We start from the raw sequence: 55,353 nt of genomic DNA on the forward strand, positions 1-55,353 counted from the left end.
GCTCCGTCGCGCTACGCTCGACACCTCTCCCCCGATCGACGGGGGAGAGGAAGGGTGCCAAGCCATAGAGCGCCATCTTTGCGGCCTCGTTCCTATCTCCTTTGCCTTGGTCCTCTTACCCACCCCCGCCTTCGCTCACGCCTCCGACCGTGGCCACGTCCTCCTCCTCCCCACCGGCTACTACCTGATCGGCGGCGCCTTCGCGGTGGCCGTCAGCTTCCTCGTCCTTGCCCTGCTGCCGCCCGACACCCTCGACCGTTTCTGGCGCCGACGCCTGCCGCTTTTCAACGTCAACGACAGCGCTCGCCCTGCCGTCAGCACGATCTCCTTTGCCGGCTTTGCAATCCTCATCGCCGCCGGTCTCTTCGGCAGCCGCGATCCGCTCTCCAACCCCTTGCCGCTGGTGGTATGGACCCTGCTCTGGGCCGGCCTAACCCTGCTGCAAGGCCTGTTCGGCGATCTCTGGTCGTGGCTCAGCCCCTGGTGCGGGCCGTGGCGGCTGCTGTCGCGCCGGACCGGCAGAGGCGATGTGGGGGCCTGGCGTCTTCCGCAATGGCTCGGCTGCTGGCCGGCCGTTGTTCTGTTTTTCGCCTTTGCCTGGTTCGAACTCATCGATCCGGCACCCGATGATCCGGCTCGGCTTGCCTTTGCTGCCGGGCTCTATTGGCTGTTTACCCTCGTCGCCATGCTGCTGTTCGGCTACGACAGGTGGAGCCGAAGCGGCGAATTCCTGACCATCTTCTTTTCGATGGTGGCGCGTTTCGCCCCTGTCAGACGCGATGAACAGGGCCGTCTCGGCCTGTGCTGGCCGGGTGCCAAGCTGCTGGCGGACGAACCCTTGCCGGCCAGCGGCATCGCCTTCCTGCTGCTCGCTTTGTCCTCGGTCTCCTTCGATGGCCTGTCGAAGACGTTCTTCTGGCTCGGCCTGTTCGGCATCAATCCGCTGGAATTTCCCGGCCGCACGGCGGTGATCGGCAGCGGCAGCCTGGGTCTTGTGCTGACATTCGTGCTGCTCGCGGGCGCGTTCCTGCTCGCGGTCTTCCTCGGCCAGCGTCTGGCCGGCAGCGATAGGCCTCTCGCCCAGGCGGCGGGGCTGCTGGTGTCGATCGTGCCGATCGCGCTCGCCTATCATGTCGCGCACTATCTGACGGCGCTGCTCGTCGACGGCCAGTATGCCTTGGCCTCCCTGTCCGACCCCTTTGCGCTGGGTTGGAACCTGTTCGGCACCGCCGACATGCAGGTCGAGGCCGGCATCGTTGCCGGCGCCAGTTCCGCCTGGTGGCTGTGGAACATCCAGGCCGGCGCCATCATATCGGGCCATGTGCTGGCCGTTCTCGTCGCCCACGGTTTTGCCTGGCGCCTGCACCGCCAACCCGCCCGCGCCGCGCTCAGCCAGTTCCCGCTCACCGTTTTGATGATCGCCTACACCATTTTCGGTCTCTGGCTGCTTGCCACGCCGACGGTCGGATGACACAAGCGATCCCGTGGGCATGCCCCGAGGGAAAGCTCGCTTGCCAGGCCAAACCTTTGGTGATTTAGTTTGTACACATGCAATTTTGCATCCTCTTGCCGAGGATGTTCGAGCCGCCTTATCGTTGGTCAAAACGCAAAAACAGGGGAACGAACGTGACTGACAAGAACGGATTTTTCGACCTCTCCAAGTCAAGCCTTACCCGCCGCACCGCGCTGAAGGGTCTGGCCGCCGGCGCAGGGCTGGCCGTGGCGCCCGGCTTCGTACGCTACGCCCAGGCCCAAAGCTCGGCGCCGATCAAGATCGGTTTCCAGTCGCACCGCACCGGCATCGGCGCCGCCTATGGCCGCTGGTACGAGAAGACGACCGCTGCCGCGATCAAGGCCATCAACGCCGCCGGCGGCATCAACGGCCGCCAGGTCGAGGTCATCATCGAGGATGACGGCACCGACCCCGGCCGTGGCGCCGAGGTGGTCGGCAAGTTCGCCACCCAGCATAAGACCGACATCGTCTTCGGCACACTGTTCTCGCATGTCGTCATCGGCTCGGCGCCTGCCGCCGGCGAAGCCAAGATGCCCTATTTCGTCGTCAGCGAAGGTCACCACGTCGCCTCGACCAAACTCAACCGTTACGTCTTCCAGCCCGGCATCACCGACGTGAAGAGCCAGATCCAGTCGATGGCGCCGTGGATCGCGGCCAATGCCGGCAAGAAGGTGACGCAGATTTTCCCCGATTTCGCCTTCGGCTACGACCATCGCGACTACCTGCCGCCGGCGCTGAAGGCGCAAGGCGCCGAGGTGATCGCGCAGATCGCCATTCCGCCGACGGAATCCTCTTTCACCAAATATTTCCCGCAGATCCCGGCCGAGACCGAGGTCATCTATCACGTCATGGTCGGGCCGGCGGTGCTCACCTTCGTCAAGGAACTCGGCGAGTTCTACGGCTCGAACCGGCCGCAGCTGTTCGGCTTCATCGATTCGCTGGAAGCCGTCGACATCAACAGCCCTGGGCTGGAATTCCTCGACGGCAGCCATTTCTGGGAAGGCTCGCCGCGCTACGCCCAGGCCGATGACACCGAAGCGCAGAAGGCCTATCGCGCCGCTGTCGGCATCGACGACAATGGCGCCGCCGTCGGCGATCCCAAGGACGTCTCCACCGCCGCGCATATGTTCGGCTGCTGGGAAACGCTCTACGTCGTCAAGAAGGCGATGGAGGATGCCGGCTACAAGGGACCGGAAGACCGCGCCAAGCTGGTCGAGGCGACCGAGGCGCTGAAGGAATTCGCCGAAGGGCCGGAGCATCCGCAAGGTGCAAAAACCTTCAACGGCAAGATCCACCAGTGCTTCGGCATCCAGAACATCTCCAAGGTCGAAGGCGGCAAGCTCAAGGTCGTCCACAAGACCAAGATCGAGGACGGGCTCTACGAGGCCGAAGGCGATTACACGACGCAGGCACTGTGAGCTTGGCCATTCTCCGAGCGTGAGCGCCAAGGCACCCCCCCTCTGTCTTGCCGGAATCGGCAGGGCAGAGGGAGGCGCTTCGTGCCGCCCTCTCAAGCGTGTAATCAATGCACTTCGGACCCCATCTCCTCCTGGCAACCCTCGAAGGCCTCGTCACGTCTGCCGTGTTGGCGCTGACGGCGCTTGGCCTGTCGCTGGTGTTCGGCGTCATGCGTGTCGTCAACGTCGCCCATGGCGAATTCTTCATGCTCGGTGCCGTGCTTGCCTGGGCGATCACCACGGCGATCTCGGGCCACCCGGCACTCGGCTTCCTGGCGGCGCTGGTGATCGCGCCGCTGATCGTCGGCGCCATCGCGCTGGTCGCCGAGCGGCTGGTGCTGCGCCGGCTCAATTACAATCCTGAAGCCACCATCGTCGCCACGATCGGCATGCTCTACATCATCCAGCAACTGGCGCTGACCTTCTACGGCCCCGAAGCGCGGCCCGTCGAGCCGCCCTTCAGCTACCGCATCCTTCTGCCGTGGTTCGGCTATTCCGGCTACAAGCTGTCGATTATCGCCGCCTCCGCGCTGCTGCTGATCGCGACATGGCTGGTGCTGACGCGCACGAAAATCGGCCTGATCATGCGCGCCACGCGGTATGACAGCGAGACGGCGCAGGCCTTCGGCATCCCGGTCGGCCGCGTCTATGGCGGCGTCTTCGCGCTCGGCGCCATGCTGGCCGCCATTGCCGCGGTGCTGATCGTGCCGATCAGCCAGGCGCATTATCTGATGGGACAGGATCCGCTGCTCCTGTCCTTCATCGTCGTCATCATCGGCGGGCTGGGCTCGCTGCGCGGCACCGTCGTCGCCGCCGTGCTGATCGGCCTGTCCGACGGCATCATCTCGATGTTCTTCTCGCCGACCTTGGCCAAGATCATCGCCACGCTGCTGGTCGCCATGGTGCTGGTGTTCCGCCCGCAAGGCCTGTTCGGGACGGCAGCGCGATGAGCGAAGCTTCGCCGGCAAAGGCCTACGCGCTCCATCTCGGCGTCATCGCCCTGCTCTTCGTGCTGAGCTTCGTCCTGCCGGAATACTATCATGGCCTGCTGGCCCGCATCATGGTGCTGGCGGTCTTTGCCATGGGCTACAACATGCTGTTCGGCTATGTCGGCCTGCTCAGCCTCGGCCACGCCATGTTCTTCGGCGCCGGGCTCTATGGCGCCGGGCTTGCCCTCATCCAGTTGGGCTGGGGCGTGCCGGCGGCATTCGCCGCTGGTCTCGCCTGCGGCGCCGCTCTCGCCCTGATCATCGGCCTGCTGGCACTGCGCACCACGGGTGTCGCCTTCATGATCGTCACCATGATGTTCGCCCAGGTCTTCTACCTCGCCATCCTCTATTTCGCGGCGTGGACCGGCGGTGATCAAGGCCAGGTCGTGCCGCAGCCGGCGCGTGTCCTTACCTTCGGCGCGACGTCGCTCGACCTCACCAATCCGACCATGCGCTACATGACGGCACTCGGGTTGTTCTCGCTCGTGCTGCTGATCACGCTTGCCGTCGTCCGCTCCCGCTATGGCCGCGTGCTGGTCGCCATCCGCGAGAACGAAGAACGCACGAGGATGCTGGGCTACGACACCTTCTCGAACAAGCTGGCCGCCGTGGTCGTCTCCGGCACGATCTGCGCGGCCTCGGGTGCCGCCTACGCGCTGCTGTTCGGCTATGTCGGATCGAGTTTCGCTTCGGTGCAATATTCGATCCTGCCGCTGCTGTGGGTCCTGCTCGGCGGTGCCGCCACGACGCTCGGACCGCTGATCGGCACGCTGTTCATGTACTATGTCATCGACCTCACCAGCGGCTACACATCGGCCTATCTGCTGATCGTCGGCGTCGCGCTGATCCTGCTGGTGCTGTTTTTTCCCAAAGGGATTCTCGGCACCATCCGCCAGCGCTGGCTCGGATGGCTGCCATGACACCGCTTTTGACCACCAAGGGCCTGTCGCGCGACTTCGGCGGCCTGCGCGCCGTCGACAATGTCGACTTCGCCTTGATGCCCGGCGAAATTCGCGCCGTCATTGGCCCCAACGGTGCGGGGAAGACCACCTTCGTCAGCCTGATCAGCGGCCGCATCCAGCCATCTTCGGGAACGATCGTCTTCGACGGCGCCGATATCACCGGTCTGCCGACCTATGTCAGGGTCAGACGAGGCATCGCCTACACCTTCCAGATCACCAGTGTCTTCGCCAACCTCAGCGTATATGACAATGTCGCGCTGCCGGTGCAGCTCACACTGAGCGACATCCGCTCGAAGGATGCATTGCGCGCGGGCGTCATGTCGGCGCTCGAACGTACAGGGCTGGCCGACCGCGCTCATATGCCGGCCGGGCAATTGTCCTACGGCCATCAGCGGTTGCTGGAAGTGGCGATGGGCCTGGCGTTGAAGCCGCGCCTGCTGATCCTCGACGAGCCGACGCAAGGCCTGGCCGATAGCGAGATCGATAATTTCATCGAACTCGTGCGCGATATCGCCAAGAGTGCCACCGTCCTTCTGATCGAGCACAACATGCCGGTCGTCATGCAGCTTGCCGACCGCATCACCGTCTTCAACGCCGGCAAGATCCTGGCTGAAGGCACGCCCGAGGCGATCCGCGAAAACAAGGCGGTGCAGGAAGCCTATCTGGGGACCGCCCCATGATCGAAACGAACAGGGCGGAGACGAGCAAGGCGGAAGCACTGGCGATCTCGGGACTGGATTGCTTCTATGGCGAGGTCCAGGTGCTCTACGGGCTCGACCTCGCGCTGAACAAGGGCGAGGTGCTGTGCCTGTTCGGCCGCAACGGCGCCGGCAAGACGACGACGCTGAAGGCGATCATGGGCCTGGTTCCGGCGAGTGCCGGTTCGATCAGCCTTGCCGGCAAGGAATTGACCGGCCTGCCGGCGCATGAAGTGCCGAAGGCCGGCGTCGCCTATGTGCCGCAGGGAAGGCGGCTGTTCGCCGAGATGACGGTGGCCGAGAACATCGAGATCGGGCTGATGGCGCGCGGCAAGGGCAAGGCGACGAAGGAGCAGGTGCTCGACCTCTTCCCGCTGCTGCGTCAGCGGCTGCGGCAGCGCTCCGGCACGCTGTCCGGCGGCGAGCAGCAGATGCTGGCCATGGCGCGTGCGCTTTGTCTCGAGCCGCAGGTGCTCTTGCTCGACGAGCCGACCGAAGGGTTGATGCCATCGATGATCGGGAAAATCCGCGAGACGGTGTCGAAGCTGCGCGAGATGGGCGTGTCTACCATCCTGGTCGAGCAGCGGGTCGATGCCGTTCTGTCGGTCGCCGATCGTGTCTCGTTCATCGAGAACGGCCGCAACCGTGAGACGGTCGATGTCGAGGAACTGCGTGCCGACCCGTCGGCGGTCAGGCGCTATGTTGGGGTCGGTTGATCAACCGAAGAACAGAAAACCCGCGATTAAAAAGGTCGGGATCAGCACCAGCCCGGACCACAGCATATAGCCGAAGAAGCCCGGCATCTTCACCCCGCGATGCCTAGCAATGGCATAGACCATGAAGTTGGGCGCGTTGCCGATATAGGTGTTGGCGCCCATGAACACGGCACCCGCCGAGATCGCGGCGAGCGTCGAGGCCAACTCGGTCATCAGGTGCTGAGGGTCGCCGCCGGCCAGTTCGAAGAACACCAGATAGGTCGGCGCGTTGTCGAGGAAGGACGACAGCGCCCCGGTCAGCCAGAAATAGGCGAGGTCATTGGGCGTGCCTTGCGCCGAGGTCACCAGCGCGACCAGAGGCGCCAGCGCGCCGTCATGGCCAGCCCTCAAGATGGCGACGACCGGCACGATGCAGATGAAGATGCCGGCAAACAATTTGGCCACTTCAGCGATCGGGCCCCAGTTGAAGCCGTTCGCCTCGCGGTGGCTCTTGTAGGAGAGGGGAAGCGACAGCAGGGCCAGCGCGAGGATGACGGCGTCGCGTACCAGGTTCTGCAGTTCGAGACCGACGCCGAACAGGGAAAAGCTCACGCCCGGCTTCCAGGCCGCCGACAGCAGGATAGCGGCGATTACACCGGCCAGCAGCGGAAGGTTGGCCAGGCCGCGCAGCCGCACCGTCGTGTCCGGTGTCGGATCCTTGATCTTCGGTGCGCCAGCCTCGCGCCGGTGCAGGACGATGTCGATCGCCAGGAACACCGCCAGCACGACGACGCCGACGAACAGCGTCTCGCGCCAGAGATTCGTCGTTGTCCAGAAGAAGTCGACGCCGCGCAGGAAGCCGACGAACAGCGGCGGATCGCCGAGCGGCGTCAGCGAGCCGCCAATGTTGGACACCAGGAAAATGAAGAAGATGACGACATGAGCGTTGAAAGGCCTGGCATCGTTGGCGCGCAGGATCGGCCGGATCAGGATCATCGAGGCGCCGGTCGTGCCGATGACCGAGGCAAGCAGCGCTCCGACGATCAGCAGTCCGGCATTGACCAGCGGTGTGCCGTGGATGTTGCCGGCAAGCAGGATGCCGCCTGAAATCGTATAGAGCGCGAACAGCAGCACGATGAACGACATGTATTCGGTGAGCAGCGCGTGCAGCACCGCCTCGGTTGCGGCCGGAGCACCGAAGGCGACCGCGAGCGGCACGATCACCAGCGCCGCCCACAAGGCTGCGATCTTGCCGTAATGGTGTTCCCAGACATGGTGGAACAGCAGTGGACCGGTGGCGATCGACAAAAGCAGCCCGGCAAAGGGCAGCGCCCACCAGAGCGACATGGTGTCGCCGGGCAGGCCGTGGTCTTCTGCCGCGAAAGCCTGTGCAGGAAGCAGCATGGTGCTGGCGACTACCGCACCTGCCATCACCCCCGTCGCAACGAGTGAAAACTTTATCGAAACCCTCACGGCCTGTTCAGTCCGACACAGGATCTTCAAGCGTCACGCCGGCGTCGCGCATCCGTTGCAGCATCGTCTCCAGAGAGCCATTGAGATCGATGGCACGGCAGGCATCGAGCCGCACGGCGGTCTTGAACCCTTGCCTGACGGCGTCCAGCGCCGAGAAGGCGACGCAGAAATCGGTGGCCAGCCCGACCAGCGTCAGCGTATCGATGTCGCGCTCCTTGAGATAGCCGGCGAGCCCGGTCGGCGTTTTCCGGTCGTTTTCGAAGAAAGCCGAATAGCTGTCGATATCAGGCCGAAAGCCCTTGCGGATGACAAGTTCGGCCTTGGTCCAGGCAAGGCCGGAGTGAAAATCCGAACCCAGGCTGCCCTGGATGCAATGGTCCGGCCACAGCGTCTGCTGGCCGTAGGGCATCTCGATCATCGTGAAGGGCTGTGAACCCGGGTGGCTGGAGGCGAAGCTGGAATGGCCGGCGGGGTGCCAGTCCTGTGTCAGCACGACATGGTCGGTTCGCCGGATCATGTCATTGACCAGCGGCACGATCTCGTCGCCGCCGGTAACGGCCAGCGCGCCGCCCGGGCAAAAATCATTCTGCAGGTCGATGACGACAAGCGCTTCGTCGGCCATGGGGCCTCCTTCTTCTCTGTGTTGGGATCAGGCTCCAGTAGAAAGATGCCGCTGACGCAACCGGACGCAGAAACTTGACCAGATGGCCGGCCGCGTCAACCTCCGAAGACATAACAATCGCGTTGCCCGCGTTCCGGCAAGGACGGTGAGCAAAACTCTGGCTTTGACAATTTCCGCCGTCTTGATATCATTTGCATACGAATGAATTTCCGGGTCAAAAACCGGGAATTGTCCCGAGGTAAGCGCCTTGGGCGGGCACTTTTGGGGAAGGCCCATCTTGTTGGGAAGGCAAAGCGTGACCCGTTACGCGAAACCCACCACGGTCGACGAGGCGCTCGCGCTGCTTGGCGAGGGCGCCTGGCGCATCCTTGCCGGCGGCACGGATTTCTATCCGGCGCAGGGCAGCAGGCCGTTTCGCGACAATGTCCTTGACATCAACGGCCTCGCCGCGTTGCGCGGCATCGCCGAGACCGATACCCATTGGGTGATCGGCGCGCGCACGACCTGGACCGATGTCATCCGCCATCCCTTGCCGCCGGCCTTTGACGCGCTGAAACAGGCCGCAGCCGAGGTCGGCTCGCCGCAGATCCAGAACGTTGCTTCCGTCGCCGGAAATCTCTGCAATGCCTCGCCGGCCGCCGACGGCGTGCCGGGGCTGCTCGTGCTGGACGCCGAGGTCGAACTGCGCTCGGCGGCGGCGACACGCCATCTGCCCTTGTCGGATTTCATCCTCGGCAATCGCCGCACGGCCTTGCAGCCCGGCGAGATGCTGACGGCCATCCGCGTGCCGAAACCCGCCGGCACATCGGCTTTCGTCAAGCTCGGCGCCCGGCGTTATCTCGTCATCTCCATCGCCATGGTGGCGGCGCGTCTGGTGGTCGAGAACGGCGTTGTCGCGGATGCGGCGATCGCCGTCGGCTCCTGCTCGGCCGTAGCCAGGCGGCTTGCTGGGGTCGAGGCGGCATTGCGCGGGCTGCCAGTGGGCACTGGGCTTGCCGAGGCTGTCCGGTCCGCGCCGATGACGGAACTGTCGCCGATCGCCGATGTGCGCGGCAGCGCCGAATACAGGCTCGACGCCGTGCGCGAGATCGTTGCGCGCGCCGTGCTTGCGGCGGCATCGATGCAGACGGACGACAAGGTGGCCGCATGAGCATGGATCGCGCCGATATAGCCTTCGCGGTCAACGGCGCCGCTGTCTCGGTCAGCGTGCCGCCGCTGCGCCGGCTGTCTTCGGTGTTGCGCGAGGAGTTGCGGCTCACCGGCACCAAGGTCGGCTGTGACGCCGGCGATTGCGGCGCCTGCACGGTGCTGGTCGACGGCGACCCCGTCTGCGCCTGTCTGATGCCGGCGGCCTCGGCCGCTGGCACCGCGGTGACGACGGTCGAAGGACTGGCCAATGGCCGGCTGTCGGCGCTGCAAGCCTCGTTCCTGGCGCATGGGGCCGCGCAGTGCGGCATCTGCACGCCGGCGCTGCTGGTCGCCGCCACCGCGCTGCTGGAGACGAAACCCAGGCCGACCGAAGCCGAGGTGCAGGACGCGCTGGGCGGGATCCTCTGCCGTTGCACCGGCTACCGCAAGATTATCGCCGCGGTGATGGAGGCCTCTCTCCAGGCCGCCAGCCTGGATTTCCGTCTGCCTCGGGCCGGCCACGCCATTGGCGCGTCACCGGTCAGGCTCGACGGCGTTCCAAAGGTCACCGGCGACGAAAAGTTCGGCGGCGATTCCTTTCCGGCCGATGCGCTTGCCGTGCTGGTGATCCGCTCGCCCCATTATCATGCCGGCTTCGCCTTCGGCGACATCGATGGCTGGGCGAAGGCGCATCCAGGCATCGCGGGCGTTTTCACGGCCGCCGACATCCCGGGAAAAAACTGTTTCGGCGTTATCGGCCCATTCGCCGACCAGCCGGCGCTGGCCGAAGGCTTTGCCCGGCTTCGCGGCGAGGCGGTCGCCCTGGTCGCCGGCGAGCGCGAGGCGATCCTCGATCTCGATCTGTCGAATTTCCCGATCCGCTGGACCGAATTGCCGCATGTTCTCCAGCCTTGCGAGGCGCAGGCCGAGGGCGCGGCGCTGATCCACGGAAACCGCCCGGCCAATCTGTTGACCAAGGGCTTTGTCGAGCGCGGCGATCCCGAGGCAGCGCTTGCCGATGCGGCCGTCACCGCGACCGGCGCGATCGAGACCTCCTATGTCGAGCATGCCTATATCGAGCCGGAAGCCGGCTATGCCTATCTCGACGGCGACACGCTGGTCGTCGTCGCCTGCACCCAGGCACCCTACATGGACCGCGACGATACGGCCAAAGTGCTTGGCCTTGCCGTCGACAAGGTGCGCATCGTGCCGACCGCGACCGGCGGCGGCTTCGGTTCCAAGCTCGACGTTTCCCTGCAGCCCCTCATCGGTCTTGTGGCGCTGAAGACCGGGCGGGCGGCGGCGCTCGCCTACACGCGCAACGAATCGATGATGTCGACCACCAAGCGCCATCCCGCCGAAATGCAGGCCACCATCGGTGCCGATGCCGACGGTCATGTCACCGGCATGGTCTTCGAAGGCGATTTCAACACCGGCGCCTATGCAAGCTGGGGTCCGACGGTGGCCAACCGCGTGCCGGTGCATGCGTCCGGCCCTTATCTCACGCCCAACTATCGTGCCGAGGGTCGCGCCATCCACACGCATGGGCCGATTGCTGGCGCCTTCCGTGGCTTCGGCGTGCCGCAGGCGACGATCATGCAGGAGACGCTCTATGACGAGCTCGCCGGCAAGCTCGGTATGGATCGGCTCGAGTTTCGCCTGACGAACTGCCTTCGGAACGGCTCCGAAACGGTTACAGGGCAGCGTCTGGAGTCTTGCGTCGGCATCGCCGAATGCCTCGAAGCCCTGCGGCCGCACTGGGCGCGGGCGACGGCTGCCGCCGATGCCTTCAACAGCACCAGCATCGATAGAAAGCGTGGCGTCGGCGTCGCTTCGTGCTGGTATGGCTGCGGCAACACCTCGCTGCCCAATCCGTCGACCATTAGGGTCGGCATCGCCGCTGATGGCGCGGTGATCCTGCACCAGGGCGCCGTCGACATCGGCCAGGGCTCCAACACCGTCATCACCCAGATCTGCGCCGACGCGCTCGGCCTGCCGCTGGAGAAATTCCAGCTGAAAAGCGCCGATACGGCGATCAGCCCCGACGCCGGCAAGACCTCGGCCTCACGACAGACTTTCGTCACCGGCAAGGCGGCCGAAAAGGCGGGCCGCGCCTTGCGCGAAAAAATCCTGCGCTTCGCCAATGTCTCGGACAAGGCTTCCCTGCGACTGGATGGCGCGGCGATCGTCATCCGCGAGGGTGAGGCCACCCGCCGCATCGACCTCGCCGCGCTCGACGCCGATGCCGACGGCTTCGTCTTCCGCGCCGAGGAGACATACGATCCGCCCACGCTGCCGCTCGACGCCAAGGGTCAGGGCAAGCCCTATGCCGTCTATGGTTACGGCGCGCAGATCGCCGAACTGGAGGTCGACCTCAAGCTCGGCACGGTGAAGCTCTTGAAAATCACCGCCGCGCACGATGTCGGCAAGGCGATCAACCCGCTGCTGGTCGAGGGCCAGATCGAAGGCGGTATCGCGCAAGGCATCGGCATGGCGCTGATGGAAGAATACATCCCCGGCCGCACCGAGAATTTGCACGACTATCTCATCCCGACGATCGGCGACGTGCCGCCGATCGAGACCATCCTTATCGAGGTGCCCGATCCCGAAGGGCCGTTCGGCGCCAAGGGGCTGGGCGAGCATGTGCTGATCCCGACGGCGCCGGCGATCCTCAACGCCATCCGTCACGCCACCGGCGTGCTGGTCACCAAGGTGCCGGCAACGCCAAGCCGCATCCTGGCGGCCATCCGCGACAAGGAGGCACGCCAATGAGCGAGCTTGCCGAACGCTTCGAAACCCATGATCCCGGCGAGAAGCTGGTGGCGGAAAAGATCCGCTGCGATGCCTGTCCGGTCATGTGCTATATCGCGGACGGCCGCACCGGCGCCTGCGACCGCTATGGCAATGTCGCCGGCCGGATCGTGCGCATGGACCCGCTGACCGTCCTCGACCATGCGGCCGAGACCGGCGCGACTATCGTGCCCTTTGTCGCCGAGGGCGAGCAGTGGGATGGCGAACTGGTCAACACCGGCCGCCGCTTCGTCACGGCAATCGGCGCCGGCACCACCTATCCCGACTATAAGCCCGCACCCTTCATCGTCAGCCAGGAGGTCGAGGGCGTCGATCTCGTCACCGTGGTGACCGAAGGCATCTTCTCCTATTGCGGCGTCAAGGTGAAGATCGACACCGACCGTCATCTCGGACCCGAAACGGCTGTGGTGCGGTCGCAAGGCGAGGCCATCGGCCATGTCACCACGGGCGAATATGGCTCGCAGATGCTGTCGCTGGGCGGCGTGCATCACCTGACCGGCGGCTCCAAGGCGGAGGGCCGCGCCACCTGTGATGCGCTGCTCGATTTGTGCAACCGCAAGCCTGTGGAACTCGCCATCGACGGCGGCGCGACGGTGATCGTCGAAGCCGGCAAACCACCCGTCATCGACGGAAAGGTGGAACACCGCATGCGCGTCGGCTGCGGCTCGGCGACCATCGGCATGTTCGCCACGCAATGGCGCGGACTGGTCGACGAGGTCGTGGTGGTCGACGACCACATCACCGGCGTCGTCTCCGAACACCAGGCCGGCAAGGTGCTGGGCTGGCAGGATACCGGCATCAAGATCGTCGGCCGCCGCTCGACGCCGGGCCGCTATTTCAAGGTCTCCGAGCCAGGCCTGGGCTGGGGCGGCACCAGCATATCGGATCCGCTGTCGATCCTCGGCGAATGGAACGCCAAGAAGGGCGCACGGCCGGGCCTGTCGCTGCTGATGGTTTCGACCACCGGCGAGCAGTTCGCCTATTACGAACTCGACGACGAGCTGAAGCCGGTCGAAAAACCGTTTCCGGAGCGGTTGCGGAAATCCGTCAACCTGATCGAGGACAATTGCGAGCCGGCCTTGTGCACCGTGCTGTTCATCGGCGGCGCCGGCGGCTCGCTGCGCGCCGGCGTCACCGAAAACCCCGTCAATCTCACCCGCTCGGTGCAAGGCCTGAAGACCTACGTAACGGTCGGCGGCGCGCCGGTCTATGTCTGGCCGGGTGGCGGCATCACGCTGATGGTCGATGTCACCAGGGTGCCGGAAGGCGCCTTCGGCTATGTGCCGACGCCGGCGTTGGTGGCGCCGATCGAATTTACCTTGCGTCGCGACGACTATGTCAGGCTCGGCGGCTACGAGGCCGAGATACGCAGCGTCGAAGACATCGTTGCCAAGGGCGGCGAATATCTCAATCCGCGCCGCGGCGGCGATGCGCCTGCCGGCAATCCGTGGCCGCCGCTGGCACAGTTGCGCCGTGCCGGTTCGAACGGGGCCGGGTGATGCAAGGCCCGCAAGCGCACTGGCTGCAGGACGGCAAGCGGCTACATCTCAACCACGGGCCGATCGACCTGATCGTCGAGGCCTTTGGCGAGGCGAATGAAAGCCGCCTGGCCTATGAGCAGGCCGTCGCTCGCTTCCAGACCATCCTGATGGAGTTGGTCGAAGAGCTCCCCGACCTGCGCCTCCCGGCGTTTTTCCTGGCGCCGCGCGCCTTTGCCGGCCCGACGGCGCGCCGCATGGAAGCAGCCGTCATGCCCCTGGCCGAATGCTTCATCACCCCGATGGCCGCCGTGGCCGGATCGGTAGCCGACGAAATGCTCGCCGCGCTGCTTGCCGGGCGCAAGCTCGATCGCGCCTATGTCAACAATGGCGGCGACAGCGCCCTGCACATCGGCAAGGGCCGTTCGATGGGATTGGCGGTCGCCGGCACCGGCAACGGCATGGCCGACCGGATCACGATCCGCGCGGCCGATGGCGTGCGTGGCGTTGCCACCAGCGGCTGGCGTGGCCGCTCCTTCTCCCTCGGCATCGCCGACGCCGTCACCGTGCTGGCGCGGACCGGCGCCGAGGCCGATGCGGCGGCGACGCTCATCGCCAATGCGGTGGACCTGCCAGGCAATCCTGCCATCAGACGCGTTCCCGCACGCGACTTGTCGCCAGACAGCGATCTTGGCACGCGTCTGGTGACACAAGCCGTCGGCGCGCTTGCACCTGATGAAGTGGCACGCGCCCTGGACAATGGCCTTGCCGTCGCCGAAGATTTTCGCCGGCGCGGCCTGATTGCCGCATCGGCGCTGTTTCTGGGTGGGGAGGCCCGCATCAGCGGCGCAGTGGCACTCGGCGCGCCCGACAAGCATGAACCGGAGGAAGTTGCCCATGCCTGAATTCCCGATCCGCAAGATCGCGGTGCTGAGCGAGGAAATTTTTCATGAGGGCGGGCCTGTCGCTGAGGTGCCGCGCCGGCGTGCCGCCGCCATGGCCGTGGTCAGGAATCCGTTCGCCGGGCGCTATGTCGAGGATCTGCAAAGCGCGATGGAGGATCTGAAGCCGCTCGGCCTGCTGCTCTCCGACAAGCTCATCGCCGCGCTTGGCGGTGACGTCAAACAGATCGACGGTTACGGCAAGGGCGCCATCGTCGGCAGCGCCGGCGAACTGGAACATGGCGCGCTGTGGCATGTGCCGGGCGGCTACGCCATGCGCGAGCGGCTGGGCGATGCCAAGGCAATCGTGCCGTCGGCGAAGAAGGTCGGCGCCTTCGGCTCGAAGCTCGATGTGCCGCTCGGCCACATCAACGCCGCCTATGTGCGCAGCCATTTCGACGCCATGGAAATCGGCATCAGCGACGGCCCGCGTCCCGACGAGATCCTGTTCTGCCTTGCCATGACCTGCGGCCCGCGCATCCACAATCGCATGGGTGGCCTCGCGGCGGACGGGATAAAAGCCTGGGACGGGCTGCGGTGAGCGCCGAGGACAATCTGCTCAAGCTGGTCGAGGCCGAGGAGGTCGACGATCACGACTACCTCCTGCAGGAGCAGGTCGGCTTCATCCTGCGCAAGGCGCATCAGCGCCATGTTTCGATCTTCGCCGCCCGCATCGCCGACCTGACGCCGCCGCAATTCGCCGCGCTCGCCAAATTGCGCGACGTTGGCGAGACCTCGCAGAACCAGCTTGGCACGTTGATCGCCATGGATGCCGCCACGGTGAAAGGCGTCATCGACCGGCTGAAGGCGCGTGGCCTGGTCGAGCTTTCCAGGCATGAGGTCGACAAAAGGCGGCTGCTGGTGAACCTGACGCCGGAGGGCCGCGACGCGATCGAGCGCCTGATACCGCTGGCCCGCGAGATCACGCAGGAAACCCTGGCGCCGCTCTCGGCCAAGGAGATCGCCACTTTCATGAAGCTGCTGGCGAAGCTGGCGTAAGGTACGAGTCGTTTCCTCTCCCTCCGGAGGGGGGAGAGGTGGCGCTGCGAAGCAGCGACGGAGTGGGGGAACCACTTGGCAACCGCCGCCGACGGATACTCAAAAGGGGACAAGGGCGCAAGAATCTTCCGCACTGCGCCAAGGGTCGACCCCCACTCCGTCGAGCTGCGCTCGACACCTCTCCCCCGATCGACGGGGGAGAGGAAGGGTGCCAAGCTGGACCCTGGGCCGGCACGTATCTCCCGTGAAAACTTACAGCCCGTTGTCCTTCAGCACCTGGGCGGCGTTTTCCTTGGTGATCTTCTCGGTTGGCAAGGTGATGGTCTTCTCCACCTTCTCGCCATTGAGGAACTTGATCGCCTGGCGCAGGCCTTCCGCACCTGGCGTGACATAGGTGAAGGTCGCCGTCAGCTCGCCCTTGTTCACCATCTGCACGCCTTCGTTGGGCAGGCCGTCGATGCCGATGAACTTGATGTCCTTCTCGCGGCCGACATCCTTGGCGGCGAGATAGGCGCCGTAGGCCATCGGGTCGTTGTGGCCGTAGACGAGATCGATCTTCTCGTTGGTCTTCAGCGCGTTGGCCATCAGATTGTAGGCCTGGTCCTGCTTCCAGTCGCCCGACTGCTGGTCGAGCAGGTATTTGATGCCCGGTTCCTTGTCGGTGAATTCATGGAAGCCGTCATGGCGGTCATGCGCCGGCTGGGTGCCCATGCCACCCCAGATCTCGACGACATTGCCCGCCGCCTTGCCCTTGCCGCCGAGCAGTTCGACGGCATATTCGCCGGCCGCGCGGCCGATCAGCGCATTGTCGCCGCCGACGAACTGCGTGTAGTCCTTGGTATCGACATTGCGGTCGAGCACGAAGACCGGGATCTTGGCGTCGATCGCCTGCTGCACGACACCGGTCAGGCCGGCCGATTCCTTCGGCGACACCAGAAGCGCGTCGACTTCCTGGCGGATCAGGTTCTCGACGTCGGCGACCTGCTTCTCGGTCTTGTCCTCGCCGTCGGTGATGATCAGCTCGACTTCCGGATGCTTGGCGGCCTCGGCGATGATGTCCTTGTTGAACTGGGCGCGCCAGGGCTCGATGGTGGTCACCTGGGAGAAGCCGATCTTCCACTTCTTGTCCTGGGCGAAGGCATGGCCGGTGGAGAGCAGTGCCGTGGTGGTCAGCAGGGCCGCGCCGAATGCGGCAAGCTTCAGCATGTCACGTCGTTTCATTTCTTGTTTCCTCCGAGATTGAGAGACGGTGTCTCTTGCGACGGCCGTTTCGCGGCGGCCGTTTCCTTGTGCGCCGCTCCGGGCAGGCGCAGATAGGCCATGAGATCGCCGGCATTGCGCTCCTGCACGAGCACGGTGCCGATGATGATCATCCCCTTCAGCACCAGCTGAAGGTTCGAATTGATGTTGTGGAGCTGCAATATGTTGGAGAGCAGCCCGAAGATCAGCACGCCGCAGAAGGTGCCTATCAGGCTGCCGCGCCCGCCCATCAGGCTGGTGCCGCCGATGACCACGGCGGCGATGGCGTCGAGCTCCAGCCCGGCGCCGGCGTCCGGTTTGCCTTGCCGGTACTGCGCCACGTAGAGCACCGCGGCGATGCCGGCGAGCAGTCCCGATACGGCATAGGTGGCGATCTTGACGCGGCCGGCGGCGATGCCGGAAAGCCTGGCCGCCTCCTCATTGCCGCCGATGGCATAGACATAGCGGCCGAACGGCGTGAAGCGCAGCACCGCGCCGTAGATGACGATTGCGCCGAGGAAGAACAGGCCGGGCATCGGGATGACGCCGAACACCAGCGAGCGCAGCAGCTCGAAATCGGCGGTGGCGTTGGAGCCGGTATAAACCGGCAGCACCGCATTGTTCTGGCCGGCGGTGAGCCGGGCGATGCCGAGCGCCGTCACCATCATCGCCAGCGTGACGATGAAGGGCTGCAGCCGCCCGCCGACGATGATGAACCCGTTGATGGCGCCGAACAACAGGCCGACGCAGGGCGCCACCAAAAGCACGCCGAGGACGCCGAATTTGGGCTCGATCTGCGGCAGCAGGTACCAGAGCGAAAGGCAGCACAGGACGATGCCGACGATTGCCGGCGTGACCAGGCCACGAACCGTGTCCAGCCTGACGTCGCGGGCCATGGCCTCCGCGCCGGCGCGGGACTTCTCCAAATTGAGGAAGACGAAGCGGGTGACGACGAAGCCGAGGCACAGCGCCACCAGGGCAACGGTCGGCACGCCCAGCACGACGCCCGGCGTCACGCCCGGAACCGTCAGCAGCATGGCGCAGACAACCGAACAGATGGCCATCAGCGAGCCGACAGAAAGATCGATGCCGCCGGTGATGATGACAGCCGTCATGCCGGTGGCGATCAGCCCGGTGGTCGACACCTGGCGCAGCACGTCGAGCAGATTGCCATAGGACAGGAAGATGTTGTTGCCCTTGGAACTGACCGGCGAGCCCAGCACGCCGATCAGGAAGATGGCGATCAGGCCCCAGTAGAGCTTGGTGCGCGACAGGAGTTTCAGTGCGGTCATGCGGAGGGTCTCGATAGGGTCCGGCGCGGCGCGGCGAGACGCATGATGGCCTCCTCGCTTGCCGCGTCGCGCGAAAGAATGCCTGTCTGGCGGCCGTCGGCCATCACCAGGATGCGGTCGGAAAGATGCAGCAATTCCGGCAGCTCGGAGCTGATGACGGCGATGGCCAGGCCATCGCCCGCAAGCCGGAAGATAAGGTCGTAAATCTCACGCTTGGCGCCGACATCGATGCCGCGCGTCGGCTCGTCGAGCAAAAGCACGCGTGGCCTGGTCGCCAGCCATTTGCCGATGACCACCTTCTGCTGGTTGCCGCCGGACAGCGTGCCGGCCGGCTGGTCGATGTCGCGGCAGCGTATGCCGAGCGCCTTCACCGCCTGCCGCGCCAGCCCCTGTTCGCCGGCCAGCGAGCGGATGCCGAAGCGCGCCAGCGCGCCGACCAGCGGCAGTGCCACATTGTCCGATATCGACGCCTGCAGATGCAGGCCTTGCGTCTTGCGGTCCTCGGTGACCAGCGCGATGCCCAGCCGCCGTGCGTCACGTGGCGAACGGATATCCACCGGCTGGCCGTCGAGCCTGATCTCGCCGCCGGCGCGGCCATCGCTCGAGCCGAAGATCGCTTCCATGATCTCGGTGCGGCCCGAGCCCAGCAACCCGCCTATGCCCAGAATCTCTCCGGCGGCCAGATCGAAGCTGACGCCTTCCATCACTTGCCGCCAGCCCTGGCGGTCGGGCTTCGACAGCGACAGACCGCTGACCGAAAGCACGGTCCGGCCGCCGGGATCCCGCTCGTCTTGGGAGGATGCGAGCAGGTCCCGTCCGACCATCGCCGAAATGATGGCATTCTCGTCGAGCTCGGCCATCGGCCGCGTCAGCACATGGCGTCCATCGCGAAAAACGGTGACGCGGCCGGCCAGATGCATCACCTCGTCGATGCGGTGCGAGATGTAGACGATGGCGACGCCGCTGTCGGCAAGCTGGCCGATGATGCGGAACAGCCGCTGGCATTCGGCTGGCGACAGCGCCGAGGTCGGCTCGTCCATGATCAGGATTCGCGCCGACATCGACAGCGCCTTGGCGATCTCGACCAGTTGCTGTTCGCCGACACGCAAGGCGCCGACGCGTGTGTCCGGATCGAGTTCGATGCCGAGGCGCTGCAAAAGGGCGCTTGCGGCGCGGCTGCTCGCCTTGCGGTCGACGATCAGTCCCGCGATCAGCTTCTCGCGCCCGAGGAAGATGTTATCGGCGACGCTGAGCTCGGGCACCAAATTGAGTTCCTGGTGGATGATGGCGATGCCCGTGTCCTCGGCATCGCGCACCCCGGCGAAGCTGACCGGTCGCCCGTCGATGCTGACCGTGCCTTCGTAGCCGGTATAGACGCCGGAGAGGATCTTCATCAGCGTCGACTTGCCGGCGCCGTTCTCGCCCATCAGCGCATGGACCTCGCCGCGGCGCAGTTCGAAGCCGACATCGATCAGGGCGGCGATGCCGCCAAAACTCTTGGAAATGTGCTCGGCGCTCAGAACGGTATCCGAGCGATCCGATGCCGCACCCTGCGTCGAGGAAAGGGAACTGCTCTGCTCCATGACAATGGCGGCCTCCCTTCCGTCGTCGTCAACGTCTACAAAAGCTAATCTAAACGTTTCGAATATGTCAAGCCGATATCAGGTGTCGGAAGTTTGATGCATTTCGATTCTTGCCTAAAAGGACAGGATTCCGTACGTATTGGTGACAAAGGGGTGACGAAACGTTTCGAAAATGACAGGGTCAGGGCGAAAAAAGCAGCGAAAATCCACCGCGCCCACCATGCTTCACGTGGCGGAAGCGGCGCGTGTCTCGGTCGCCACCGTGTCGGCGCTGATCAATGGCACGGCGACCGTCAGCCCCGAACTCAGCGCCCGCATCGAACAGGCGATCCGCGATATCGGCTACAAGCGCAACGCCATTGCCCGCAGCCTGAAGATGGGAACGACGCGCACCATCGGCTTGACCGTTCCGCACATCACCAACCCGTTCTTCACCGCCGTCGTCTCGGTTATCCAGCAGGCCTTCGATCGAGCCGGCTATGCCGTCATGCTGTGCTGCACGGACGAGGATCTGAATACCCAGGACGACCAGATCAGGCTGCTGCTCGATCGCATGGTCGACGGGCTGATCGTGGCCCGCGTCGGTGACGGCGCGATCCTCGAGCGGATCGTCGCCGATGCCAATGTGCCGGTCGTGCTGCTGGATCGCCTGTGCGAGCGCGTCGACACCGACGCCGTGGTTCTCGACAACCAGCGCGCGGTGTTCGACGCCATCAGCTATCTGGTCAATCTCGGCCACCGGCGCATCGGCTATATCACCGGCACCTCGGATATTTCACCCATGCATGACCGGATGACCGGATATTGCGAGGCGCTCCAGGCCGCCGGCTTGCCCGTGGCCGAGGAACTGATCCGCTCCGGCAATTTCCACGAGATCGACGGCTACAACGCAACCATGCAGCTTTTGTCGCTGCACGACCGGCCAAGCGCGATCTTCTCGGCCAACAACCCGATGGTGATCGGCACCATGAAGGCGATCCGCGATATCGGCCTGTCCTGTCCGGAGGACATTTCGGTCGCCTGCTTCGACGATTTTCCCTGGTCCGATGTGTTCCAGCCGCAGCTGACCACGGTGGCGCAGCCGGTGCAGGCGATCGGCGAACAGGCGGCCAATCTGCTGCTCGACCGTCTCGCCGGCAACAGGGATGCGCCGCCGCGCAAACTCGTGCTCAAGGGCCGGCTGATGATCCGGAATTCATGCCGCCCACTAGCTGCGGTTGTGCAGAGCGTGAGTGCCTGAACAGGCGTCCGCGCATCGACTAAAAGACGCCGGAGCACAGCTGCTGCAGCTTGGAAAACACACCCTTGCCGCCCGTGATGACCTGTGTCCCGCTTTGCAGCACCGTCTTGGGATCCGCCTTCAGCACCGTGCCGCCGGCCTCCTCGATCAACAGCATGCCTGCCACGCAGTCCCAGGCGTTCATATGTTCCTCGACATAGCCAAGCAGGCGGCCCGAGGCGACATAGGCAAGCATCAGGGCGCCGGACGCGTTGCGGAAGAAGACGCCGCCTTCGGCGAGGATCTTCTTGATCAGCACGGCGATGTTTTCGGCCTCGGCCCGGTTTGAAAACCCGGTTCCCACCGAGCCCTCTTCCAGGCTGGTCGCCGCACTCGTCTTGATAGGCTTGGCATTGACGAAGGCGCCGCCGCCGAGCCGGCCATGAAAGGTCTCGCCAGTCGACGGCTCGTGGATGACGCCGACGACCGTCTCTCCATCCCTGGCGCAAGCGATCACCACGCACCAGGCCGGAATGCCGCGCACGAAATTGGCGGTGCCGTCGATGGGGTCGATCACCCAGGAATAGCCGGTCGCGCCGGCGACCGAGGCGTGTTCCTCGCCGACGATGCCGTCCCGCGGATAGTCGGCGGCGATGGCAGCGCGGATGAACAGCTCGACCTCGCGGTCGGCCTGCGAGACCAGGTCCTGATGGCCCTTGCTCTCGATGGTCAGGCTGTCGAGATCGCGGAAATATTTCAGCCCGAGTTCGCCGGCGCGCCGCGCCAGTTCGATGGCAAACTGCTCGCGTCTATCGAGATCATGGGGCAAAGCAAGGCTCGCTGTTGCGAAGGATACCCCGCACGTAGCAGAGCATTGATCTCGACAAAAGCTCTAGGACCCGTTTCAGGCCGCTTGCGACAGCGATTTGTGCGCCTCGGCGAGGATCTCGAAGGAGCGCACGCGGGCGGCGTGATCGAATATCTGCGCGGTGACCATCAGCTCGTCGGCGCCGGTGCGGCACACGAAGGCATCGATGCCTTGCCGGACCGTCTCGGGCGAGCCGACGACGGCGCAGGACAGCGCTTGGCCGAGCATGGTCCTGGCCATCGGGTCGAGATCCCGGTCATAATTCTCGACGGGTGGCTGCAAGCGTCCGGGCCGGCCGGTGCGCAGATTGACAAAGGCCTGCTGCAGCGAGGTGAACAGCAGCCGCGCCTCGGCATCGGTGGGGGCGGCAAAGACATTGAGGCCGAGCATGACATGCGGCTTGTCGAGTTGCTCCGACGGCTGGAAGCGCGAGCGGTAGATGTCCAGCGCGTGGTCGAGTTCCGCCGGCGCGAAATGCGAGGCGAAGGCGTAGGGCAGGCCGAGCATCGCCGCGAGCTGCGCGCCGTAGAGGCTCGACCCGAGAATCCAGATCGGCACCGTCTGGCCCTCGCCGGGCACGGCGCGCAGGCGCTGGCCCTCCTCGGCCGGCAGGAAATAGCCCATCAGCTCGACGACATCCTGCGGGAAATTGTCGACGCCGGCCTCGAGATTGCGGCGCAGCGCCCGCGCCGTGTTCATGTCCGTGCCGGGAGCCCGGCCGAGGCCAAGGTCGATGCGGCCTGGAAACAAGGCGGCCAGCGTGCCGAACTGCTCGGCGATCACCAGCGGCGCATGGTTGGGCAGCATGATGCCGCCGGCGCCGACGCGGATGGTTTTGGTACCGCCGGCGACATGGGCGATGACGACGGCCGTTGCCGCGCTGGCAATGCCTGGCATGTTGTGATGTTCGGCCAGCCAGTAGCGCTTGTAGCCAAGCCGCTCGGCGTGGCGGGCAAGGTCGAGCGAATTGGCGAGCGATTGCGAGGCATCGCTGCCTTGGACGATCGGCGCCAGGTCGAGAACGGACAGTTCGGTCATATGTTGGTCTCCACGATCTTCGTCTCGCGCACCCGTGCCTCGAAGGCCGTGCGGTCGGGAATGGTGATGCCGAGCTGGCCTTCCAGCGTGTCGGCAAGTTCGGCGGCGGTGGCGATCTGCCTCTGTTCGGTGCGGCCATCGATGTGATGGATCGACAGGCGGTTGCCGCGCAAGCCGTAGCGCCGGTCGGGCGCCGCGCGCGCCGCCAGAACCGAGGTCAGGAAATGCGATGCCGGGTTGGTCGACAGGAAATAATTGGTGATGGAATAGTCGACTTCATAGTGCGGCTGCAGATCGAAGCGATACAGCGAGCGCCAGTCGCCGCCGATGGCGACCTGCAGGCGGAAATGGTCGCCGGCTTCGACGATGCGGAATGTTTCGTGCGGGGTGTTCTGTTCGAGACCCGGCTCGAGCAGCAGCGGGGCGGTCATCGTCAGGCCGCCGAAGCCGACATCGGCTATATAGGTCCGTCCATCGAGTTCGGTGCGCAGCAGCATGTGGCTGCGCGCCGTGATCGCGTCCTCGTTCTGGCCCCAGAGCACACGCGCGGCAAGACCGCCGACCTTGAAGCCGAGCGCCTCCAGCGCATGCATGAAGAGGAGATTGTGCTCGAAGCAATAGCCGCCACGTCCGGCAAGCACGATCTTGTCCTGCAGCGAGGCGGCGTCCAGCCGGACCGGGCGGCCCAGAAACGGATCCATGTTCTCGAAGGGAATCGCCTGCGGATGCAGGAAATGAAGCGTCTTCAGCGTGTCGAGCGAAGCCCCCCTGGAACCGGCATGGCCGATCCGGGCGAAATAGGCGTCGAGGCCGAAGGGAATGTCGCTCATGGGGAAAGACACCGGGCGCTGATCGGCCGGATATAGGCACTCGCTCCCGCCGCCGCAAACCCTGCGACGGTTATGCGGCAGCCTTGCTATCCTGTTCGTCGGCTTCCTCTTCCACGACCGTGACATGTTGCGCGGCGAGGAAATTGCCGACATGGCTGAGGCCTTCGAAATGGTCGCAGAACACCTTGATAACGACCAGCAACGGGACCGCCATCAGCGCGCCAACGAAGCCCCACAGCCATGACCAGAAAGCGATGGCGATGAAGATCGCAACGGCGTTGATCTCGAGCCGCCGCCCGACCACCATCGGCGTCACGAACTGGCCTTCGACGATATCGCACAGGATAACGAAGGCGGGCGCCAGAAGCGCGTAGGAGATCGAATCGAAACTGATCAGCGCGATGACCGCGACCAGCAGGATAGTGATCAGCGCCCCGACATAGGGCAGGAAGTTGAGCAGCGCCGCCGCCGCGCCCCAGACCAGCGGATTGGGCATGCCGAGTCCCCAGAGGCCGAGCCCGATGACGGCGCCCAGCCCGGCATTGATAACGGCGACGGTGAGCAGATAGTGCGAGATCTCGCGCTCGACATCATAGACGACGCGTAGCGCCCGCTTCTTCTGGCTGAGGCTGGCGAAGGACTGGATGATCTTCTCGTAGAACAGCGTGCCCGAGGCAAGCAGGAACAGCGACAGCACGAAAACGATGGTGATGCTGGTGCCCGCGTCGAGAATGTTGCTGGCGGCTGTCGACAGGATGCCGGACGGCGCCACCGCGACCCGCTGCACGCCCGGTTCCTGCGAGGTCTCGGTCAGCGCTTCCAGTTGATGCGCGAGATCCATCATCCGCGCCAGCGGCCGCTTGAACTGCGCCAGCCGTTCCGTGAGCTGCTGCCCGATCGAGGAGGTGTTGTTGATCAGATCGATGACCGGCCCGCTGAGCAGATAACCGGCGCTGGCAAACGCGAAGATGGAGAAGAGCACCAGCATTGTCGCCGAAACCACCTCGGGAATGCCGCTCTTGCGCAGGAAGCGGACGATCGGCGTCAGGGTCAGCGCCAGCAGGAAGGCAAGGATGACGGGCATGAAAAAAGCCCGGCCGAAGTAGAACGCGGCGGTGACCGCCAAAATGAAGATTCCGATCAGCAGCGACCGCATCAGCCGCAAGTTCGCGCGCGCCTCGGCACGCGAATCCTGTTCGTCGGCAACGCCTGCGGCTAAGGCAGCGGGTTCGGTCTTCATGCTCACCCCCTCGCGCCGGCGCCCCTCAGCGATCGGCAACGCCCGGTGGAAACGCGGAGTCGCGGGCGGAGGTTCCATGAGCCGGCTTCGAGAGCGAGGTCCGTCATGCGCACTCTTCAGACCACTCCGACGCAGCGCATCGCGCGAAATATTACATCCGGTGTAATTGAGACGACGCTCGCGGCTTGGCTAGAACAAGCAGGCTTTCGCGCAGCGGGTTTCATGTAAATCCGTGCTCGGATGAGAAAAGCGGGCAGTGCAGCGCATGATTGATCACACGATGTCGTGGCGCGGCGCCGAAACTGTCCATGCGATCAGAAACCGATCTTTGAACAGAGGATTTCAAAATGCAAAGGTTTACCCTTCAGACAATCGAGTCGGCACCGGAACGATCCAGGCCCGCGCTAGAGGCGTTGCAAGAAAGATTTGGCTTTCTTCCCAACGTCATGGCGACCATGGCCAACAATCCGGTTCTCCTCAACGGTTTCGTCTCCAGCTTCGGCAGTTTTCACGGCGGAAGCTTCGACGAGATCGAAAAACAGGTACTGCTGCTGACCAACGCGGTCACCATCAGATGCCCCTGGACCGTCGCCGCGCATTCGACATTCGCCATCGAGGACGGGATTGCGCCAAGCGAGGTCAAGGCAATCCGGGACGGCGGCTTGCCGGCGGACCCGAAATATGCGGCTCTTTCGGCCTTGACCAAGGCGTTGATCGAAAACAAGGGAAACGTGAGCGATGCCGACATCGACGCGTTTACCTCGGCGGGCTATTCGAAGGCGCAGATCCTGGAAGTGGTAACCGGCGTCGGCGTTTCCACCATGGCGGCAACCACCACCAATATGGCCGGCACGCCGATCGAGGAACGCTTCCAGGCGCAGGCATGGTCTCCCGCCGCCGCGATGGCCGCCTGACCTGATCGACGGCGCATGGACCGGCTGGTGCCATGCGCCGTCAGGCAATGCCGGTCGTATCGGTGTATCGTCCGAGGGATCGCGAGGACAGAGGACTATGAAAACGAACCCTCGAACGACCATGACAGCCGACCTGGGCACGCTCTTGCGTTACTGGCGCGACGTGCGTGGCAGAAGTCAGCTTGACCTATCGCTCGATACCGGCATTTCGCAAAGGCAGATCAGCTTCATCGAAAGCGGGCGCAGCGTTCCCGGCCGTGAGACCTTGATGGCGATCGCCGGGGCGCTCGATGTGCCTTTGCGCGAGCGCAACGCCTTGCTTCTGGCGGCGGGCTACGCGCCGATGTTTTCCGAAGGCGCCTGGGACTCCGTGGAAATGAAGAGCGTGACCGATGCCTTGACGCGCATCCTGCGGCAGCACGAACCCTATCCGGCGCTGGTCATGGATCGGTACTGGAATGTGCTGATGACCAACCAGGCCGCGCCGCTCTTCTTCGGCTGTTTCCTCGACATGGCCGCAAGGCAAGGGCAGCGCAACATGCTCCACCTCATCTTCGATCCCGAAGGCATGCGCCCGTTCGTCGCCAATTGGCCCGACGTGGCGAGGAGCCTGTTCGAGCGGGTCTATCGCGAATCCATCGGCCGGGTCGTCGACGAAAAGACCGGGGAACTGCTGGCAGCGCTGCTCGCCTATCCGGACGTGGACGTCGAGTGGAAAAATCCGGTGGCGATCGGCTTCATGCCGGTCATTCCGCTTGGTTTCGTCAAGGACGGTCGCCGCTTGAATTACTTTTCGATGGTCACCACGGTGGGCACTCCTCAAACTGTCGCCGCCCAGGAACTGCGCATCGAGTGCATGTTCCCGGCCGACGAGGTGACCGAGACCCACCATGCCGCGATGATGGACGCGGCCTCGTACCGGGCAACGCTAGCGCAATGAGGCCCCATCGCTGCGGGCCTCATCAAGGTCACGCCACGGGCGCCGCCACGGCCGGCACGGGTTTGACCGTTTCCTTGCGCACGATCGGCGCGACCTTGGTGCCGTAAAGCTCGATCGCCCTCATGATCTTGGCGTGCGGCATGGTGCCGATCGCCATTTGCAGCAGGAAGCGGTCATTGCCGAAGATCCTGTGCTGGGCGACGATCTTTTCGGCCACCTGCTCCGGATTGCCGACGAACAGCGCGCCATCGGGACCACGCGACTGATCGAAATGCGCGCGCGATGTCGGACCCCAGCCGCGCTCACGGCCGATGCGGTTCATCACTTCGGCCTGCGGGCCATAGAAATCATCCGCCGCCTGCTCGGTCGTGTCGGCGATGAAGCCGTGCACGTTGATGCTGGTGGCCAACCCTGCCGGATCGCTTCCGGCCCGCTTGGCGGCCTCACGGTAGAGGTCGAACAGCGGCGCGAAGCGCGCCGGTTCACCGCCGATGATGGCAAGCGCCAGCGGCAGGCCGAGCGCGCCGGCGCGAGCGGCCGATTGCGGCGTCCCGCCAATGGCGATCCAGACCGGCAGCCTGTCCTGGAAGGGCCTGGGGTAGACGCCGCGATCGTTGATCGGCGCACGCAGACTGCCCGACCAGGTGACCTCCACCTGATCGCGGATGGCAAGCAGAAGGTCGAGCTTTTCGGCGAACAGCTCGTCATAGTCTTCCAGCTTGTAGCCGAACAACGGGAAGGATTCGATGAATGAACCGCGCCCGGCCATGATCTCGGCCCGGCCGCCGGACAGAAGGTCGAGCGTGGCGAATTGCTGGAAGACGCGCACCGGGTCATCGGAGGAGAGCACGGTGACCGCACTGGTCAGCTTGATGCGCTTCGAACGCTCCGCCGCCGCGGCCAAAGCCACGACCGGCGCCGAGGCGGCATAATCGGGCCGATGGTGTTCGCCGAGGCCAAAGACATCGAGCCCGACCTGGTCGGCCAGTTCGATCTCCTCGATCAGGTTGCGCAGCCGCTCGTGCGGGCCGATGGCGCCGGGACCCGGCACAGGGCTCACATCGGCAAAAGTGTAGAGGCCGAGTTCCATTTGGATGTCATCCCAGTGTGTTGATTGTTGCGCTAGAGGTAGCGGCGCGTCCGTCGCGCCGCCAGAGGGCCGCTGGTGAACAGTGCATGTCGATTTCGGCGGGAAATGCGTCTCCCCGGTGCAACATCCCGGAATTTCATGGCTGGCATACCGTTTTGGCGCTTGAACTCCCGGTTTTCGCGCGTATGTAAGCGTCGCGAATAGACTTCAAGGAAGTGGACTTGGCTATCTACAGGGAAAAAGACATTTTCGAGCGGCGCAATGCCGCGACCGAGGCAAAGAAGGCGCTTCTGGAGCGCTTCAAGTCAAAGCCGGCAGCAGACGATCCCGCCGTGCTGGCGCGACAGGCCGAACGCAAGGCGATCCTTGCGGCCCGTGAAATCCGCGAGGCCGAAAAGGCCAGGCTGAAGCAGGAAAAGCTGGCACGCGAGGCGGCCGAGAAGGCCCAGCGCGAGGCCGCCGCCGAAGCGGCGCGCATCGCCGCCGAAGAGGCAGCGGAAGCGGAGGCCAAGGTTCGGGAGGCTGAAGAGACCGAGCGCATTGCTCGCTTGCTTGCCGACGAAGCCGAGCGAAAGGCAAAGCGCGACGCGCGCTATGCGGCACGCAAGCAGCGCACCGGCAGGACACCGCCCGGCTTTACGGGTCGCTAGGAGCGCACTCGCCTCGACGGATGATGAATGAGGGACGCGCCAAGGCGCGGCCCCTTTCGCGTTTGTCGGTGTTGCCCACGGGAAGCCTCCCTGCGTCCAGGGATGTCGATCGATATCGTCTGTCGGCGGCCAAGGCCGTTCAGGCCGCGAATTTCAGCCCCATGATACCGCAGACGATCAACGCGATGCAGCCGAGCCTGATCGCCGTCGCCGGCTCGCCCAGCAGCCAGATACCGAGCAGCGCCGTGCCGACGGTGCCGATGCCGGTCCACACCGCATAGGCTGTGCCGACAGGCAGCGCCTTCAGCGCCAGGCCGAGCAAGGTGAGGCTGACGATCATCGAAGCGACCGTGAGCACGGTCGGAACCAGCCGGGTGAAGCCGTCGGTATATTTGAGGCCGATCGCCCAGCCGATTTCGAACAGGCCGGCGAAAAACAGAAGAATCCATGACATAGGAACGCTCCATCCAGAACATCCGAAAGGTCTTCGGCTGTTTCATCAAACAATGGGCGGGCCGTCCCAACCGGATTTTCGGGAAATGCGAGGTCGTCCCCGCATCGTCGATATAGGGTGTCTGAACGCCCAATCAACAACTCGCCGGCGGCATTCGGAACGCCGCCGGTAAAATCCATGCGCGCGCTTGGCGAGATCTACTTTTCCTTGATCCTCATTGCCTTGACCGGCGGCGCCTTCAGGGCCGGAGCGGCTACAGGCTTCTTGGCGTCTTTCTTTGGTTTGCGGGCTTCCTTGCCTGCCTTCATCGCACCTTTAGCCATGATTCGTTCCTCCAGTTGCGGGAAGCGAAGTGAAACAAGAGAAACGCTTTGCCGCAAGGGGGGAGCGCCTGTCACGGCCCCCGGCCGGCCGCTTTCAACCGGTTTCTAATTTGCTCGTAAACCCCGGCGGTCCATGCCATGGTTGTCTTCGCGCTGCAGCATCGACCCGCGCACCGCCGGGTGATCGTCAGGCAGGCCGGTCAGGACGACAATGCGGATCCATATCGGCTGCGAGATGAGCTTCGACTTTCCGCAGGAAACGCCGCTCATCGCGATGCTCAATGTCCACTATTCCCGTGCCTCCGATCTCGAGCGCCCGGATTTCCTGACCTCCAACCCGCCAGTCCCGATTCAGGGTTATCGCGACAGTTTCGGCAACTGGTGCAACCGGTTCGTCGCGCCCCCCGGGCGTTTCACTTTCGGCACGGATGCGGTGATTCGCGATCCCGGCACATTCGAGATGGGCGAACTCACAGCGTGGCAGCACGAGGTGCGCGACCTGCCGGCGGAGACACTGCTGTTCCTGCTGCCCAGCCGGTTTTGCGAAAGCGACCTCTTGGCAAACGAGGCATGGCGGCTGTTTGGCCACACGCCGCTCGGCATCCCGCGCGTACAGGCGGTGTGCGATTTCGTCCATGACCACATCGTCTTCGACTACGGCAACGCACGGGTGACGCGCACCGCCGCCGAAGCCTGGCGCGAGCGGAGCGGCGTGTGCCGCGACTTCGCGCATCTCGCCGTCACCTTCTGCCGGGCACTCAACATCCCGACGCGCTACTGCACAGGCTATATCAGCGACATCGGCATGCCCAAGCCTTGGGCGAGCATGGATTTTTGCGCCTGGATGGAAGTCTATCTCGGCGGCCGCTGGCACGCTTTCGATCCGCGCAATAACGCGCCACGTATCGGGCGCATCCTGATCGCCTCCGGGCGCGACGCCGCCGATGTGCCGCTGACCCATATTTTCGGACCAGGGACACTCGCCGGCTTCAAGGTGTGGATCGACGAGATTCAGGAATAGCCGGCGGCTCCTTCCCGCTTCTTCGAAGAGTTTGAACGACCGGGGGATTGGCGCGTTGTGATGGCTGTGGAGCTTCGGCGGCGGGCAGCTACACTGTATCTTGAAGGGGACAAACCTGCATGGCAGGGCACGGCGGCTCCAAAACGGTCATCTATGCGGCGCTCGCCGGCAATCTTGCCATAGCGCTGACCAAGTTCGCCGCCGCCTTTTTCACCGGCAGTTCGGCAATGCTGTCGGAAGGCGTGCATTCGCTGGTCGATACCGGCAATGGCGGCCTGCTCCTCTACGGCATGCACCGGGCCGCGCGCCCAGCCGACCGTACGCATCCGCTCGGCCATGGCCGCGAACTCTATTTCTGGAGCTTCATCGTCGCCCTTCTCGTCTTCGCGCTGGGCGCCGGCGTGTCGCTCTACGAGGGCATCATCCACATCATGGCGCCCGAACCGGTCGCCAACGTCAAGGTCAACTACATCGTGCTCGGCCTGTCCTTTTTGTTCGAAGGCAGCTCCTGGCTGGTGGCACTGAAGGAATTCCGCAAGCAGAAGGGCAAGCAGGATTGGCTGACAGCGGTGCAGTCGAGCAAGGATCCGAGCGTCTACACGGTGCTGTTCGAGGACAGCGCCGCCCTGCTCGGCCTGATCGTCGCCTTCGCCGGAATCCTTGCGGCGGAACTGCTGGAGATGCCCGAACTCGACGGCGCCGCCTCCATCGGCATCGCGCTCATACTCGGCGCCACGGCGATTTTCCTGGCGCGCGAAAGCAAGGGCCTGCTCATCGGCGAGCCGGCCTTACCCGAGGTGCAGAGGAAGGTGCTGGCAATCGTCCAGCAGGATCCGGCGGTGCAGCGGGCGAACGGTGTGCTGACGGTGCATATGGGACCGGAAGAGATCGTTGCAGCCCTGAGCGTCGAGTTCGAGGACCATCTGGCGGCGCCGGAGATCGAGGCCTGTGTCGAGCGCATCGAGGCGCGGCTGAGGAAGGAAATGCCTGAGATCACGCGGCTGTTCGTCAAACCGCAGACGTCAGGCACCTGGGAAAAACGGCGCAAGGTGATCGAATCCGCGTCAGGAGAAAGTTGAGCATGACTCCGAAACCCCTCTTCATGATCATGCCCTGGCCTCTGGACCAGCGCCGCGCCGTTGCCTCGCATCCCCGCGCCGCTAAGATCAGCCAAACGATTTGGAGGAATGACGATGAAGATCGACGGCGGCTGTCATTGTGGTGCCATCGCCTATGAGGCGGAGGTCGACCCGGAAAAGACCTCCATCTGTCATTGTACCGATTGCCAACAACTGACCGGCACGGCGTTTCGCGTCACCGTTCCCGCGCCGGAGGATCACTACCGGATCACAAGGGGCACACCGAAAATCTATATCAAGATCGTGGCGAGCGGCGCCAGGCGAGCCCAGGCTTTTTGCGCCGACTGCGGTTCGCACCTTTATGCGACATCGGTCGGCGACGGTCCGAAGGTCTATGGGATCAGGGTCGGCACCTCGCGGCAGCGCCAGGACTTGATCCCCAGACACCAGAAATGGCACCGGTCGGCGCTGCACTGGCTTCCGGAATTCGAGGGCATGACGACGGTGGAGGAGCAGTAGCTCCTGTCTCTCACCCAATTCCCAAGGGGAAGCGCTACGCGCTTCTTCCGGGAAAACCGCAGCGCGGTTTTCCTGGAATTGCTCCCCTCTCAGTCGTCGCCTTCGACGACCCTCAACCTCAGCTGTCCGGTCTTGGAATCGGCCACCCGCGGTGCGGCCTCCACTTTGGTGGCGCCGCCGCGCGGGGCTTCGGGCTCGCCTTCCCCGAATTCCAGCGCCTCGATCTTCTGGCCGCGCTTGGTCACTTTCGAGGTCGAGACTAGGATGTCTTCGATGTCCTTGGCCGACTGGCCGAAATGGCCCTGCAATTTGCGCACCCGCTCGTCGACACGCTGGACGTCCTCCATCAGCCGGATGACTTCGCCCTGGATAAGATGCGCCTGCTCGCGCATGCGGGCATCCTTGAGGATCGACTGGATGACCTGGATCGACAGCATCAAGAGAGAAGGCGAGACGATGACGACGCGGGCGCGGTGCGCCTTCTGGACAACCGCTTCGAAATTCTCGTGGATCTCGGCAAACACCGATTCCGACGGCACGAACATGAAGGCGGTGTCCTGGGTTTCGCCCTGGAGCAGGTATTTTTCCGAAATGTCGCGGACGTGGATCTCGATATCGCGGCGAAACGCCTGGGCCGCGGCCTTCTGCAGGTCGACGCCATCGGCGGCGCGGATGGCATTCCAAGCCTCCAGCGGAAATTTGGCGTCGATGGCCAGCGACGGCGCGCCGTTCGGCATTTTCACCAGGCAATCCGGCCGGCTGCCGTTCGACAGTGTCGCCTGGAATTCATAGGCGCCGTGCGGCAGGCCGTCGGCGACGATCGCCTCCATGCGCGACTGGCCGAAGGCGCCGCGCGTCTGCTTGTTGGAGAGGATCGCCTGCAGTTGCACCACCTGGCCGGCCAGCGACTGGATGTTGCCTTGCGCGGTGTCGATGACCGCCAGCCGCTCCTGCAGTTTCGCCAGACTTTCATGGGTGGATTTGGTCTGTTCTGTCATGGTCTGGCCGATGCGGCCGGTCATGGCATCGAGACGCTGGCCGATCGACTGCGTCAATTCGGCCTGGCGGGCGCCGAACACTTCGGCGATGGCGCCCATGCGGCCCTGCATCTCGGCCTGGGATTGGAGAATGCCGGCCATCCGCGCCTCGGCGTCACGGGCATGGTCGGCGGCTTCCGCGGCAGCCACCGTGCGGGCCTTGGCCGACCGCCACAGCGCAACGACGAGCGCTATGAACAAGCCGAGAAACAGCAACGCGCCGAAGGCCAGTGCGTGGCCGAGCGTGATTGTCGAGGCGCCAAGCCGCGCGACGGGCTCCGAAAGGATGGTGCTCAGATCATTCATGTGGACAGCATAACCGATTCGGCACGCTGGCACAGATCAAAACGTGAACGAGACGCAGGCGCACCGGTTGACGCCTTTCCTTGGAGGTCTTAGGTGAAGCGCCATGCCGATCAAGCCGCTCATCATCCTTCCCGACCCCATCCTGCGCCAGGTTTCCAAGCCGGTGGAGCGCGTCGACGCGCCCTTGCGCAAACTGGCCGACGACATGCTGGCGACCATGTATGACGCGCCCGGCATCGGGCTGGCGGCGATCCAGATCGGCGAGCCGCTTCGCATGCTAGTGATCGACCTCGCCAAGGAAGACGAAACGCCCGCGCCCCACGTCTTCATCAATCCCGAAATTCTCGAAAGCGCCGACGCGCGGTCCGTCTACGAGGAAGGTTGCCTGTCGATCCCGGACTATTATGCCGAGGTCGAACGCCCGGCTTCGGTGCGGGTCAAATATCTCGACCGCGACGGCACGCTGCGGGAGATGGAGGCCGAAGGGCTGATGGCGACCTGCCTGCAGCACGAGATCGACCATCTTAACGGCGTGCTGTTCATCGACCACATCTCGAAGCTGAAGCGCGACATGGTGGTGAAGAAGTTCAGGAAGCTCGCCAAGGACAAGGCGCCTGGCAAGCTGGTCGGATAGGCGCGGATCGACAGCGTAGACTCCCATTGAGCCGCAACCCTTATCGTGATATCACCGATATCAACGCTGGAGGGTTGCATGGGCGATATGCTGATCAGGGACATCCCCGAACCGTTGAAACGCGAAATCGAACAAGCTGCGCGAAGCGGCGGCCAAAGCTTATCCGGCAAGGCGATCGATCTTTTGCGTAAGGGCATGGTCGCCGAAAAGGAGGCCAAGCCAGAGCCTGGTCTGTCGGCATGGGACAACATTCGCTCCGCGTTCGCGGCCGAGAATGCGGTCGACGACGAGTTCGCCGAGATCATGGAAGAAATCGAAGCGGAGAGAAAACGCGACTTCGGGCGAGCGGTCGAGGATTTCGAGTGATCGTCCTCGATACCAACGTCATTTCCGAAACGAGCAGGATGGCACCCGATGCGAACGTGGTCGAATGGTTTCGCAAACAGGAGTTGCTCGACTTGTATCTGTGCGGCCCCGTCGTCATGGAGCAATCCTTCGGTGCCGAACGGTTTCTGAACAAGACCGGTTCCGATCGTCATGTCCGTGCTCTCGATCACCTGATCTCGAAGCAGTTCTCCGGTCGCGTCGTCGAATTTACTGGCTCCATCCCCCGTCTTGCCGGCAAGCTCCGGGCGGCGCGGGAAAGGATCGGCCGCCCTATCAGCCTTCCGGACGCCATGATCGCCGCGATCTGCCTCGCGCATGACGCTACGCTGGCGACCCGCAATGTCCGCGACTTCGACGGGCTTGACCTGAAGCTCGTAAACCCGTTTGAAGCGGTTGCCTGAACCGGCTCGTGCAAGCAGAGAAAGACCACGGAAGAAAAATGGCCCTTCGCGTCATCTTCATGGGCACGCCGGAGTTTTCGGTGCCGACGCTGCGCGCCATTGCTGAAGCCGGACATGAGATAGCAGCTGTTTATACGCAGCCGCCGCGCGCCGCGGGCCGGCGCGGGCTGGAACTGACGCCATCTCCGGTGCAGCACGAGGCCGAGCGACTGGGCATCGAGGTGCGCACGCCGACATCTCTGAAAGGCGAGGCCGAGCAGGCCGCTTTTGCCGCGCTCGACGCCGATATCGCCGTGGTGGTCGCCTATGGCTTGCTGTTGCCGAAGGCGGTTTTGGGGGCGCCCCGGCTTGGCTGCGTCAACGGCCACGCCTCGCTCTTGCCGCGCTGGCGCGGCGCCGCTCCCATCCAGCGCGCCATCATGGCCGGCGACACGGAGACCGGCATGATGGTGATGCGCATGGAGGAGGGCCTCGACACCGGTCCGGTGGGATTGCTTGAAAAATGCGCCATCGACCCCGATATGACAGCCGGCGATCTGCATGATCGGTTGATGAGCATTGGCGCGGCCCTGATGGTGGAAGCGCTGGCGCGGCTGGAAGAGAGCACCCTGACATTTACCGCGCAGGCGGTCGACGGGGTGACTTACGCCAGGAAAATCGATAAATCCGAGACGCGCTTGGATTGGACACGGCCTGCTGTCCAGGTCCACAATAGCGTTCGCGGCTTGTCGCCCTTTCCCGGTGCCTGGTCCGAGATTGAAATTGGCGGCCGCATGGAGCGGCTGAAATTGCTTCGCTCGACGCTGTCCGGGGGCCTGTCGCTTTCGGAAGATTTGGGCGAGTCGGGAGGAATTCTCGATGATCGGCTGACGGTCGCCTGCGGAAAAGGCGCGATCAGGCTGGTCGAAGTTCAACGTGCGGGCGGAAAGCCCGCCGCCGCGTCGGAATTCCTGCGCGGAGCCAAGATCGAAAAAGGACTGAAATTCTCATGAGCATGATGTCGATACGCGCGGCGACGCCGCGGGACCGCGAGGCCATTCGCCTCGTCGAGGAACACGCGTTCGGCCAGCAAGCGGAGGCCGGGCTGGTCGACGCGTTGGTGACGGGCGGTGATGCCGTCGTCGAACTGGTGGCGGAAGAAGACGGCCAGGCCGTCGGCCACATCCTGTTTTCGCGGCTGTTCGTCCAGAGCGGCGGCAAGAGCTTCGCCGCCGTGGCGCTGGCGCCATTGGCGGTGGAACCGTCTTTTCACGGCTCCGGCATTGGCGGCGCGCTGATCCGCGAGGCTCACATCCGGCTCAAGGACGCTGGCGAGACGTTGGCCGTGGTGCTGGGTGATCCGGCCTATTACGGCCGTTTCGGCTACAGCCATGCGCGTGCCGAGAACTTCGAAAGCGAATACCAGGGCGAAGCGCTGCAGGCGCTTGCCTGGGGGGACGCACCCGAAGCCGGCAGACTGGTCTATGCCTCCGCCTTCACCGCTCTCGCCGCCTAGGCGCGCGAGAACCGCCGGAGCATGCCGCGTTTTCGCCTCGATATCGAATATGACGGCAGCCTGTTTGCCGGCTGGCAGCACCAGGCCGATCAGCCTTCGGTGCAGCAGGCGATCGAGCAGGCGGTCGAGAAATTCAGCGGCGAAGAGGTCCGCTTGCGCGCCGCCGGCCGCACCGACGCCGGCGTGCATGCGACCGCCCAGGTCGCGCATGTCGACCTTGCCAAGGCATGGTCGGGCGACAAGGTGCGCGACGCCATCAACGCTCATCTGCAGGCGGCCGGCGCGCGCATTGCCGTGCTGAAGGCCGCGGTCGTCCCCGACGAATTCGACGCCCGCTTCTCGGCCACCGGCCGGCACTATCTCTACCGTGTCCTCAACCGGCGCGCGCCCTCGGCACTGGAAAAGGGTAAGGTGTGGTGGGTACCGAAGCGGCTCGACGCAGCCGCCATGCATGAAGCCGCGAAGCTCCTGCTCGGACGACACGACTTCACCACCTTCCGCTCGACCCAGTGCCAGGCAAACAGCCCGGTCAGGACGCTGGAGCGGCTCGATGTCAGCCGGACGGGCGACGTGATCGAGGTAAGAGCCTCGGCGCGCTCCTTTCTGCACAACCAGGTGCGCTCCATGGTCGGCTCGCTCAAGCGGGTCGGCGACGGCGGCTGGACATCAGGCGACCTCAAGGCCGCGCTCGAGGCGCGCGACCGCGCCGCCTGCGGCCAGGTGGCGCCGCCCGACGGACTTTTCCTGATAGGCGTCGATTACCCCTGATGGAACCCCGTTCCATCGATGGAACCCGGTTCCATCGGAGACAAGCACCCAGCCTACCCCGGATAGAGTCCCGACAGGCTCTGCGCCCCGACATCGTCCGGCACGCTGATGCCGAGCAGCATCTGCAGCTCGAACAGCACCAGCAGCGAAGCGATGAACATGCCGACGAAAACGGCTGTGCCGACGGCTGCCCCCTTGCCGATCGTGACATTGGTCATGCGCCAGGTCAGCACCATCGACAGGGCAAACAACAGCAGCGACACCAGGCTTGAGACCTGGCTTGCCGACGACAGGAAAAGCCTGATCAACGCTGACGGCAGCATCAGCCAGGCGGTGATCGCCGAGGCCCAGTTGCTGGCGACGACATAGTGGACGAAGCGCCCGCCAATGCCGGCGCGCGGCGCCACCAAGGCGAGCGCCACCAGCGGCAGCACCCAGGAGCCGATATCGACCGTCGCCAGGCGCACCAGCATGGAGAAGCGGCCGGCGAAGGCATCGGGGTCGCCGATCTCGTTGGCGATGCCGACCCAGCCGACGATGAGCGCCGGAGCCGCGACGATGATGGCGAAGAACGAGTTCCAGAAACCATCCGCCGATAGGTCGAGCAGGCGCAGGCCGTCGACCTTGCCGAGCATCAGCCGCCAGGCGCCCGTCAGCGAAGCTTGGGTTTCGTCCGCCGAAAGCATGCTGGTCAGCCCTGTCCGAACCAGTCTTCGATGAAGCGCTGGTAGATTTGAGTCAGCGTTTCGAGATCGGCGATGGCGACGCGCTCGTCGACCATGTGCATGGTCTTGCCGACCAGGCCGAACTCGACCACCGGGCAATAATCCTTGATGAAACGCGCATCCGATGTGCCGCCGGAGGTGGACAAAGCCGGCTTTTTGCCGACCACCGCGCCGACCGAACCGCTCAGCGTCTCGGCCAACCTGTCGTCGCGGGTCAGGAAGACATGGCTTGGCCGGTCGCGCCAGACCAGCTCATAGTCGACCGGCGTTGTCTTGCCTGGCCGGTACTTCTTGCGCCCCGCCGCCTGATCGAGGCGGTTGTGGATTTCCGCCTGGACCGTCTCGGCCGTCCAGCTGTCGTTGAAGCGGATGTTGAAGGTGGCGGTCGCCTTGGCCGGAATGACGTTGGTGGCCGGGTTGCCGACATCGATGGAGGTCACCTCCAGATTGGTCGGCTGGAAATCCTTCGTGCCCTTGTCGAAGACGGGATGCAGCAAGGCGTCGACGAGGCTCATCAGCCCGCGCACCGGATTGTCGGCGAGCTGCGGATAGGCTGCGTGCCCCTGGCGGCCATTGACGGTGATGCCGCCCGACATCGAGCCGCGCCGGCCGATCTTGATCATGTCGCCGAGCGCATCCGGATTGGTCGGCTCGCCGACGATCGAGGCGTCCCATTTCTCGCCCTTGGACGCGGCCCATTCGAGCAGCTTGACCGTACCGTTGATGGCCGGCCCTTCCTCGTCGCCGGTGATCAGCAGCGAGACCGAGCCCTTCGGGCCGCCCTTCTGCTCGACATGGCGCGCCACCGCCGCGATGAAACAGGCAATGCCGCCCTTCATGTCGACCGCGCCGCGGCCATACATCTCGCCATTGGCGATCTCTGCGGCGAAGGGCGGATGCGTCCAGGCGGCTTCGTCGCCGACCGGCACCACGTCTGTATGGCCGGCGAACATCAGATGCGGGCCGTTGCCGGAACGCCTTGCATAGAGGTTCTCGATATCGGGCGTGCCGTCCTCGGAGAACACCGGCCGGTCGACGAGGAAGCCGAGCGGTTTCAGCATCGCCTCCAGCGCGGTGAGCGCGCCGCCTTCGGCTGGGGTCACCGAGGCACAGCGGATGAGGGAGGCAAGGTTTGCGGCGGGATCGGTCGGCAGCGTCATGGCAAAAGCGATAGTCGAAAGCTGAGGGCCTGTCACGGCCAGACGTAGAGGCCAGCCCTATCGCCGACGATGCCGCCGACATTATGGTTTTCATGTCGTATAGTCGGACTGGTGCGGAGCAAGAGATGGCAAACGGGGGAAACAGGATCGTCATTGCCGGCGCCGGCAGCATTGGCTGTTATGCCGGCGGCTGCCTGGCACTCGCCGGGCGACAGGTTGTCCTGCTCGCCCGGCCGCGCATCGAAGCAGCGTTGCGGCAGGGCGGATTGCGTGTCAGCGACCTCGAGGGCCGCGACCGCCTGATCAAGCCGGAACAGCTCGTCGTCACCACCGATCCGGCCGCTGCCTTGCCGGAGGCCGATGTGATACTGGTCACCGTCAAGAGCGGCGCGACGCAGGATATGGCGGCACTGATCAAGGCCCATGCCCGTCCCGAAGCCGTGGTGGTGAGCCTGCAGAACGGCGTCGACAATGCCGACAGGCTACGCGCCGCGCTTGGCCAACGAACGGTGCTGGCCGGCATGGTGCCGTTCAATGTCGTGCAGTCGCCGGATGGCGAACTGCCGCTGCGCGTCCACCGTGCCAGCGACGGCAACGTAATGGTCGAGGACGGGGGACTTGCCGGGCTTCTCGATGTCGCCAGTTTTCTTGATGTCGAAGGCCTCGCCGTCGAAACGCATGGCCACATGAAGGCCGTGCTGTGGGGCAAGCTGCTGATGAACCTGAACAATGCGCTGGTGGCGCTGTCGGACCTGCCGCTGGCGACCGAACTCGCCGACAGGCGCTGGCGGCGAATCCTGGCCGGCCAGATCGACGAGGCCTTGCGGGCGATGAAGGGTTCCGGCATCGAACCGGCGCGCATCGCCGGCCTGCGGCCGGCGCTGCTGCCGACAGTGCTGAGGTTGCCCGACTGGCTGTTCAAATTACTGGCGCGGCGCATCCTGGCAATCGACCCCGAGGCCCGCTCGTCGATGTGGGACGATTTGCAGCGTGGCCGGCCGACCGAGATCGACGACCTGCAGGGTGCTGTCTTGCTACTGGCCGAAAAAGCCGGCACGCCGGCGCCGACGATCCGGCGGGTCAGCGCCTTGGTGCGCGCGGCGGAAGCCGAACGGCTTGGCTCGCCGGGCCTGGCGCCGCGACAGGTAGCGCCGCCGGATGGCTCTCGATCAGCGTGATCTTCTGCCAGATCTTTCGCGACAGGTTGGACGCCAGGTTCTCGATGTCGTTGACGCCGTCGATCACCACGTCGTCATTGACGGACTGCGCGAACAGCGCCGCGATCTTGCCGGTGATCGACAGCATTTCGGAGCAATAGTCGAGATAGCGCGCGAGATCCGGGGCATTGGTGATGCGCGCCGGAGAGTGCGAGGTCGGCTTGAAACTGGCCGACAGCGCCGCCGGATCCTTGGTCAACTGGTGCATGTCGATGACGTGAATCAGCGATCTGAGGCCATGCAGCTGGCGAAACACCTGCTTGCGCTTGATGCGCTCCTCGGTGCGGATCAGGGCAAGGAAGCCGAGCACGGCGAGGATGATCATGTTGATCGTGGCTTCGATGCCTTGCACCGACTGCACCGCGTCGTCGGCCTGGGAGATGTGAATGAGCGGCAGGATGGTGCCGACAAACAGGAAGATCAACGCGCCGGCGATGACGGCCGCGACGATAATGCCGCGCAGCCACCAGATCGGCGCTTCCAGTGCCTTGGCGGCCTTGGCCAGATCGCGCGACAGCGACACCAGTTCGGCGGCGACGCCGCGCAACCCGGCGTCCGGGAAACGCTCGGCGACGCGGCCTTCAAGCCGCTCGGCGGTTTCGATGATCAGTTTCGGATCAAGCGTGCGGTAGCGCATGGCGAGATATCCGACCCCATGAATCGGGCCTCAGGGTTGCGCCGGCTCGTTGGTGCGCCGGCCATAGCGATTGGGTCCAGGCTGCCCTGGAAACAGGCACAAGACAATAAAGGCGACAATCGAGACGACCGGCACGAACAGGATCAGCGCGGCAATGCCCGGCTTGTCGAGGTCGTGCAGCCGCTTCACCGCCAGCGCGATGTTGGACCACAGCGAGGCGATGAAGGCGATGAAGAAGATGAACGACCACATGTTGCTCTCGGGCGAGCCCTCCGGCACCAGTGTGAAACGGTACAGCGGGAACGCCTGGATTATGGCGACGAGCAATCCGCCGAGGAAATAGGCCGCGCGGCTGACGCGGCCCGATGTCTTGAAAAAAAGCCAGGTGAGATCTGATCTGTCAGGCAAGCGGGTCCGGTCCGTATTGATTGGCACCCTTGGTGCCCTCGAGAATGCCGCACTCCACCAGGAACCAGATCGCGCCGATGACAGGCACCAGGATGATCAGGGTCCACCAGCCGGATTTATCGCGATCATGCCAACGCTTGGCATAGACGGCGAAGATCGAATAGAGCATGGCGAGCGAGTAGAGCAAATAGATAAAGCCGTAAGGCATCTGGTTGAATGTGGTGCCCAGTATGTTGTCGAGGATCATCGCGATCACCGCGCCGACGAAAATGACGCCCACGCATGCCCAGAATTTTGCGCGGTTGATGCGGCCCTCATAGCTGGTCAGCAGATATTTCCAGTCCATGTCACCCCTCCATGTTGAACCAGCGCGACCGATCGTCGCGCCGGCGGAAGGTGCGCTTGCCGGGCTGAAAGATCAATCGCGCAGCAATTCGTTGATCGAGGTCTTGGAGCGGGTCTTGGCGTCGACGCGCTTGACGATGACGGCGCAGTAGAGGCCCGGACCCGGCTCGTTGTTCGGAAACGCCTTGCCCGGCATCGAGCCGGCGACGACGACGGAATTCGGCGGCACCTCGCCATAGAAGATCTCGCCGGTTGCGCGGTCGACGATCTTGGTCGACTGGCCGATGAAAACGCCCATGCCGAGCACCGAGCCTTCGCGCACGATGCAGCCCTCGACGACTTCGGAGCGCGCGCCGATGAAGCAGTTATCCTCGATGATGGTCGGGCCGGCCTGCATCGGCTCCAGCACGCCGCCGATGCCGACGCCGCCCGAAAGGTGGACGTTCTTGCCGATCTGGGCGCAGGAGCCGACCGAGGCCCAGGTGTCGACCATGGTGCCGCTATCGACATAGGCGCCGACATTGACGAAGGACGGCATCAAAACGGCGCCCGGTGCGACATAGGCCGAACGGCGCACGATCGACGACGGCACGGCGCGGAAGCCAGCCTTTTCGAAATCGACGGCGCTCCAGCCGTCGAATTTGGACGCTACCTTGTCCCACCACACGGCCTCGCCGGGGCCGCCCTTGATGATTTCCATCGGATTGAGCCGGAAGGAGAGCAGCACCGCCTTCTTCAGCCACTGATTGACATGCCATTTGCCGTCGGCCTGCCGCTCGGCGACCCGGACGGTGCCGTGGTCGAGCAGGTCGAGCGCCGACTGGATGGCGTCGCGCACTTCGCCGCGGGTCGCGGTCGAAATGGCGTCGCGTTCCTCGAAGGCCTTGTCGATGGTCTTTTCGAGGCTCGCCAGATCGGGCTTCGACATGAATTTGCTCCATTACCAAGCTGTTAAGGGGCTGCGCCTTAACCTGTTTTAAAGTCGCGCGGACCCCTGGCATGCTTTGCATGCCTGGGTCTTTGCATGTAGCAGGTTCTTGTCGCAAAACCGCCGGACACGTTTGCGGAACCTGCTTATGTTAAGGCTTAATGAGGGTCAATCGCGGCTGCGTCACGGGACGACGCAAGTGAAGGAATTGGACGGGTGGATTTGATGACTCCCATGGAAAAGGCGGGCTGGACGCCGCTGCCGCATTCGGACGAGGATCTGGAGCGGTCGAAAAGCGTGCCGGACACGCCGCAAACGCGGGCCGAGACCTATCGCCTGGCCTGGAACGATCCCGACTTCATGACGCGCCGCGAACTGCGCGCGGTCCGGCTGCAGCTCGAACTGCTGAAACCGGAAATGATCCTGGCCGAGCGTGGCATCCGTTCGACGGTGATCCTGTTCGGCGGCGCGCGTCTGCCGGAGCCCGGTGGCGAGGCCTGGGCGGCCAAGAACGAGACGCAGAAGAAGAACCTAGAGGAAAACAGCAAATATTACGAGGAGGCGCGCAAATTCGCCCGCCTCTGCTCGCAGCAGTCGGCCGCCTCATATTACCGTGAATACGTCGTGGTGACCGGTGGCGGTCCAGGTGTCATGGAAGCCGGAAACCGCGGCGCCGACGATGTCGGCGCGCCGTCGATCGGGCTCAACATCGTGCTGCCGCACGAGCAGGCGCCGAACGCCTATGTGACGCCGGAACTGTGCTTCAACTTCCACTATTTCGCCATCCGCAAGATGCACTTCGTCATGCGCGCCAAGGCGGTGGCGGTGTTTCCCGGCGGCTTCGGCACGATGGACGAGTTCTTCGAGACCCTGACCTTGATCCAGACCGGGCGCATGGAGCGCGTGCCGGTGATCCTGTTTGGCAAGTCCTTCTGGAAGCGGGCGATCGACCTCGACTTCCTCGCCGAGCAGGGCACGATCAGCCCCGGCGACCAGGACATCATCGATTTCGTCGACACGGCCGACGAGGCCTGGGGCATCATCAGCCGGTTTTACAAATTAGGGGAGTAGGGATGGGAACTGGGGAATTGAACTGGGGAATTGAAGAACTGAAGAACTGAAGAACTGAGGAAAAAAGGGGGGCCGGGTCGTTCCTCAATTCCTCAATTCCTCAGTTCTCCAATTCCCTAATTGCCCTACTCCTTCTCCACAATCGCCGTGAGAAACGTCGCCAGGTCGTCGGTGACATAGTCGACATCGTCCTCCTGCGCTGGATCGCGTTCCCAGATCTCGGAAAAGGTCGGCTCGAAATTGCGCGGCACCACGAGAACCGTGGTCATGCCCAGCGACTTAGGCACCGCCAGGTTGCGCGCGAGATCCTCGAACATCACCGCGTTGTGGCCGGTGACGGCGTGCAGCTCGGCGAATTTCTCATAGGTCTGGCGCGCCGGCTTGGGATTGAGGCCGGCGGCGACGATGTCGAAGATGTCGTCGAAATGGTCGAGGATGCCGAGCTGGCGAGCGGTGCGTTCGGCATGCCTGCGGTCGCCATTGGTGAAGATGAACTTGCGGCCGGGAAGCTGGCGAATGGCGGTGCCCAGGACGGGATCTGGCACCAGCCACGAATAGTCGATGTCATGGACCTTCTCGAGAAAGTCGTCCGGATCGATGCCGTGGCGCGTCATCAGCCCGTTCAGCGTCGTGCCATATTCGCGATAGAGCTCCTTCTGCAGCTTGCGCGCCTCCTCGCGCGGCAACGCCAGCAACTCCCCGACATAGGCAGTCATCTTGACGTCGATCTGCGAGAACAGATTCGAGTGGTGCGGATAGAGCGTGTTGTCGAGGTCGAACACCCAGTCGGTGACGTGGGCGAAGCGGGTGGGATCGGGAAGCGTCGTCATGGGCTCCTTATGGCATGAAACAGAGATTCCGAAAGGGACTTTATCCACAACTTCTGCCCGTTGAGGTTGCAGAAATGGCCTGGCGATTCAAATTTTAACCATCCGGGAAAGGTGGCCTTCAGGGCTTGCTGGCACAGAGACAGTCCTGTGGGGAGTTCGCGATGAACAGCATTATACTGAGATCCGCCGCCATCGCTTTCGCCTCCGTAGCCGCTTCCCTCCTGCTGACATTGATCATCGTCCCAGCCATGGGATTCCCGATCACGCGCACGATCTGGCTGACCTCGACCCTCTGTCCGCTGGTCCTTGCCTGGGCAGCCTGCGCCAGCACGTTCTGGCAGAGCGACAGGCTGAAGAACGCGCATCGCGAACTTGCCCGCGCCCATGCCCAGCTCGCCGCCGCGCACCGCCGCCTGGCGGAAAAGGCGAGCCGCGACGACATGACCGGCATGCTCAACCGGGAGAGCTTCTTTGCCGCGCTGGACGGGTCCCGGCGCAAGTCCGACCGCGGCGCGCTGCTGATCATCGACGCCGACCATTTCAAGGCGATCAATGACAGTTTCGGCCACCTGACCGGAGATGATGCGCTGCTGCTGATCGCCAGCGCCATCGAGCGCGGCGTGCGCAACGGTGACGTGCTCGGCCGCATCGGCGGCGAGGAGTTCGGCGCGTATCTGGTCGGAGCCACCGAGCAGGAGGCCAAACGCGTCGCCGAGCGCATTCGCCGCGAGGTCGAGCTGATCCGCTTCCGGCCGGTCGACGAAAGGACCATTCCGCTCACTGTCAGCATTGGCGGCACCGTCTGCGGCGAGGAGGCCAACGTCTCCGAACTGATGCGGGCCGCCGACCGGCGTCTCTATCAGGCCAAGCATGCGGGCCGCAACCTGACGATGCTGGACACGGACATTTCCGCGGCCGCGTGAGCCGGCGGGTCGATACACTCGGCCCGTTAAGGGATTTCTAACCCTGTTTGCATTCGGTTGTACCGCTTATCAGCCTTTTCACCGCGTTGAGGCCATGCGTGGCACGATACTGGCTTGCGTGACGATGCGTGTGCCGTTCGGGGAACGTCATGCGCGCATCGAAGCCCTGCCCCGAGAGGCCTGTCATGAGTTTCTTCATCAAAAGAATGTCGCGCCGCACGCTCGTGCAGACGCTGATTGCCCTGCCTGCCCTGTCCTTGTTCCGCAATCGGCCGGATGCCAATGCCGATCATGCCGCTCCGTCGCGGGCCGACCCTGACGAAATCGTCGAGGTCAATGGCTGGATCCTGAAGCGGAGCGACCTGGCATGATCTTCGACAGCTATGAGGCGTATCGCGCCGCCAATTTCGCGCCGAAGGTCTGCATCCTTGGTTCCGGTCCGGCCGGCACCACGATCGCTAGAAAACTTGGTGCGGCCGGCATCCCGGTCGTGGTGATGGAAGCCGGATCGCGGGACTTCAGCGACGAGTCCCAGGACTTCTACCGCGGCACCACGGTTGGCGATTTCTATTTCGATCTCGACATCACCCGGCTGCGGCTCATGGGCGGCAGCTCCAATCACTGGGCCGGCTGGTGCCGCGTGCTCGACAAACAGGATTTCGAGCCGAAGGCCTGGGCGCCCGACACGGGCTGGCCGATCCGCCGCGCCGATATCGAACCTTACCTGCCGGAGGTGCGCGACATCCTCGACCTTCCCGATTTCCGGCCCGACGTGCCGATCTCGGATGACATTCGCTGGGTGCAGCTGATCAAGAGTCCGGCGGTGCGGTTCGCCGAAAAATTCGCCGACGAGCTCGACAAGAGCAAGAACATCGCCGTCGTGCTCAACACCTACGCCACCGAGCTCGCCGGCGACGGCAAGCGGGTGACGGGCGCCAGGCTGTGGTCCAACGGGCAGGACGCCGGCTCGTTCGCGGCCGATTACTTCATCGTCTGCACCGGCGGTCTGGAGAACTCGCGGCTGCTTCTATGGTCGAACCAGCGCTCCAATGGCGGTGTGGTGCCGAACGCCACGGCCCTTGGCCGCTATTGGATGGAGCATCCGACCTTCGAGGGCGGCGATGCCATCCTGGGCAATTATGGTGCCTTCGAGGTCGATGCCGTCAACGAGGCCTTCTTCTCGCCGACGCTTGCCGCGATGGAGCGGCTGCGGATCATGAATTTCGGTATCAGGCTGATCGAGAAGCCATATCCTGGCGTCAAGAACCTCATCGCCGATCTCGCCTGCACGGCGCCAAACATGGCCGAATGGATGTCATCCAAGCTCAGCCAGAATTTGCGTTGTGCCGCGCAGCTCTATGTCGCCTGGGAGCAGGCGCCGCTCGCCTCCAACCAGATCGAACTGTCGAAAACCGATGTCGATCATGCCGGTGTGCCGCGCATCGAGCTGCATTGGAAGAAATCGGAGCTGGAACGGCGCACGCTGCTCGAAGGGCTGAGACTGTTCGGCGCCACGCTGATCGAGAAGAACCTGGGCCGTGTGCGCATCGCCGACTGGATCGGCAATGGCGCGGACTATCCGACCGACGAAGAAACGGCGGGGCACCATCATATGGGTGGCACGCGCATGGGCACCGACGTGACCAGGAGCGTGGTGGATGCCAATTGCAAGGTGCATGGCATGGACAATCTCTATGTCGGTGGCTCTTCGGTGTTCTGCACGTCGGGCCAAGCCAACCCGACGACGACCATCACCGCGCTCGCCTGCCGGTTGGGCGAGCACCTGCGCAAGGTGGTCTTCGTCTGAGGACCGACAAAGTCGGCCCGCCAATCGCAGCGGCCGGCAAGCCAGGCGCCAATGATGGCGCCGGCAGCGGCTTCAAAAGCCTTGGACGGCGATGCGCACCAGAACGGCGGCGGCCGCCAGCGCGCTCGACCTGCAACGCGCCCAGCTCAAGCGGTTGAAGGCCGAGGCGCCCCGGGTGCGCTAAACATGTCGCATGGACCGTTCCGGCACACTTTAGGCCGCCGGATCACACCTGGCGACCCGATCGGCCGAAACGCCGTTCGAGATAGGCCTGGCCGAATTCGAGCGCGATCGACAGGGCCCAGTAGATCATCGAGGCGGTGATCAGCATCTCGATATGACGGAACTCCGTCTGGCCCATCGTGCGGGCGAGATACATGATCTCCCAAACGCCGACGACGGACACCAGCGAGGAATCCTTCAGCATGGCGATGAACTGGTTGCCGGTCGGCGGGATGATGACCCGCATAGCCTGCGGCAGGATGACCAGCGCCATGGTCTGGCCCGGGCTCAGGCCGAGCGCCGTGGCGCCTTCGCTTTGGCCGCGCGGGATGCTTTCGATGCCGGCGCGGAAGATCTCGGTCATGTAGGCGCCGTAGCACAGCGACAGCGCCACGATGCCCGCCGGCACCGCGCCGATCACATAGCCGACCTGCGGCAGGCCGAGATAGATGATGTAGATCTGCATCAGCAGAGGCAGGCCGCGAAACAGCGACGTGTAGAAGGTGGCCAGCCCGTAGACGATGCCGTTTCCGGTCAGCTTGGCGATGGCGCCGACCAGCGCGATGACGGTCGCGATCAGGATCGAGATCGCCGAAATGTAAAGCGTCGTGGTGACGCCCTGCGTGACCAGGAAACCAATCTTTCTGGCGATGAAGGCGAGCGAGAGGTCGAAGGAATAGAAGAACAGCATCAGCAGCGCGAACAGCTCGATCCAGACGCCGACGATCTGCTGGCGCCGGGGCAGGAGGAGCAGCAGCTTGCAATTCACCAGCACCAGCAGCGCGATCGATACGGCGGAGAGGGCCTGCGACAAGGCGGGGTTGGCCCGCAACCAGTCGGATGCGTCGGGCATCAACGTAGCGAGCCAGCTCGACTTGATGCCCATGGCGTAGAGGGCTGCGGCCAGCAGCGCCGGAAAAAACACCGCGGCCGCACGGCGGGCGAGCCCTGGATGGGAGAGCATCAGCCGGCCGATCATGCCGCCACCTTGGCGGTGGCGTTGCGTTCCCGCCACCAGTCCTGCGCCTGCAGTTTCCAGTAGGTGAGCTGCGCGGCGGCCAGGCCGGCGGCGCCGCCGGCCCAGTTCAATCCGAACGGCGCGAACTGCCGGTAGCGGTCCGAAGCGCCCAGAATGCCTTCCGCGACGACTTTTCCGGCAATCGCCGTGGTGTTGAGGCCATGGCCACCGAATGCGGTGCAGTACCAGACACCCGGCTGCAGCGCGCCGATCTGGGGCATCAGATGCCGGGCATAGGACATCAGACCCGACCAGGCCAATTCGGTCTTGAGACCGGCAAGCTGCGGGTAGGTGCCGACCATCTCGCGGCGCAATTCGCGCGCCAGCGCGTCGGCGGAAGCGGCGCGCGTGGTGATGCGCCCGCCCCACAAGAGGCGATTGCCGTTCTCGACCAGACGATAATAGTCGCCCGCCCGCCTGTTGTCGCCGACGGCATCCGTGGTGGCGACGGCCTGCGCGATGAGGCGGGGAGCCGCCTCGGAAACCATGACATAGGTCGCGATCGGCAGGAAAGCGCGGTGGAGTTGAGCGAATACCGGCCCGGTGTAGCCGCCGGTCGCCAGCACGATCTGGGGCGCCCGAAGCGTGCCCTGTCTGGTGCGCAGCATCTTTTGCGTTCCCGACAGGTCGCATTGCACGACCTCGGAGCTCTCATGGATCTTGCCACCCAGGCGCTCGATTTCGTCGGCCAGGCAACGCAGATAGTTGAGCGGATGGATGTGAAAGGCGTTTGGGTCGCGCAGGCCCTGGTAATAGCGGGCGGACTTCAGCGCCGATCGGACGTCTTCCCGGCGCAGATATTGAAGCTCGTAACCATGGTCGCGTGCCATCTGGTCGGCATAGGCCTTCAGCGCGTCGCCATCGTCGTAGCGCAGGACGCTGAGCAGGCCGGCGCGCGGCTCGGCGGCCGATATTGCGAGCGCCTCTATGGTGTCGCGGACGAATTCGACGCCTTCGATCGACAGCCGGTGCAGGTCGCGCGCTGCCTCGCCGCCGACACGTGCGGCGATGTTGTCGCCGCCGGTGGCGAAGCCGGGCGTGACGAAACCACCATTGCGGCCCGAAGCGCCAAAGCCGACGAGCTGGGCTTCCAGCACGGCGACATGCAGTCCGGCGCGCGCCAGTTGCAGCGCCGTCGTCAGCCCGGCCAACCCGGCGCCGACGACGGCCACGTCACATCGCGCCTCGCCTTGCAGCGGCGGCCTCGTCTTCCGGTCGGTCAGGGTGCGGGCGTAATAGGTGTCCGGATAGGCCATCGGCGACTTTTGCTGTGAGTGGTGGTTCATTTTGCGGGGTAACGCCGCCGGCGGCCGAGGGCAGCCGGCGGAATGACCTCACTTGGCGCTGTAGTCCTTGCCGTACCACTTCGTGGTCAGCGCGGCGAGCGTGCCATCGGTCTTCATCCCGGTGATGATGCCAGCGACCTTTGCGGTCCACTCGGGATCCTTCTTCTCGGCGATGACGACGAGCGGCTCGCGGAAGGCGTACTCGCCTTCCAGGATCTTCACGGGATAACCGTTCTTGATGGCGTTCTGTGCCGTCTGCTCAGGCGCGATCACGGCGTTCAGGCGCACGCCGTCTCCAAGCCGCAAATCATCGAAGGGAAGCATCGAATCCGCGTATGTGCGGACCTCGCCCGGTTCGAGCTTGTATTCGATGGGAGCCAGGCCGGGTGCGTCGATTTCGAGCTTGCGGCGGATGAAATCCTCCGAGGTGGTGGCCGTCTCGACGCCGATGATCTTGCCGTTGAGATCGGCGACCGACTTCGCGCCGCTGTCCTTGTGCACGACATAGACATAAGGGCTGTAATAATAGATGCCGACAAAGTCGATCACCTTGGAACGGGCCTTGGTCGGGGTGACCGATCCGACGCCGAGGTCGTAGCGTCCCTGCCAGCGGCCGCCGGTCAGCGTCGCCCAGTCGGGCGTTTCGAACGAGACCTCGACACCAAGCCGCTTGCCGATCTCGCGCGAGACGTCGATGTCGAAACCGGCGAGTTCGTTGCTGTCGTTGAGGAAGCTCTGTGGCGGCCAGGCGGCGTTGGTGGCGATGACCATCGCCTTTTTCGACGTGACGCGGTCCAGGGTTTCCCCGGCCATGGCGGCCGTCGTGATAGCGAATGTCGCGGCGGCAAGAATGGCTAAATCGAGCAGCTTTTTCAAAGTTATCCCTCCCTTGTGGTTGAAACTGATAGGATGCGTAACGTTGGACCTCAGCGCTTCTGCACAAGTCCAACGCGGATTGGTTTGTGCCCCACGCCGGGGCTTGTTCCCCCTGATGGACCGGCGTTTGTGCCCCAGACAGTCAGGTCGCAAAAAGCAGGCTTCCACCCGGCGAAATGCGCGATAATGGCGATTACGCAGTCATTGCGTGCCTTGAGACGGCAAAGTGCCTGAAAGGTTCGCCTTGTGCTGTTCGCCCCGGCCAGTCTTCCAGCCAGTCTTCCCGATTGTCGCGGAGGCGGTTCAGCCGATAGGATCGCGCGGCGGTTACAGCGCGGATCGAGCGAGAGGATTTGTTTGTGGAATTGACCGAGAAGGATCGTCAGCTGCTCGCGCTCATGCAAAAGAATGCGCGTGAGCCGGTCGCTTCACTGGCACGGCAGCTCGGCGTATCGCGGACTGCGCTGCAGGAGCGGATACAGAAGCTGGAGGCCGGCGGCATTATCGAAGGCTATACCGTGCGGCTGGCCAAGGCGGTGGCCCAGAACGCGGTCCACTGTTTCACGCTCGCCGCCTTGAACAACAAGAGCTATCCGGACGTCTCCAGGAAGATCAAGGCGATGCCTTCGATCCAGGCGGTCTACGCCATAACCGGCGAGTGGGACCTGATCATTCACCTGGCCGCCGAGACGCTCGAGAAGCTGAACCGGGAGGTGAATGCCGTCAATGAAATCAGCGGCGTCGTCAAAACCGCTTCCCATGTGGTGATGGAGACGAAGTTCAACCGCACCATCTACGCATTGTAGCGCGTGGCGGGACGCCTCCGCGGCCAACACCCGGCCGGCTTTGCCGCAAACGTCGGCGGGCGACGGACTATTTAGGCTGGACGCCATAGGCGACAAGAAACGCCTCTACCGAGGCATCCGCGTGCCGTTCAAGTTCGGCCTTGGAGCGCGGGTTGCTCCCAGTGAACATGGCTTCATTCATGGGGATCCAGAGAAGCATTCCAAACAAATGGCTGGCTGCCAGATGGGGGTCGCTGGTTTGCATCAGTCCCCGATTGGTGAGCTTTTGAAAGCACGACGCCATCGAGGCCAACATGCGCTCAAAACCTTTTTCGTACCAGCTGCGACCAAGCTGCGGCATTCGATCCGCATTGGCGATGATCAGGCGTCGCAGCTTCAACAACTCTTCATCCATGAGCAGCGTTATCAAACGTCGGGCAAGCTGCTGCAGGCCACCCTGCATGAATTTCGCCTCTGAAAGCAGTGTCGTCACGGACTCGATGATATCGTTGACCTGGGTCGCGGTTGATAGAACGACTTCGGCGAAAAGCGTCTCCTTGTCCGTGAAATGCTTGTAGACAGTCTGCTTGGAAGCTCCCGCCCTGGTGGCGATTTCCTCCATGCTGGTTCCATCATAGCCCTTGGCGATGAACGCCGCCGTGGCCGCCTGGATGATTTCACGATCCTTGCGTGCCGATCTGGTCTCCCCTTCGATTTGCATGGCGCTCCTTGACCGGTACTAGACGGTACCGTTCCTGCATGATAGTCGTCAAACGGTACTGGACTGACTAGTACCTGTCAACGAAGGCAAGGCTTTAGACCGATGACCAAGATGATCTTCATAAATCTGCCGGTGCGCGATCTGCAGGCAGCGACCAACTTTTATCTCGCGATCGGGGGCACGCTGAATTCGCAGTTCTCGAACGACCAGGCCAGCTCGATCATGTTCTCGGACTCCATTGGAGTCATGTTGCTTACGCATCAGCATTACGGCCAGTTCACGGCAAGGCAGATCGGCGACCCCAAGCGTGAAAGCCAGATGCTGATCGCTCTCACCACCGACAGCAAGGACGACGTCAATGCCGTGATCGAGAAGGGCGTGGCGGCAGGCGGCCGCGCTGATCCCAATCCGGCGCAGGATCTCGGCTTCATGTTCAACCGCCACATCGAAGACCCTGACGGCAACGTCTGGGAGTTCCTGTGGATGAACCCCGCCGCCCTGCAATAATCTGTCGGGATCAAAGCGTCTAAGGCGCGTCGCGTCGAGAGGGACTCATGCGACGCGCCTTAGTCTACCCTAATGGCGAGGTCATTTTTGACCGAAACGCATTAGACCGTCGCCGGGTCGAGCGCCGGTTGCCCCTTGCGGCGCGCGACGATCGCCTCGAAATCCGCGCTCTGGAAGGCATCGCGCAAGGCGTCGAAGGACGGCAGAACGAAATAGGCGCGCTGGAACTTGTCGATCTCGTAGCCGGTGCGCATCACCGTTTCCAGGTCGAAAAGCACATGGTGGGCGTCCTTGCCTTCGACGGCGAACTGCAGTTCGGTAAAGGACGACATCAGCCCGGCGCCAAAGGCCTTCAGCGGCTGGCCGGCCTCCTGCATCAGGCCGTATTCGGCTGTGTACCAGTAGAGCCGTGTGATCATCTCGTCGCCGCCGAGCGCGATGATGTCGCCGGCCTTCCTGCCATACATTTGCATGAAGTCGGCGAACACCGGCTGCGACAGCACCGGCACATGGCCGAAGAAATCGTGGAACATGTCCGGCTCGACGATGTAGTCGAGTTCCTGCCTGCTGCGCAGCCAGTTGGTGACCGGGAAGCGGCGGTTGGCAAGGTGATCGAAGAAGGGTGCGGCCGGAATGAGGCCCGGCACGGCGACGATCTCCCAGCCGGTCAGCTCGCGCAGCCTGGCGCTGACGTCAGCGAAATCGGGGATGCGGTCGAGCAGGCCAAGCTTCTCGACGCCGTCGAGATAGGAATGATGGGCGAGTTTTTGCGTCAGCTTGGTCTGGCGGTCGCAGAGCGTGCGCCACACGGCCTGCTCCTCGGCGCTGTAGTCATAATCCTGCGCCACGGTGAAATCGGCGCGGCAGACCGAATAGTCGCCGCGCAAACCCTGTGCCGCGCAGTCGCGGGCATATTCGGCAACGCTCATCGTCGTCATGGCTGTCTCTCCCTCGCAAATCATCAGTGGCTGAGAAGAGGTTAACCGGATTTGCCGAGGCAAATCGGTTTTGATGATGGCTCGCTGGCGGCAATCGGGATAATATTCACTCATAATTGGGATCAGGGGAGTGAAAATGCCTCAATTTGACGACTTCGAGATCAAGATGCTCGATGTCCTGCAACGCGATGGGCGCAAGCCCGTCTCCGAGCTGGCACAGGAGATCGGCCTGTCGACCACGCCTTGCGCGCGGCGCTTCGAGGCGCTGCAGGAAGCCGGCATCATCAAGGGATTTGCCGCCGTGATCAGCCGCCGCGCGGTCGGCCTGATGGTCGAGGTGTTCATCCAAGTGCGCCTGGTCAGCCACAGCGACGGCTCGCCCGAAAGCTTCATTGCCGCCGTGCAGCGCATGGACGAGGTGTCATCGTGCTGGACGATGACCGGCGACCACGATTTCCTGCTGCATGTCATGGTGCCCTCGGTCGACGAACTCAACGCCTTCGTGATGCACCGGCTGATGCGGCTTGACGGGGTGCGCGACGTCCACACGCAGCTGGTGCTGCAAAACATCAAGGGACCCGGCCACGTGCCGCTCGCGCATCTGAGGCGGTGAGGGCGCTTCCCCGTTTCTGCGGAAAAGCTGCAAGCAAACTGCTGAAACAGGCCAATCGGGCGGCACGATCGCCACCCAGCATGCGCGGACCAACTTCCCCGGAGGTCCGCCATGAACATCGTCCTGATCAATCCGCCGCACACCGCCATCGGCAGCCGCGTGCCCGACGATCACCTGCCGCCGCTCGGCCTGCTGGCCATCGGCGGCCCGCTGATCGATGCCGGCCACCAGGTGCGGCTCGTCGATGCCGAGTTCGGGCCGATGCCGCTTGCCACAGTCGTCGCGGAAGCCTTGGAGGACTGTCCCGACTTCGTCCTGATCGGCCATTCCGGATCCACTTCGGCGCATCCGACCGCCTTGTTGATCGCCGGCATGATCAAGGCGCGCGCGCCGGCGACGATCGTCATCTATGGCGGCGTCTTCCCGACCTATCATTGGCGCGACATACTGGCAGAAGCGGACGTTTTCGACTTCATCGTGCGCGGCGAGGGCGAAGCGACCGTGATGGCGCTGGTCGAGGCGGTGGAAATGCGCCAGCCGCCGGCAAGCGTTGCCGGCATCGCCTATCGCGACGATCTTCGCCGTCCCTTCGCCACGCAGGCAGCGATGACGATTGCCGATCTCGATGCCTACCGCGTCGGCTGGGAACTGATCGACCACCGCAGATACAGTTACTGGGGCGGCAAGCGTGCCGTGGTCATGCAGTTTTCGCGCGGCTGCCCGCATCTGTGCAATTATTGCGGCCAGCGCGGCTTCTGGACCCGTTGGCGGCACCGCGACCCCAAGAAATTCGCGCAGGAGATCGCCTGGCTGCACCGCGAGCACGGCGTCGAGCTGGTCAACCTCGCCGACGAGAACCCGACCGTCTCAAAAAAGGCCTGGCGCGCTTTCCTGGATGCGATGATCGCCGAGAACGTGCCGGTGCTGATCGTCGGATCGACGCGCGCCGACGACATCGTGCGCGACGCCGACATGCTGCATCTCTACCGCAAGGCCGGCGTCATCCGCTGGCTGCTCGGCATGGAAAACACCGACGAGCAGACGCTGCAATTGATCCGCAAGGGCGGCAGCACCTCATCCGACCGCGAGGCGATCCGGCTGTTGCGAAAGCACGGCATCCTGTCGATGGCGACCTGGGTGGCCGGCTTCGAGGACGAGGGTTTTCGCGATCTGTGGCGCGGCTTTCGTCAGCTCCTCGCCTACGATCCCGACCAGATCCAGGCGCTCTATGTTACGCCGCACC

The 55,353-nt window shown here is 64.0% G+C and carries 59 protein-coding genes (1 of these 59 only partly in view); 34 read left to right on the plus strand and 25 right to left on the minus strand.

All coding sequences use genetic code 11. From position 1 onward, the window contains the following. The first annotated feature begins 64 nt into the window (after positions 1–64). The 6 genes from LB569_RS20750 (at position 65) to LB569_RS20775 (ending at position 6,335) form a co-directional block, all read left to right on the plus strand. On the plus strand, positions 65–1,471 hold the full coding sequence (locus LB569_RS20750; RefSeq protein WP_224693984.1) for a hypothetical protein: 1,407 nt from the start codon (positions 65–67) through the stop codon (positions 1,469–1,471). Positions 1,472–1,626: 155 nt separating this feature from the next. Further along, positions 1,627–2,931 (plus strand): ABC transporter substrate-binding protein, encoded by a 1,305-nt coding sequence (locus LB569_RS20755; RefSeq protein ID WP_224693900.1) that lies wholly within the window; start codon positions 1,627–1,629, stop codon positions 2,929–2,931. Positions 2,932–3,038: 107 nt separating this feature from the next. Beyond that, on the plus strand, positions 3,039–3,920 hold the full coding sequence (locus LB569_RS20760) for a branched-chain amino acid ABC transporter permease (RefSeq protein WP_224693901.1): 882 nt from the start codon (positions 3,039–3,041) through the stop codon (positions 3,918–3,920). Further along, complete coding sequence (locus tag LB569_RS20765) at positions 3,917–4,879, plus strand: branched-chain amino acid ABC transporter permease (RefSeq protein ID WP_224693902.1); 963 nt, start codon at positions 3,917–3,919, stop codon at positions 4,877–4,879. The genes LB569_RS20760 and LB569_RS20765 overlap by 4 nt, the downstream gene beginning before the upstream one ends. Next, complete coding sequence (locus LB569_RS20770; RefSeq protein ID WP_224693903.1) at positions 4,876–5,601, plus strand: ABC transporter ATP-binding protein; 726 nt, start codon at positions 4,876–4,878, stop codon at positions 5,599–5,601. Before LB569_RS20765 ends, LB569_RS20770 begins: the two co-directional genes overlap by 4 nt. Further along, entirely contained in the window at positions 5,598–6,335 is a 738-nt protein-coding gene (locus LB569_RS20775) for an ABC transporter ATP-binding protein (protein ID WP_224693904.1), read from the plus strand. Before LB569_RS20770 ends, LB569_RS20775 begins: the two co-directional genes overlap by 4 nt. On the opposite strand, the gene LB569_RS20780 is transcribed toward LB569_RS20775, so the two are convergent. After that, on the minus strand, positions 6,336–7,745 hold the full coding sequence (locus LB569_RS20780) for a sodium:proton antiporter (RefSeq protein ID WP_224693905.1): 1,410 nt from the start codon (positions 7,743–7,745) through the stop codon (positions 6,336–6,338). Positions 7,746–7,794: 49 nt separating this feature from the next. Further along, on the minus strand, positions 7,795–8,409 hold the full coding sequence (gene pncA / locus LB569_RS20785) for a bifunctional nicotinamidase/pyrazinamidase (RefSeq protein WP_224693906.1): 615 nt from the start codon (positions 8,407–8,409) through the stop codon (positions 7,795–7,797). A gap of 295 nt (positions 8,410–8,704) precedes the next feature. On the opposite strand from pncA, the gene LB569_RS20790 reads away from it, so the two are divergent. Genes LB569_RS20790 through LB569_RS20815 form a run of 6 tightly spaced genes read left to right on the plus strand, consistent with a single transcriptional unit; the run spans position 8,705 to position 15,766 of the window. Then, entirely contained in the window at positions 8,705–9,559 is an 855-nt protein-coding gene (locus LB569_RS20790; protein WP_224693907.1) for an FAD binding domain-containing protein, read from the plus strand. Beyond that, a complete protein-coding gene (locus LB569_RS20795) occupies positions 9,556–12,309 on the plus strand; it encodes a molybdopterin-dependent oxidoreductase (protein WP_411970242.1) in 2,754 nt (917 codons plus the stop codon). Before LB569_RS20790 ends, LB569_RS20795 begins: the two co-directional genes overlap by 4 nt. Further along, the gene (locus LB569_RS20800; RefSeq protein ID WP_224693908.1) at positions 12,306–13,847 is read left to right on the plus strand and encodes a 6-hydroxynicotinate reductase; all 1,542 of its coding nucleotides are present in this window, start codon (positions 12,306–12,308) and stop codon (positions 13,845–13,847) included. The genes LB569_RS20795 and LB569_RS20800 overlap by 4 nt, the downstream gene beginning before the upstream one ends. After that, positions 13,847–14,731, plus strand: a complete 885-nt coding sequence (locus LB569_RS20805; RefSeq protein ID WP_224693909.1) for a UPF0280 family protein — start codon at positions 13,847–13,849, stop codon at positions 14,729–14,731. The genes LB569_RS20800 and LB569_RS20805 overlap by 1 nt, the downstream gene beginning before the upstream one ends. Beyond that, positions 14,724–15,308: an amino acid synthesis family protein gene (locus LB569_RS20810; protein ID WP_224693910.1), complete on the plus strand. Its 585-nt coding sequence runs from the start codon at positions 14,724–14,726 to the stop codon at positions 15,306–15,308. Before LB569_RS20805 ends, LB569_RS20810 begins: the two co-directional genes overlap by 8 nt. Further along, positions 15,305–15,766 carry a MarR family winged helix-turn-helix transcriptional regulator gene (locus LB569_RS20815; RefSeq protein ID WP_140703082.1) on the plus strand — a complete coding sequence of 154 codons (462 nt, stop codon included), beginning with the start codon at positions 15,305–15,307 and terminating at the stop codon, positions 15,764–15,766. The genes LB569_RS20810 and LB569_RS20815 overlap by 4 nt, the downstream gene beginning before the upstream one ends. A 252-nt stretch (positions 15,767–16,018) precedes the next feature. Here the strand turns inward: LB569_RS20815 and LB569_RS20820 are convergent, their stop codons facing one another. The 3 genes from LB569_RS20820 to LB569_RS20830 are packed head-to-tail and all read right to left on the minus strand — an operon-like array spanning position 16,019 to position 19,880. Then, the gene (locus LB569_RS20820; RefSeq protein ID WP_140703079.1) at positions 16,019–16,987 is read right to left on the minus strand and encodes a substrate-binding domain-containing protein; all 969 of its coding nucleotides are present in this window, start codon (positions 16,985–16,987) and stop codon (positions 16,019–16,021) included. Further along, the gene (locus LB569_RS20825) at positions 16,984–18,297 is read right to left on the minus strand and encodes an ABC transporter permease (RefSeq protein ID WP_224693911.1); all 1,314 of its coding nucleotides are present in this window, start codon (positions 18,295–18,297) and stop codon (positions 16,984–16,986) included. The genes LB569_RS20820 and LB569_RS20825 overlap by 4 nt, the downstream gene beginning before the upstream one ends. After that, positions 18,294–19,880, minus strand: a complete 1,587-nt coding sequence (locus tag LB569_RS20830; protein WP_224693912.1) for a sugar ABC transporter ATP-binding protein — start codon at positions 19,878–19,880, stop codon at positions 18,294–18,296. The genes LB569_RS20825 and LB569_RS20830 overlap by 4 nt, the downstream gene beginning before the upstream one ends. Positions 19,881–20,100: 220 nt before the next feature. Between LB569_RS20830 and LB569_RS20835 the strand changes: the two genes are divergently transcribed. Then, positions 20,101–21,120 (plus strand): LacI family DNA-binding transcriptional regulator, encoded by a 1,020-nt coding sequence (locus LB569_RS20835; protein WP_224693913.1) that lies wholly within the window; start codon positions 20,101–20,103, stop codon positions 21,118–21,120. A 19-nt stretch (positions 21,121–21,139) separates the two neighbouring features. On the opposite strand, the gene LB569_RS20840 is transcribed toward LB569_RS20835, so the two are convergent. From LB569_RS20840 to LB569_RS20855, 4 genes are all read right to left on the minus strand, one after another. After that, complete coding sequence (locus LB569_RS20840) at positions 21,140–21,928, minus strand: inositol monophosphatase family protein (protein ID WP_224693914.1); 789 nt, start codon at positions 21,926–21,928, stop codon at positions 21,140–21,142. A gap of 75 nt (positions 21,929–22,003) precedes the next feature. Next, positions 22,004–23,005, minus strand: coding sequence for an LLM class flavin-dependent oxidoreductase (locus LB569_RS20845; RefSeq protein ID WP_224693915.1), 1,002 nt, complete (start codon positions 23,003–23,005; stop codon positions 22,004–22,006). Continuing rightward, positions 23,002–23,835, minus strand: coding sequence for an arylamine N-acetyltransferase family protein (locus tag LB569_RS20850; protein WP_224693916.1), 834 nt, complete (start codon positions 23,833–23,835; stop codon positions 23,002–23,004). Before LB569_RS20850 ends, LB569_RS20845 begins: the two co-directional genes overlap by 4 nt. Positions 23,836–23,905: 70 nt before the next feature. After that, positions 23,906–25,075, minus strand: coding sequence for an AI-2E family transporter (locus LB569_RS20855; RefSeq protein ID WP_224693917.1), 1,170 nt, complete (start codon positions 25,073–25,075; stop codon positions 23,906–23,908). A 413-nt stretch (positions 25,076–25,488) separates the two neighbouring features. On the opposite strand from LB569_RS20855, the gene LB569_RS20860 reads away from it, so the two are divergent. Both LB569_RS20860 and LB569_RS20865 read left to right on the plus strand, forming a co-directional pair. Further along, entirely contained in the window at positions 25,489–25,989 is a 501-nt protein-coding gene (locus LB569_RS20860; protein ID WP_224693918.1) for a carboxymuconolactone decarboxylase family protein, read from the plus strand. Between the two features lie 121 nt (positions 25,990–26,110). Continuing rightward, entirely contained in the window at positions 26,111–26,929 is an 819-nt protein-coding gene (locus LB569_RS20865; protein ID WP_224693919.1) for a helix-turn-helix domain-containing protein, read from the plus strand. Between the two features lie 28 nt (positions 26,930–26,957). Here the strand turns inward: LB569_RS20865 and LB569_RS20870 are convergent, their stop codons facing one another. Beyond that, a complete protein-coding gene (locus tag LB569_RS20870; RefSeq protein ID WP_224693920.1) occupies positions 26,958–28,019 on the minus strand; it encodes an LLM class flavin-dependent oxidoreductase in 1,062 nt (353 codons plus the stop codon). Between the two features lie 221 nt (positions 28,020–28,240). Between LB569_RS20870 and LB569_RS20875 the strand changes: the two genes are divergently transcribed. After that, complete coding sequence (locus tag LB569_RS20875) at positions 28,241–28,669, plus strand: DUF6481 family protein (protein WP_140703060.1); 429 nt, start codon at positions 28,241–28,243, stop codon at positions 28,667–28,669. 139 nt (positions 28,670–28,808) lie between these two features. Here the strand turns inward: LB569_RS20875 and sugE are convergent, their stop codons facing one another. Then, entirely contained in the window at positions 28,809–29,123 is a 315-nt protein-coding gene (gene sugE / locus LB569_RS20880) for a quaternary ammonium compound efflux SMR transporter SugE (RefSeq protein ID WP_224693921.1), read from the minus strand. A 197-nt stretch (positions 29,124–29,320) separates the two neighbouring features. Next, positions 29,321–29,503 carry a hypothetical protein gene (locus LB569_RS20885; protein ID WP_181173632.1) on the minus strand — a complete coding sequence of 61 codons (183 nt, stop codon included), beginning with the start codon at positions 29,501–29,503 and terminating at the stop codon, positions 29,321–29,323. Between the two features lie 154 nt (positions 29,504–29,657). On the opposite strand from LB569_RS20885, the gene LB569_RS20890 reads away from it, so the two are divergent. From LB569_RS20890 to LB569_RS20900, 3 genes are all read left to right on the plus strand, one after another. Then, positions 29,658–30,467 (plus strand): transglutaminase-like domain-containing protein, encoded by an 810-nt coding sequence (locus LB569_RS20890; protein ID WP_224693922.1) that lies wholly within the window; start codon positions 29,658–29,660, stop codon positions 30,465–30,467. A gap of 119 nt (positions 30,468–30,586) precedes the next feature. Beyond that, entirely contained in the window at positions 30,587–31,546 is a 960-nt protein-coding gene (locus LB569_RS20895; protein WP_224693923.1) for a cation diffusion facilitator family transporter, read from the plus strand. Positions 31,547–31,660: 114 nt separating this feature from the next. Then, positions 31,661–32,065 (plus strand): GFA family protein, encoded by a 405-nt coding sequence (locus LB569_RS20900; protein ID WP_224693924.1) that lies wholly within the window; start codon positions 31,661–31,663, stop codon positions 32,063–32,065. Between the two features lie 89 nt (positions 32,066–32,154). On the opposite strand, the gene LB569_RS20905 is transcribed toward LB569_RS20900, so the two are convergent. Continuing rightward, positions 32,155–33,408: a DNA recombination protein RmuC gene (locus LB569_RS20905; protein WP_224693925.1), complete on the minus strand. Its 1,254-nt coding sequence runs from the start codon at positions 33,406–33,408 to the stop codon at positions 32,155–32,157. A 103-nt stretch (positions 33,409–33,511) separates the two neighbouring features. Between LB569_RS20905 and def the strand changes: the two genes are divergently transcribed. The 6 genes from def (at position 33,512) to truA (ending at position 37,093) form a co-directional block, all read left to right on the plus strand. Next, a complete protein-coding gene (gene def / locus LB569_RS20910) occupies positions 33,512–34,042 on the plus strand; it encodes a peptide deformylase (protein ID WP_224693926.1) in 531 nt (176 codons plus the stop codon). A 78-nt stretch (positions 34,043–34,120) separates the two neighbouring features. After that, the gene (locus LB569_RS20915; protein ID WP_140703046.1) at positions 34,121–34,408 is read left to right on the plus strand and encodes a plasmid stabilization protein; all 288 of its coding nucleotides are present in this window, start codon (positions 34,121–34,123) and stop codon (positions 34,406–34,408) included. Then, on the plus strand, positions 34,405–34,830 hold the full coding sequence (locus tag LB569_RS20920) for a type II toxin-antitoxin system VapC family toxin (RefSeq protein WP_224693927.1): 426 nt from the start codon (positions 34,405–34,407) through the stop codon (positions 34,828–34,830). Before LB569_RS20915 ends, LB569_RS20920 begins: the two co-directional genes overlap by 4 nt. A gap of 38 nt (positions 34,831–34,868) precedes the next feature. Then, positions 34,869–35,822: a methionyl-tRNA formyltransferase gene (gene fmt / locus LB569_RS20925; RefSeq protein WP_224693928.1), complete on the plus strand. Its 954-nt coding sequence runs from the start codon at positions 34,869–34,871 to the stop codon at positions 35,820–35,822. Next, positions 35,819–36,325: a GNAT family N-acetyltransferase gene (locus tag LB569_RS20930; protein WP_140703041.1), complete on the plus strand. Its 507-nt coding sequence runs from the start codon at positions 35,819–35,821 to the stop codon at positions 36,323–36,325. The genes fmt and LB569_RS20930 overlap by 4 nt, the downstream gene beginning before the upstream one ends. Positions 36,326–36,346: 21 nt before the next feature. Beyond that, positions 36,347–37,093 (plus strand): tRNA pseudouridine(38-40) synthase TruA, encoded by a 747-nt coding sequence (gene truA / locus LB569_RS20935; protein WP_140703039.1) that lies wholly within the window; start codon positions 36,347–36,349, stop codon positions 37,091–37,093. A gap of 53 nt (positions 37,094–37,146) precedes the next feature. On the opposite strand, the gene LB569_RS20940 is transcribed toward truA, so the two are convergent. After that, positions 37,147–37,779, minus strand: a complete 633-nt coding sequence (locus tag LB569_RS20940) for a transporter (RefSeq protein WP_224693929.1) — start codon at positions 37,777–37,779, stop codon at positions 37,147–37,149. Positions 37,780–37,784: 5 nt separating this feature from the next. Continuing rightward, positions 37,785–38,978, minus strand: coding sequence for a succinyl-diaminopimelate desuccinylase (gene dapE, locus LB569_RS20945; RefSeq protein ID WP_224693930.1), 1,194 nt, complete (start codon positions 38,976–38,978; stop codon positions 37,785–37,787). Positions 38,979–39,103: 125 nt separating this feature from the next. Between dapE and LB569_RS20950 the strand changes: the two genes are divergently transcribed. Continuing rightward, complete coding sequence (locus LB569_RS20950; RefSeq protein ID WP_224693931.1) at positions 39,104–40,156, plus strand: 2-dehydropantoate 2-reductase; 1,053 nt, start codon at positions 39,104–39,106, stop codon at positions 40,154–40,156. Here the strand turns inward: LB569_RS20950 and LB569_RS20955 are convergent. The 4 genes from LB569_RS20955 to dapD form a co-directional block, all read right to left on the minus strand. Beyond that, positions 40,059–40,832, minus strand: a complete 774-nt coding sequence (locus LB569_RS20955) for a hypothetical protein (RefSeq protein WP_224693932.1) — start codon at positions 40,830–40,832, stop codon at positions 40,059–40,061. The genes LB569_RS20950 and LB569_RS20955 overlap by 98 nt on opposite strands. Before the next feature lie 30 nt (positions 40,833–40,862). Then, the gene (locus LB569_RS20960) at positions 40,863–41,240 is read right to left on the minus strand and encodes a DUF805 domain-containing protein (RefSeq protein WP_181173590.1); all 378 of its coding nucleotides are present in this window, start codon (positions 41,238–41,240) and stop codon (positions 40,863–40,865) included. Further along, positions 41,233–41,586 carry a DUF805 domain-containing protein gene (locus LB569_RS20965; protein WP_140703030.1) on the minus strand — a complete coding sequence of 118 codons (354 nt, stop codon included), beginning with the start codon at positions 41,584–41,586 and terminating at the stop codon, positions 41,233–41,235. Before LB569_RS20965 ends, LB569_RS20960 begins: the two co-directional genes overlap by 8 nt. Positions 41,587–41,658: 72 nt before the next feature. Further along, on the minus strand, positions 41,659–42,513 hold the full coding sequence (dapD, locus tag LB569_RS20970; protein WP_224693933.1) for a 2,3,4,5-tetrahydropyridine-2,6-dicarboxylate N-succinyltransferase: 855 nt from the start codon (positions 42,511–42,513) through the stop codon (positions 41,659–41,661). A 225-nt stretch (positions 42,514–42,738) separates the two neighbouring features. Here dapD and LB569_RS20975 point away from each other — a divergent pair, with 225 nt between their 5' ends. Beyond that, entirely contained in the window at positions 42,739–43,584 is an 846-nt protein-coding gene (locus tag LB569_RS20975; protein WP_115141502.1) for an LOG family protein, read from the plus strand. 125 nt (positions 43,585–43,709) lie between these two features. On the opposite strand, the gene LB569_RS20980 is transcribed toward LB569_RS20975, so the two are convergent. Continuing rightward, positions 43,710–44,414: a pyrimidine 5'-nucleotidase gene (locus LB569_RS20980; RefSeq protein ID WP_140703026.1), complete on the minus strand. Its 705-nt coding sequence runs from the start codon at positions 44,412–44,414 to the stop codon at positions 43,710–43,712. Positions 44,415–44,575: 161 nt separating this feature from the next. On the opposite strand from LB569_RS20980, the gene LB569_RS20985 reads away from it, so the two are divergent. The 3 genes from LB569_RS20985 to LB569_RS20995 all read left to right on the plus strand — a co-directional run bounded on the left by LB569_RS20985 (position 44,576) and on the right by LB569_RS20995 (position 47,144). Then, positions 44,576–45,337, plus strand: a complete 762-nt coding sequence (locus tag LB569_RS20985; RefSeq protein WP_140703024.1) for a GGDEF domain-containing protein — start codon at positions 44,576–44,578, stop codon at positions 45,335–45,337. A 185-nt stretch (positions 45,338–45,522) separates the two neighbouring features. Further along, positions 45,523–45,708 (plus strand): hypothetical protein, encoded by a 186-nt coding sequence (locus LB569_RS20990; RefSeq protein ID WP_224693934.1) that lies wholly within the window; start codon positions 45,523–45,525, stop codon positions 45,706–45,708. Continuing rightward, positions 45,705–47,144: a GMC oxidoreductase gene (locus tag LB569_RS20995; protein WP_224693935.1), complete on the plus strand. Its 1,440-nt coding sequence runs from the start codon at positions 45,705–45,707 to the stop codon at positions 47,142–47,144. The genes LB569_RS20990 and LB569_RS20995 overlap by 4 nt, the downstream gene beginning before the upstream one ends. A 226-nt stretch (positions 47,145–47,370) precedes the next feature. Here the strand turns inward: LB569_RS20995 and LB569_RS21000 are convergent, their stop codons facing one another. From LB569_RS21000 to LB569_RS21010, 3 genes are all read right to left on the minus strand, one after another. Continuing rightward, positions 47,371–48,345 (minus strand): amino acid ABC transporter permease, encoded by a 975-nt coding sequence (locus LB569_RS21000; protein WP_224693986.1) that lies wholly within the window; start codon positions 48,343–48,345, stop codon positions 47,371–47,373. After that, complete coding sequence (locus LB569_RS21005) at positions 48,342–49,640, minus strand: NAD(P)/FAD-dependent oxidoreductase (protein WP_224693987.1); 1,299 nt, start codon at positions 49,638–49,640, stop codon at positions 48,342–48,344. The genes LB569_RS21000 and LB569_RS21005 overlap by 4 nt, the downstream gene beginning before the upstream one ends. A gap of 78 nt (positions 49,641–49,718) precedes the next feature. After that, positions 49,719–50,483, minus strand: a complete 765-nt coding sequence (locus LB569_RS21010) for a transporter substrate-binding domain-containing protein (RefSeq protein ID WP_224693988.1) — start codon at positions 50,481–50,483, stop codon at positions 49,719–49,721. Positions 50,484–50,905: 422 nt separating this feature from the next. On the opposite strand from LB569_RS21010, the gene LB569_RS21015 reads away from it, so the two are divergent. Beyond that, entirely contained in the window at positions 50,906–51,352 is a 447-nt protein-coding gene (locus LB569_RS21015) for an Lrp/AsnC family transcriptional regulator (protein WP_224542367.1), read from the plus strand. Between the two features lie 67 nt (positions 51,353–51,419). Here LB569_RS21015 and LB569_RS21020 read toward each other — a convergent pair whose 3' ends face one another. Next, positions 51,420–52,052 carry a TetR/AcrR family transcriptional regulator gene (locus tag LB569_RS21020; RefSeq protein WP_140703015.1) on the minus strand — a complete coding sequence of 211 codons (633 nt, stop codon included), beginning with the start codon at positions 52,050–52,052 and terminating at the stop codon, positions 51,420–51,422. A 102-nt stretch (positions 52,053–52,154) separates the two neighbouring features. Between LB569_RS21020 and LB569_RS21025 the strand changes: the two genes are divergently transcribed. Further along, entirely contained in the window at positions 52,155–52,559 is a 405-nt protein-coding gene (locus tag LB569_RS21025) for a VOC family protein (RefSeq protein WP_224693936.1), read from the plus strand. Between the two features lie 101 nt (positions 52,560–52,660). Here LB569_RS21025 and phhA read toward each other — a convergent pair whose 3' ends face one another. Then, positions 52,661–53,497, minus strand: a complete 837-nt coding sequence (gene phhA, locus LB569_RS21030) for a phenylalanine 4-monooxygenase (protein ID WP_224693937.1) — start codon at positions 53,495–53,497, stop codon at positions 52,661–52,663. Between the two features lie 136 nt (positions 53,498–53,633). On the opposite strand from phhA, the gene LB569_RS21035 reads away from it, so the two are divergent. Together LB569_RS21035 and bchE are read left to right on the plus strand one after the other, a co-directional pair. Then, positions 53,634–54,110 carry an Lrp/AsnC family transcriptional regulator gene (locus LB569_RS21035; protein ID WP_127296467.1) on the plus strand — a complete coding sequence of 159 codons (477 nt, stop codon included), beginning with the start codon at positions 53,634–53,636 and terminating at the stop codon, positions 54,108–54,110. Between the two features lie 111 nt (positions 54,111–54,221). Next, positions 54,222–55,353: the 5' portion of a magnesium-protoporphyrin IX monomethyl ester anaerobic oxidative cyclase gene (gene bchE, locus LB569_RS21040; protein WP_224693938.1), read on the plus strand. 437 nt of this gene lie beyond the right edge of the window; the window shows 1,132 of its 1,569 coding nt (coding positions 1–1,132); it begins with the start codon at positions 54,222–54,224; its stop codon lies off the right edge, out of view.

It is taken from the genome of Mesorhizobium sp. BH1-1-4, assembly GCF_020165665.1.
In the GTDB taxonomy this organism is placed as follows: Bacteria; Pseudomonadota; Alphaproteobacteria; order Rhizobiales; family Rhizobiaceae; genus Mesorhizobium.

Excerpts from the sequence above, each read along its gene's own strand:
- LB569_RS21005 (WP_224693987.1), bottom strand. The coding sequence starts at position 49,640 with ATGGCCTATCCGGACACCTATTACGCCCGCACCCTGACCGACCGGAAG.
- LB569_RS21010 (WP_224693988.1), bottom strand. The coding sequence starts at position 50,483 with ATGGCCGGGGAAACCCTGGACCGCGTCACGTCGAAAAAGGCGATGGTC.
- LB569_RS20780 (WP_224693905.1), bottom strand. The coding sequence starts at position 7,745 with ATGGCAGGTGCGGTAGTCGCCAGCACCATGCTGCTTCCTGCACAGGCT.
- LB569_RS20995 (WP_224693935.1), top strand. The coding sequence starts at position 45,705 with ATGATCTTCGACAGCTATGAGGCGTATCGCGCCGCCAATTTCGCGCCG.
- LB569_RS20805 (WP_224693909.1), top strand. The coding sequence starts at position 13,847 with ATGCAAGGCCCGCAAGCGCACTGGCTGCAGGACGGCAAGCGGCTACAT.
- pncA (WP_224693906.1), bottom strand. The coding sequence starts at position 8,409 with ATGGCCGACGAAGCGCTTGTCGTCATCGACCTGCAGAATGATTTTTGC.
- phhA (WP_224693937.1), bottom strand. The coding sequence starts at position 53,497 with ATGACGACGATGAGCGTTGCCGAATATGCCCGCGACTGCGCGGCACAG.
- LB569_RS20855 (WP_224693917.1), bottom strand. The coding sequence starts at position 25,075 with ATGAAGACCGAACCCGCTGCCTTAGCCGCAGGCGTTGCCGACGAACAG.
- LB569_RS20865 (WP_224693919.1), top strand. The coding sequence starts at position 26,111 with ATGACAGCCGACCTGGGCACGCTCTTGCGTTACTGGCGCGACGTGCGT.
- LB569_RS20795 (WP_411970242.1), top strand. The coding sequence starts at position 9,556 with ATGAGCATGGATCGCGCCGATATAGCCTTCGCGGTCAACGGCGCCGCT.
- dapD (WP_224693933.1), bottom strand. The coding sequence starts at position 42,513 with ATGTCGAAGCCCGATCTGGCGAGCCTCGAAAAGACCATCGACAAGGCC.
- LB569_RS20845 (WP_224693915.1), bottom strand. The coding sequence starts at position 23,005 with ATGACCGAACTGTCCGTTCTCGACCTGGCGCCGATCGTCCAAGGCAGC.
- LB569_RS20810 (WP_224693910.1), top strand. The coding sequence starts at position 14,724 with ATGCCTGAATTCCCGATCCGCAAGATCGCGGTGCTGAGCGAGGAAATT.
- LB569_RS20850 (WP_224693916.1), bottom strand. The coding sequence starts at position 23,835 with ATGAGCGACATTCCCTTCGGCCTCGACGCCTATTTCGCCCGGATCGGC.
- LB569_RS20950 (WP_224693931.1), top strand. The coding sequence starts at position 39,104 with ATGGCAAACGGGGGAAACAGGATCGTCATTGCCGGCGCCGGCAGCATT.
- LB569_RS20955 (WP_224693932.1), bottom strand. The coding sequence starts at position 40,832 with ATGCGCTACCGCACGCTTGATCCGAAACTGATCATCGAAACCGCCGAG.
- sugE (WP_224693921.1), bottom strand. The coding sequence starts at position 29,123 with ATGTCATGGATTCTTCTGTTTTTCGCCGGCCTGTTCGAAATCGGCTGG.
- LB569_RS20915 (WP_140703046.1), top strand. The coding sequence starts at position 34,121 with ATGGGCGATATGCTGATCAGGGACATCCCCGAACCGTTGAAACGCGAA.
- dapE (WP_224693930.1), bottom strand. The coding sequence starts at position 38,978 with ATGACGCTGCCGACCGATCCCGCCGCAAACCTTGCCTCCCTCATCCGC.
- LB569_RS20985 (WP_140703024.1), top strand. The coding sequence starts at position 44,576 with ATGAACAGCATTATACTGAGATCCGCCGCCATCGCTTTCGCCTCCGTA.
- LB569_RS20895 (WP_224693923.1), top strand. The coding sequence starts at position 30,587 with ATGGCAGGGCACGGCGGCTCCAAAACGGTCATCTATGCGGCGCTCGCC.
- LB569_RS20930 (WP_140703041.1), top strand. The coding sequence starts at position 35,819 with ATGAGCATGATGTCGATACGCGCGGCGACGCCGCGGGACCGCGAGGCC.
- def (WP_224693926.1), top strand. The coding sequence starts at position 33,512 with ATGCCGATCAAGCCGCTCATCATCCTTCCCGACCCCATCCTGCGCCAG.
- LB569_RS20825 (WP_224693911.1), bottom strand. The coding sequence starts at position 18,297 with ATGACCGCACTGAAACTCCTGTCGCGCACCAAGCTCTACTGGGGCCTG.
- LB569_RS20800 (WP_224693908.1), top strand. The coding sequence starts at position 12,306 with ATGAGCGAGCTTGCCGAACGCTTCGAAACCCATGATCCCGGCGAGAAG.
- LB569_RS20775 (WP_224693904.1), top strand. The coding sequence starts at position 5,598 with ATGATCGAAACGAACAGGGCGGAGACGAGCAAGGCGGAAGCACTGGCG.
- LB569_RS20760 (WP_224693901.1), top strand. The coding sequence starts at position 3,039 with ATGCACTTCGGACCCCATCTCCTCCTGGCAACCCTCGAAGGCCTCGTC.
- fmt (WP_224693928.1), top strand. The coding sequence starts at position 34,869 with ATGGCCCTTCGCGTCATCTTCATGGGCACGCCGGAGTTTTCGGTGCCG.
- LB569_RS20830 (WP_224693912.1), bottom strand. The coding sequence starts at position 19,880 with ATGGAGCAGAGCAGTTCCCTTTCCTCGACGCAGGGTGCGGCATCGGAT.
- LB569_RS20990 (WP_224693934.1), top strand. The coding sequence starts at position 45,523 with ATGAGTTTCTTCATCAAAAGAATGTCGCGCCGCACGCTCGTGCAGACG.
- LB569_RS20940 (WP_224693929.1), bottom strand. The coding sequence starts at position 37,779 with ATGCTTTCGGCGGACGAAACCCAAGCTTCGCTGACGGGCGCCTGGCGG.
- truA (WP_140703039.1), top strand. The coding sequence starts at position 36,347 with ATGCCGCGTTTTCGCCTCGATATCGAATATGACGGCAGCCTGTTTGCC.
- LB569_RS21020 (WP_140703015.1), bottom strand. The coding sequence starts at position 52,052 with ATGCAAATCGAAGGGGAGACCAGATCGGCACGCAAGGATCGTGAAATC.
- LB569_RS20770 (WP_224693903.1), top strand. The coding sequence starts at position 4,876 with ATGACACCGCTTTTGACCACCAAGGGCCTGTCGCGCGACTTCGGCGGC.
- LB569_RS21000 (WP_224693986.1), bottom strand. The coding sequence starts at position 48,345 with ATGATCGGCCGGCTGATGCTCTCCCATCCAGGGCTCGCCCGCCGTGCG.
- LB569_RS20820 (WP_140703079.1), bottom strand. The coding sequence starts at position 16,987 with ATGAAACGACGTGACATGCTGAAGCTTGCCGCATTCGGCGCGGCCCTG.
- LB569_RS21035 (WP_127296467.1), top strand. The coding sequence starts at position 53,634 with ATGCCTCAATTTGACGACTTCGAGATCAAGATGCTCGATGTCCTGCAA.
- LB569_RS20890 (WP_224693922.1), top strand. The coding sequence starts at position 29,658 with ATGCGGATCCATATCGGCTGCGAGATGAGCTTCGACTTTCCGCAGGAA.
- LB569_RS20870 (WP_224693920.1), bottom strand. The coding sequence starts at position 28,019 with ATGGAACTCGGCCTCTACACTTTTGCCGATGTGAGCCCTGTGCCGGGT.
- LB569_RS20965 (WP_140703030.1), bottom strand. The coding sequence starts at position 41,586 with ATGGACTGGAAATATCTGCTGACCAGCTATGAGGGCCGCATCAACCGC.
- LB569_RS20975 (WP_115141502.1), top strand. The coding sequence starts at position 42,739 with ATGACTCCCATGGAAAAGGCGGGCTGGACGCCGCTGCCGCATTCGGAC.
- LB569_RS20900 (WP_224693924.1), top strand. The coding sequence starts at position 31,661 with ATGAAGATCGACGGCGGCTGTCATTGTGGTGCCATCGCCTATGAGGCG.
- LB569_RS20905 (WP_224693925.1), bottom strand. The coding sequence starts at position 33,408 with ATGAATGATCTGAGCACCATCCTTTCGGAGCCCGTCGCGCGGCTTGGC.
- LB569_RS20980 (WP_140703026.1), bottom strand. The coding sequence starts at position 44,414 with ATGACGACGCTTCCCGATCCCACCCGCTTCGCCCACGTCACCGACTGG.
- LB569_RS21025 (WP_224693936.1), top strand. The coding sequence starts at position 52,155 with ATGACCAAGATGATCTTCATAAATCTGCCGGTGCGCGATCTGCAGGCA.
- LB569_RS20765 (WP_224693902.1), top strand. The coding sequence starts at position 3,917 with ATGAGCGAAGCTTCGCCGGCAAAGGCCTACGCGCTCCATCTCGGCGTC.
- LB569_RS20835 (WP_224693913.1), top strand. The coding sequence starts at position 20,101 with ATGCTTCACGTGGCGGAAGCGGCGCGTGTCTCGGTCGCCACCGTGTCG.